This window comes from Streptomyces laurentii, assembly GCF_040635425.1.
GTDB lineage: Bacteria > Actinomycetota > Actinomycetes > Streptomycetales > Streptomycetaceae > Streptomyces > Streptomyces laurentii.
The window spans coordinates 1-57,671 of sequence record NZ_JBEYHT010000011.1 but is presented as its reverse complement, the minus strand read 5'-3'; the positions used below and the strand labels follow the sequence as shown (position 1 = coordinate 57,671).

Annotated in this window: 46 protein-coding genes and 1 pseudogene (1 of these 47 running past the window's edge); 26 read left to right on the top strand and 21 right to left on the bottom strand. The window is 73.9% G+C overall.

Annotation, left to right across the window (positions count from 1 at the left end):
- The 3 genes from ABZ693_RS09945 to ABZ693_RS09935 all read right to left on the bottom strand — a co-directional run.
- A protein-coding gene (locus ABZ693_RS09945; RefSeq protein ID WP_359875290.1) for a DNA/RNA non-specific endonuclease crosses the window boundary here: on the bottom strand, positions 1–69 show its beginning. The gene continues 1,881 nt to the left of window position 1, outside the view; 69 of the gene's 1,950 nt are visible here — the first part of the coding sequence; the start codon lies at positions 67–69; the stop codon falls past the left edge of the window.
- Positions 70–789: 720 nt separating this feature from the next.
- Complete coding sequence (locus ABZ693_RS09940) at positions 790–2,913, bottom strand: FG-GAP-like repeat-containing protein (protein ID WP_359875289.1); 2,124 nt, start codon at positions 2,911–2,913, stop codon at positions 790–792.
- Between the two features lie 456 nt (positions 2,914–3,369).
- Positions 3,370–3,807 (bottom strand): MarR family winged helix-turn-helix transcriptional regulator, encoded by a 438-nt coding sequence (locus tag ABZ693_RS09935; protein WP_359875288.1) that lies wholly within the window; start codon positions 3,805–3,807, stop codon positions 3,370–3,372.
- 115 nt (positions 3,808–3,922) lie between these two features.
- Here ABZ693_RS09935 and ABZ693_RS09930 point away from each other — a divergent pair, with 115 nt between their 5' ends.
- From ABZ693_RS09930 to ABZ693_RS09920, 3 genes and pseudogenes are all read left to right on the top strand, one after another.
- Complete coding sequence (locus tag ABZ693_RS09930) at positions 3,923–5,050, top strand: NADH:flavin oxidoreductase (RefSeq protein ID WP_359875287.1); 1,128 nt, start codon at positions 3,923–3,925, stop codon at positions 5,048–5,050.
- Positions 5,051–5,135: 85 nt separating this feature from the next.
- Positions 5,136–5,249: pseudogene (locus tag ABZ693_RS09925) on the top strand (SCO1431 family membrane protein); the annotation flags it as partial.
- 173 nt (positions 5,250–5,422) lie between these two features.
- Complete coding sequence (locus ABZ693_RS09920) at positions 5,423–6,595, top strand: acyl-CoA dehydrogenase family protein (RefSeq protein ID WP_359875286.1); 1,173 nt, start codon at positions 5,423–5,425, stop codon at positions 6,593–6,595.
- 688 nt (positions 6,596–7,283) lie between these two features.
- On the opposite strand, the gene ABZ693_RS09915 is transcribed toward ABZ693_RS09920, so the two are convergent.
- Positions 7,284–7,652: a hypothetical protein gene (locus tag ABZ693_RS09915; protein ID WP_359875285.1), complete on the bottom strand. Its 369-nt coding sequence runs from the start codon at positions 7,650–7,652 to the stop codon at positions 7,284–7,286.
- 224 nt (positions 7,653–7,876) lie between these two features.
- Here ABZ693_RS09915 and ABZ693_RS09910 point away from each other — a divergent pair, with 224 nt between their 5' ends.
- The 4 genes from ABZ693_RS09910 to fxsA all read left to right on the top strand — a co-directional run bounded on the left by ABZ693_RS09910 (position 7,877) and on the right by fxsA (position 11,911).
- The gene (locus ABZ693_RS09910; protein ID WP_359875283.1) at positions 7,877–8,317 is read left to right on the top strand and encodes an Lrp/AsnC family transcriptional regulator; all 441 of its coding nucleotides are present in this window, start codon (positions 7,877–7,879) and stop codon (positions 8,315–8,317) included.
- Between the two features lie 134 nt (positions 8,318–8,451).
- Positions 8,452–10,065, top strand: a complete 1,614-nt coding sequence (locus tag ABZ693_RS09905; RefSeq protein ID WP_359875282.1) for an amidohydrolase — start codon at positions 8,452–8,454, stop codon at positions 10,063–10,065.
- 335 nt (positions 10,066–10,400) lie between these two features.
- Complete coding sequence (locus ABZ693_RS09900; RefSeq protein ID WP_359875281.1) at positions 10,401–11,180, top strand: polyprenol monophosphomannose synthase; 780 nt, start codon at positions 10,401–10,403, stop codon at positions 11,178–11,180.
- Between the two features lie 134 nt (positions 11,181–11,314).
- Complete coding sequence (gene fxsA, locus ABZ693_RS09895; protein ID WP_359875280.1) at positions 11,315–11,911, top strand: FxsA family membrane protein; 597 nt, start codon at positions 11,315–11,317, stop codon at positions 11,909–11,911.
- Positions 11,912–12,095: 184 nt separating this feature from the next.
- Here the strand turns inward: fxsA and ABZ693_RS09890 are convergent, their stop codons facing one another.
- The 4 genes from ABZ693_RS09890 to yczE all read right to left on the bottom strand — a co-directional run bounded on the left by ABZ693_RS09890 (position 12,096) and on the right by yczE (position 15,829).
- Complete coding sequence (locus tag ABZ693_RS09890) at positions 12,096–12,470, bottom strand: RNA polymerase-binding protein RbpA (protein WP_015032218.1); 375 nt, start codon at positions 12,468–12,470, stop codon at positions 12,096–12,098.
- A gap of 255 nt (positions 12,471–12,725) precedes the next feature.
- The gene (locus ABZ693_RS09885; protein WP_359875279.1) at positions 12,726–14,129 is read right to left on the bottom strand and encodes an MFS transporter; all 1,404 of its coding nucleotides are present in this window, start codon (positions 14,127–14,129) and stop codon (positions 12,726–12,728) included.
- A gap of 52 nt (positions 14,130–14,181) precedes the next feature.
- Positions 14,182–14,946, bottom strand: coding sequence for a glycerophosphodiester phosphodiesterase family protein (locus ABZ693_RS09880; RefSeq protein ID WP_359875278.1), 765 nt, complete (start codon positions 14,944–14,946; stop codon positions 14,182–14,184).
- Between the two features lie 106 nt (positions 14,947–15,052).
- Entirely contained in the window at positions 15,053–15,829 is a 777-nt protein-coding gene (gene yczE, locus ABZ693_RS09875; protein WP_435842385.1) for a membrane protein YczE, read from the bottom strand.
- 64 nt (positions 15,830–15,893) lie between these two features.
- On the opposite strand from yczE, the gene ABZ693_RS09870 reads away from it, so the two are divergent.
- Positions 15,894–17,393: an SCO1417 family PLP biosynthesis transcription factor gene (locus ABZ693_RS09870; RefSeq protein ID WP_359875277.1), complete on the top strand. Its 1,500-nt coding sequence runs from the start codon at positions 15,894–15,896 to the stop codon at positions 17,391–17,393.
- A gap of 81 nt (positions 17,394–17,474) precedes the next feature.
- Here ABZ693_RS09870 and ABZ693_RS09865 read toward each other — a convergent pair whose 3' ends face one another.
- Both ABZ693_RS09865 and ABZ693_RS09860 read right to left on the bottom strand, forming a co-directional pair.
- Positions 17,475–19,127, bottom strand: a complete 1,653-nt coding sequence (locus ABZ693_RS09865; protein ID WP_359875276.1) for a hypothetical protein — start codon at positions 19,125–19,127, stop codon at positions 17,475–17,477.
- A 98-nt stretch (positions 19,128–19,225) separates the two neighbouring features.
- The gene (locus ABZ693_RS09860) at positions 19,226–19,420 is read right to left on the bottom strand and encodes a hypothetical protein (protein WP_359875275.1); all 195 of its coding nucleotides are present in this window, start codon (positions 19,418–19,420) and stop codon (positions 19,226–19,228) included.
- A 297-nt stretch (positions 19,421–19,717) separates the two neighbouring features.
- Here ABZ693_RS09860 and ABZ693_RS09855 point away from each other — a divergent pair, with 297 nt between their 5' ends.
- Both ABZ693_RS09855 and ABZ693_RS09850 read left to right on the top strand, forming a co-directional pair.
- Positions 19,718–20,116, top strand: coding sequence for an ankyrin repeat domain-containing protein (locus tag ABZ693_RS09855; protein WP_359875274.1), 399 nt, complete (start codon positions 19,718–19,720; stop codon positions 20,114–20,116).
- 241 nt (positions 20,117–20,357) lie between these two features.
- A complete protein-coding gene (locus ABZ693_RS09850) occupies positions 20,358–21,779 on the top strand; it encodes a HEAT repeat domain-containing protein (RefSeq protein WP_359875273.1) in 1,422 nt (473 codons plus the stop codon).
- A 134-nt stretch (positions 21,780–21,913) separates the two neighbouring features.
- Here ABZ693_RS09850 and ABZ693_RS09845 read toward each other — a convergent pair whose 3' ends face one another.
- Positions 21,914–22,222 carry a hypothetical protein gene (locus ABZ693_RS09845; protein WP_359875272.1) on the bottom strand — a complete coding sequence of 103 codons (309 nt, stop codon included), beginning with the start codon at positions 22,220–22,222 and terminating at the stop codon, positions 21,914–21,916.
- A 130-nt stretch (positions 22,223–22,352) separates the two neighbouring features.
- Between ABZ693_RS09845 and ABZ693_RS09840 the strand changes: the two genes are divergently transcribed.
- From ABZ693_RS09840 to ABZ693_RS09820, 5 genes are all read left to right on the top strand, one after another.
- A complete protein-coding gene (locus tag ABZ693_RS09840) occupies positions 22,353–26,060 on the top strand; it encodes a hydantoinase B/oxoprolinase family protein (RefSeq protein WP_359875270.1) in 3,708 nt (1,235 codons plus the stop codon).
- Positions 26,061–26,105: 45 nt separating this feature from the next.
- Positions 26,106–27,632 carry a hypothetical protein gene (locus ABZ693_RS09835; RefSeq protein WP_359875269.1) on the top strand — a complete coding sequence of 509 codons (1,527 nt, stop codon included), beginning with the start codon at positions 26,106–26,108 and terminating at the stop codon, positions 27,630–27,632.
- A gap of 110 nt (positions 27,633–27,742) precedes the next feature.
- Positions 27,743–28,105 (top strand): hypothetical protein, encoded by a 363-nt coding sequence (locus tag ABZ693_RS09830; protein ID WP_359875268.1) that lies wholly within the window; start codon positions 27,743–27,745, stop codon positions 28,103–28,105.
- Positions 28,102–29,007 carry a hypothetical protein gene (locus ABZ693_RS09825; protein WP_359875267.1) on the top strand — a complete coding sequence of 302 codons (906 nt, stop codon included), beginning with the start codon at positions 28,102–28,104 and terminating at the stop codon, positions 29,005–29,007. Before ABZ693_RS09830 ends, ABZ693_RS09825 begins: the two co-directional genes overlap by 4 nt.
- Positions 29,008–29,100: 93 nt before the next feature.
- Complete coding sequence (locus ABZ693_RS09820) at positions 29,101–33,798, top strand: hypothetical protein (protein WP_359875266.1); 4,698 nt, start codon at positions 29,101–29,103, stop codon at positions 33,796–33,798.
- A 76-nt stretch (positions 33,799–33,874) separates the two neighbouring features.
- On the opposite strand, the gene ABZ693_RS09815 is transcribed toward ABZ693_RS09820, so the two are convergent.
- Positions 33,875–34,330, bottom strand: coding sequence for a hypothetical protein (locus ABZ693_RS09815; protein WP_359875265.1), 456 nt, complete (start codon positions 34,328–34,330; stop codon positions 33,875–33,877).
- A 179-nt stretch (positions 34,331–34,509) separates the two neighbouring features.
- On the opposite strand from ABZ693_RS09815, the gene ABZ693_RS09810 reads away from it, so the two are divergent.
- From ABZ693_RS09810 to ABZ693_RS09800, 3 genes are read left to right on the top strand one after another with little or no spacing between them, the layout of a single operon-like run.
- The gene (locus tag ABZ693_RS09810; RefSeq protein ID WP_359875264.1) at positions 34,510–35,157 is read left to right on the top strand and encodes a hypothetical protein; all 648 of its coding nucleotides are present in this window, start codon (positions 34,510–34,512) and stop codon (positions 35,155–35,157) included.
- Positions 35,043–35,801, top strand: coding sequence for a sensor histidine kinase (locus tag ABZ693_RS09805; protein ID WP_359875369.1), 759 nt, complete (start codon positions 35,043–35,045; stop codon positions 35,799–35,801). Before ABZ693_RS09810 ends, ABZ693_RS09805 begins: the two co-directional genes overlap by 115 nt.
- On the top strand, positions 35,786–36,433 hold the full coding sequence (locus ABZ693_RS09800) for a response regulator transcription factor (RefSeq protein ID WP_359875263.1): 648 nt from the start codon (positions 35,786–35,788) through the stop codon (positions 36,431–36,433). The genes ABZ693_RS09805 and ABZ693_RS09800 overlap by 16 nt, the downstream gene beginning before the upstream one ends.
- Positions 36,434–36,483: 50 nt before the next feature.
- Here the strand turns inward: ABZ693_RS09800 and ABZ693_RS09795 are convergent, their stop codons facing one another.
- Positions 36,484–37,617: an NHL repeat-containing protein gene (locus tag ABZ693_RS09795; protein WP_359875262.1), complete on the bottom strand. Its 1,134-nt coding sequence runs from the start codon at positions 37,615–37,617 to the stop codon at positions 36,484–36,486.
- Positions 37,618–37,836: 219 nt separating this feature from the next.
- On the bottom strand, positions 37,837–38,247 hold the full coding sequence (locus tag ABZ693_RS09790) for a hypothetical protein (protein ID WP_359875261.1): 411 nt from the start codon (positions 38,245–38,247) through the stop codon (positions 37,837–37,839).
- 423 nt (positions 38,248–38,670) lie between these two features.
- On the opposite strand from ABZ693_RS09790, the gene ABZ693_RS09785 reads away from it, so the two are divergent.
- The 4 genes from ABZ693_RS09785 to ABZ693_RS09770 are packed head-to-tail and all read left to right on the top strand — an operon-like array spanning position 38,671 to position 43,007.
- Positions 38,671–41,541 (top strand): nitrate- and nitrite sensing domain-containing protein, encoded by a 2,871-nt coding sequence (locus ABZ693_RS09785; RefSeq protein WP_359875260.1) that lies wholly within the window; start codon positions 38,671–38,673, stop codon positions 41,539–41,541.
- The gene (locus ABZ693_RS09780) at positions 41,538–41,978 is read left to right on the top strand and encodes a roadblock/LC7 domain-containing protein (protein WP_359875259.1); all 441 of its coding nucleotides are present in this window, start codon (positions 41,538–41,540) and stop codon (positions 41,976–41,978) included. Before ABZ693_RS09785 ends, ABZ693_RS09780 begins: the two co-directional genes overlap by 4 nt.
- Positions 41,979–41,992: 14 nt before the next feature.
- Entirely contained in the window at positions 41,993–42,400 is a 408-nt protein-coding gene (locus ABZ693_RS09775; protein WP_359875258.1) for a DUF742 domain-containing protein, read from the top strand.
- A complete protein-coding gene (locus ABZ693_RS09770) occupies positions 42,381–43,007 on the top strand; it encodes a GTP-binding protein (RefSeq protein WP_359875257.1) in 627 nt (208 codons plus the stop codon). Before ABZ693_RS09775 ends, ABZ693_RS09770 begins: the two co-directional genes overlap by 20 nt.
- A gap of 57 nt (positions 43,008–43,064) precedes the next feature.
- Here ABZ693_RS09770 and ABZ693_RS09765 read toward each other — a convergent pair whose 3' ends face one another.
- From ABZ693_RS09765 to ABZ693_RS09755, 3 genes are all read right to left on the bottom strand, one after another.
- Positions 43,065–44,264, bottom strand: coding sequence for a lipid-transfer protein (locus ABZ693_RS09765; protein ID WP_359875256.1), 1,200 nt, complete (start codon positions 44,262–44,264; stop codon positions 43,065–43,067).
- The gene (locus ABZ693_RS09760; RefSeq protein ID WP_359875254.1) at positions 44,258–44,731 is read right to left on the bottom strand and encodes a Zn-ribbon domain-containing OB-fold protein; all 474 of its coding nucleotides are present in this window, start codon (positions 44,729–44,731) and stop codon (positions 44,258–44,260) included. Before ABZ693_RS09760 ends, ABZ693_RS09765 begins: the two co-directional genes overlap by 7 nt.
- A 152-nt stretch (positions 44,732–44,883) precedes the next feature.
- Complete coding sequence (locus tag ABZ693_RS09755; protein WP_359875253.1) at positions 44,884–45,738, bottom strand: M15 family metallopeptidase; 855 nt, start codon at positions 45,736–45,738, stop codon at positions 44,884–44,886.
- Here ABZ693_RS09755 and ABZ693_RS09750 point away from each other — a divergent pair.
- Positions 45,737–46,321 (top strand): NUDIX domain-containing protein, encoded by a 585-nt coding sequence (locus ABZ693_RS09750; protein ID WP_359875252.1) that lies wholly within the window; start codon positions 45,737–45,739, stop codon positions 46,319–46,321. The genes ABZ693_RS09755 and ABZ693_RS09750 overlap by 2 nt on opposite strands.
- 34 nt (positions 46,322–46,355) lie before the next feature.
- Here ABZ693_RS09750 and ABZ693_RS09745 read toward each other — a convergent pair whose 3' ends face one another.
- Positions 46,356–48,905 (bottom strand): glycoside hydrolase family 31 protein, encoded by a 2,550-nt coding sequence (locus ABZ693_RS09745; protein WP_359875251.1) that lies wholly within the window; start codon positions 48,903–48,905, stop codon positions 46,356–46,358.
- Positions 48,906–49,123: 218 nt separating this feature from the next.
- Between ABZ693_RS09745 and ABZ693_RS09740 the strand changes: the two genes are divergently transcribed.
- Positions 49,124–51,097, top strand: coding sequence for an acetoacetate--CoA ligase (locus ABZ693_RS09740; RefSeq protein ID WP_359875250.1), 1,974 nt, complete (start codon positions 49,124–49,126; stop codon positions 51,095–51,097).
- 77 nt (positions 51,098–51,174) lie between these two features.
- Here ABZ693_RS09740 and ABZ693_RS09735 read toward each other — a convergent pair whose 3' ends face one another.
- On the bottom strand, positions 51,175–52,494 hold the full coding sequence (locus tag ABZ693_RS09735) for an aminotransferase class I/II-fold pyridoxal phosphate-dependent enzyme (RefSeq protein WP_359875249.1): 1,320 nt from the start codon (positions 52,492–52,494) through the stop codon (positions 51,175–51,177).
- A gap of 47 nt (positions 52,495–52,541) precedes the next feature.
- On the opposite strand from ABZ693_RS09735, the gene ABZ693_RS09730 reads away from it, so the two are divergent.
- Both ABZ693_RS09730 and ABZ693_RS09725 read left to right on the top strand, forming a co-directional pair.
- Positions 52,542–53,837, top strand: a complete 1,296-nt coding sequence (locus ABZ693_RS09730; protein WP_359875248.1) for an MFS transporter — start codon at positions 52,542–52,544, stop codon at positions 53,835–53,837.
- A gap of 23 nt (positions 53,838–53,860) precedes the next feature.
- Positions 53,861–54,778, top strand: a complete 918-nt coding sequence (locus ABZ693_RS09725) for a DUF8829 domain-containing protein (RefSeq protein ID WP_359875247.1) — start codon at positions 53,861–53,863, stop codon at positions 54,776–54,778.
- Positions 54,779–54,848: 70 nt separating this feature from the next.
- On the opposite strand, the gene ptsP is transcribed toward ABZ693_RS09725, so the two are convergent.
- Both ptsP and ABZ693_RS09715 read right to left on the bottom strand, forming a co-directional pair.
- On the bottom strand, positions 54,849–56,519 hold the full coding sequence (ptsP, locus tag ABZ693_RS09720; RefSeq protein ID WP_359875246.1) for a phosphoenolpyruvate--protein phosphotransferase: 1,671 nt from the start codon (positions 56,517–56,519) through the stop codon (positions 54,849–54,851).
- Between the two features lie 83 nt (positions 56,520–56,602).
- Positions 56,603–57,052 (bottom strand): PTS sugar transporter subunit IIA, encoded by a 450-nt coding sequence (locus ABZ693_RS09715; RefSeq protein ID WP_359875245.1) that lies wholly within the window; start codon positions 57,050–57,052, stop codon positions 56,603–56,605.
- Between the last annotated feature and the right edge of the window lie 619 nt (positions 57,053–57,671).

The window sequence follows — 57,671 nt, the reverse complement described above, 5'->3', positions numbered from 1 at the left end:
GGTCAGCAGGGCCATGACGGCCGAGCGGGTGCGTCTCTGTGCGGGGCGTATCGGCCGTATCGGATGCATACGCGTCGTTCCTTTCGCGGTGGGGAAAACGTCGGGAGGATCCGGTGCTCGGACGGCGCCCGGACGTGGTCGGCGGATCCTTCGGCGCGAGGGCGGTGCCGCGGCGGGTGCCCGCGCGCGAGGATCATCCGGAAGCCCTGGGTGTCGTCACCCTCACCGGCGCGAGATCGCCGGATTCGAGGCCTCGGGTATTTGCTCGGAAAAGAGAATCGGTGCCCCGGTGACCTTCCCTGAAAGATGCCGATTTCGGACTCGAATGGAGAAAGCGTGCGCTCGAACCGGAAGGGCGATTCGGGCCGGCCGGCGCATTGCTCTCCTTCGGGGATCCGCTCGAATCGGTGAGGGCGTGACCGGCGAAGGGCACTGTCCTGCCGAGTGTCCGTAAGAGGCCGGGGAGTTGAGCATCGGCAAGTATTGAGGAAATCCAACGGGAGATCCATTCGGAGATAGTCGACATAGCGTGCATGTCGGCCATTCTCTTCGTGATCTATTGCACAGGAATTCTGGTTTATTTCGGAAAGGTCGACCTTGATCCGGCGGTTCGGCCTCCCCGCCCCCGGGTGGTGCCGGACGGGCCGTCGTGCGGCGGCGCGTCCGGGCGCGGCGAGACCGCCGCTCCCTGGGAAGCGGCGGTCTCGCCGTACAGGCGGCAGTGCCCTCCGGAGCGAGGCCGGTGCTACGGGAACGCGGACCGGCGCGCCGTGCGGAGGCGGGGGAAGATCAGGACGGGTTGTTGTAGCGCTCGATCATGTGGACGCGGCCGAAGGACCAGTTGCCCGTGGCGGCCTGCCAGCTGTGCAGCGGGCCGTTGAGGGTGCCGCCGGCCTTGGCGGTCCAGGTGATGGTCTTGACCGAGCCGTCGGAGAATCCGTAGAAGGTGGCCAGGTCGTCGCGGCCGTCACCGTTGTAATCCCCGGTCACCACCTGCATGTTCTCGCGGTAGTAGTTGCCTGCCGGGGTGGTCCACAGGTCGGTGCGGCCGCCGAACTTGCCGTCCGTACCGCTGGGCGTGAAGCCGATGACCGTGTCGCTGCCGTCGGCGTAGTCGTACCAGACGGCCACGTTGTCGCGGCCGTCGCCGTCGAAGTCCCCGGAGTAGGGGGTGGCGCGCTTGAATTCCCAGCCCGTGGCGGAACTCCAGCCGCCCACCGGCGTGTTGAAGCCACCGTCCGGCTTGGCGGTCCAGGTGATGAGCTTGACCTCGCCGGTGGAGTAGCCGTAGAGGACGCCGAGGTCGTCGCGGCCGTCGCCGTTGTAGTCGCCGGAGACGAACTTCATGTTCTCGCGGTAGTAGTTGCCGGCCGGCGTCTCCCAGGCCACGAAGGGGCTGTTGAAGCCGCCGTCGGTCTTGGAGAGGAAGGTGTGGATCTTGTCGCTGCCGTCGGCGTAGTCGTACCAGACGGCCACGTCGTCGCGGCCGTCACCGTTGACGTCGCCGGCGACGGGGGTCATACGGGAGAAGGTCCAGCCGGAGGCGACCTTCCAGGAGTGCAGGGGCGCGGCGAAGGAGCCGTCTCCCTTGCCCAGCCAGGTGAGGAGGGCGACCTCGCCGGTGGAGTAGCCGTAGAGGCTGGCCACGTCGCCGATGCCGTCGCCGTTGAAGTCGCCCGTGACGCGCTTCATGTTCTCGGCGTAGTAGTTGCCGGCGGGCGCCTCCCAGCCGTGGACGGGCGCGTCGAAGCCGCCGTCGGCCTTGGCCGGGAAGGCGTGGATCTTGTCGCTGCCGTCGGCGTAGTCGTACCAGTCGGCCATGTCGCTGCGGCCGTCGCCGTTGTAGTCGTGACGGACCGTGGTGCCGGCGGCCCACTGCGACTCGTTCTTGGCGTTGTGGACGACGAAGTTGCCGCGCTCCTGCAGGACGGCCTTGCCGCCGGGCGCGCTGGTCTTGGTCTCCCACAGGACGGTGGTGCCGTCCGCTTCGAGGACGGCGAGGTTGCCCTGCGCGTCGAGACGGGCGGTCGCGCCTGGGTGGCCGCCGGTCTTGGTGGACCAGACGGTGGTGCCCGCGCGGGCGACGACCAGATTGCCGTCGGTCTGCATCGTCACGCGGTTGATACCGGCCGTCAGGGAGTCCCCGGGCTTGAGCACCCCGCCGGCCGGGAGCGTGTTGCCGGAGGCCACGTCGTCCAGCCGGGTCGAGACGGCGCTGTTACGGGTCTCGGCCGGGTCCGCGCCGAAGCAACCGCCCTGCCAGGACTGGCTGCTGACGGCGACCAGCTCGGTCTTGCCGTCCTTCTGCCGGACGATCGGACCGCCCGCGTCGCCGGCGCAGATGGCGTCCGCCGCGGAGGTGCCGTGCATGGCCAGCGTGCCGCCGGACACGGAGTCGACGGTGAAGGCGGCGGTGTGCAGCTTGAGCGGCGACCACTCGTCCTTGGTCCGGCCGAAACCGGCCACCGTCAGGGCGTCGCCTGTGGCGGGCGCGGTCCTGGCGAACGCCACGGGCGTGATCCCGGTGGTCGGGGAGGCGAGACGCGCCAGGACCAGGTCCCGGTCCTCACGGGGCACGAGCTCGACGACCTCACGGACCTGCCCGGTCGTGGCGGTCAGATCGGTGCGGCCGATCGTGGCCGTCGTCTTCGACTTGGGCTTGCCCGCGGCGACTTGCGCGGTGCCGTTGTCGGAGAAGCAGCTGGCGGAGGTGGCCAGCCACTGCGGGGCCACCAGCGCCGCCGAGCAGGCGCGCTGGCCGTCGCCCAGATCCAGGCGGGCGGTGAAGGCGTAACCGGCGTCCGCGGTGACCGGGCCCGTGACGGCGGAAGCCGGCGCGGCGTACACGGCGGCCGGGATCGCGAAGAGCGCGGTGGCGAGTGTGGTGAGACGTACGCGTCTGGCGCGTGGCATCAAGTGATTCCTCGAATTCGGGGATCCACCGGGCAGCGGCGCCTCGGAGCGTCGAAAGAGAACCGCCCCGAGCCGGCCGCCACTGGGAGGTCCGGGTCTCCACGAGCACGCCGCGGGCATGGTCGACGAGGGCTGCACTGTCCCCCCCCGGGTACCCACAGCAGACTCAAAGTTGATCACCAGGCAGTTTCAGGCAAATCCCCGGCGAGGTCCATTCGTTGATACCGGGCATGGCACCCATGCCGTCTATGTCCTTTGTGATCTATCGCATAGGAATCGACGTTTATCCGTGGAGAAATAAGAAAACCCCCTCGCGCTCTCGTGAGAGCGAGGGGAGTGAAGGGCCGGGGCGTCCGCCGCCCCGCTTCATCGGGTGCGGCGTCGGCGTATGCGCGTGGGTGCGACCCTCTGGCCTTGCGTTCCGGGCCAGGACGTTCCGGGCCGGGACGTTCCGGGTCAGGAGCAGGCGGGCCGGGTGACGAAGGCGCGTTCCAGGAGCACGTACAGGCGGTCCCGCTCCTCGTCGCTCAGCCGGTCGAGGCCGTCCCGTGTGGTGTGCATCTTCGCGCGGATCGCGTCGGTGACCCGCTCGCCCTCGGCGGTGAGGATGACGTTCTTGACGCGCCGGTCGGAGGGGCTGGCCTCGCGGCGCACCAGGCCGCGCTTCTCCAGCCGGTCGATGATCCCGGTCATGTTGGAGGCGTCGCAGGTCATGGTCTCGGCCAGGGCGCGCATCGCGGCGGGTCCCCGGCGCAGCACGGTGAGGGCCTTGCCCTGGCTCGCCGTGAGGTTCTCACTCGCCGCCGCGATGGTGAAGTCGCCGTAGTAGACGCCGAGCGACACCGAGAGCAGCTCCATGAGCCGGGCCGTGTCGGTGCGGGGAGCTTCTGTCATGGGAGCACTTTACCCAATGAAACTTGACTATCTCAAATATCGAGTTCTACCGTCTTTGTCATTGCATGAAGTTCTCAAGCATCAAGGTTGTCCCGTAGCCATGAGGAGCCTCCCTGTGACCGTCACCGCGTCCCCCGCCTCCCGCGCGGCCGAGATCCTGTCCCGGCCCGTCACCCTGAACGGCCTGACCGTTCCGAACCGCATCGCGATGGCGCCGATGACGCGCATGTTCTCTCCCGGCGGCGTTCCCGGCGACGACGTGCTGTCGTACTACGCCCGCCGCGCCGCCGCGGGCGTGGGCCTGATCGTCACCGAGGGCACCTACGTCGGCCACGACTCGGCCGGGCAGAGCGACCGCGTGCCGCGGTTCCACGGCGAGGAGCAGCTCGCCGGATGGGCGAAGGTCGCCGAGGCCGTGCACGCGGCGGGCGGCACGATCGTGCCGCAGCTGTGGCACATCGGCATGGTGCGCGAGCAGGGCCAGGCCCCCTACGCCGACGCTCCCGCCATGGGTCCCTCCGGCATCCGCCTCGACGGCACCGAGGGCACCGGCAAGGCGATGACCCAGGGCGACCTGGACGACGTCATCGGCGCCTTCGCCGAGGCCGCCGCGGCCGCCGAGCGGATCGGTTTCGACGGCGTCGAGCTGCACGGCGCCCACGGCTACCTCGTCGACCAGTTCCTGTGGGAGCGGACGAACCGCCGTGCCGACGCCTACGGCGGCGACGCCGTGGCCCGTACGAAGTTCGCGGCCGAGATCGTGGCCGCGGTCCGGGCGGCCGTCTCGCCCGCCTTCCCGGTGATCTTCCGCTTCTCGCAGTGGAAGTCGGAGGCGTACGACGCCCGGCTCGCCGGGACCCCGCAGGAGCTGGAGGCGATCCTGGCCCCGCTTGCCGCGGCCGGCGCCGACGCCTTCCACGCCTCCACCCGCCGCTACTGGCTGCCGGAGTTCGAGGGCTCGGACCTGAACCTGGCCGGCTGGGCCCGGAAGCTCACCGGCCGGCCCGCGATCACGGTCGGTTCGGTCGGCCTCGACGGCGACTTCATCCACGCCTTCGCGGGCAAGGGCGCCGAGCTCGGCAGCCTCGACAACCTCCTCGACCGCATGGAGCGCGACGAGTTCGACATGGTCGCCGTCGGCCGCGCCCTGCTCCAGGACCCGGAGTGGGCGGCCAAGGTCCTCGCGGGCCGGACCGACGAGCTGAAGGCGTACGACGCGGCCGCGCTGAAGTCCCTCAGCTGAGGTACCGACGATCCCGCGGTGACCGGGTACGGGCCGACACCGGCCCGTACCCGGTCACCGGCGTACCGGGCCCCGGGTCCGCGCGGGCGCCCGTACCGGCGGCCCCAAGGACGACGGCCCCCGGATCCTGGAGCGGATTCTCGGCTGGACCCTGGTGGTCCTCCTCGCCGTGTTCGTCACCCGGGCAGGCCTCATGTGACCCGCGCCCCCGGGTGAGCCACGCCGGGGCCCTCGGCGCGCGGCCCTCGACCCGCCGAACGGGCACACTCCGCCGCCCCCGCCGCCTGCCGCCCCCGCGCGCGTCCCGCCCCGGGGCAGCATCGGTGCGGTGCCGGGCCCGCGCGGGCCCGGCGGGGAAGGAGCGCGCCGCCCATGCCCGACCACGCCCCGCAGCCCGTGGAACGCCGGCTGCCCACCGAAGAGGCCCGCGAACTGCTCGCGGTGGTACGCGAGATCGCCGCGCGCGAGATCGCGCCCCGCGCCGCCGAGGAGGAGGCCGCGGGGCGGTTCCCCCGCGAGCTGTTCACCCTGCTGTCCGCCTCCGGCCTGCTCGGCCTTCCGTACGACTCCGCGTACGGCGGCGGCGACCAGCCGTACGCCGTCTACCTCCAGGTCCTGGAGGAGCTGGCCGCCGCCCGGCTCACCGTCGCCCTTGGTGTGAGCGTGCACACCCTGTCCTGCCACGCCCTCGCCGCCTACGGCGGCCAGGAACAGCGCGCCGCGCGTCTTCCGGCCATGCTGGGCGGCGGGCTGCTCGGCGCGTACTGCCTGTCCGAACCCGCCTCCGGCTCCGACGCCGCCGCCCTGCGCACCCGGGCCGTCCGGGACGGCGACACCTGGGTCCTGGACGGCACCAAGGCATGGATCACCCACGGCGGGATCGCCGACTTCTACACGGTGATGGCCCGCACCGGCGAACCGGGCCCGAAGGGGATCACCGCGTTCCTGGTGCCGGGCGACGCGGCGGGACTGAGCGCCGCCGCGCCCGAACGCAAGATGGGCATGAAGGGCTCGCCCACCGCCCAGGTGCGTCTGGACGGCGTCCGGATCCCCGACGAGGGGCGGATCGGCGCGGAGGGCCAGGGCTTCACCATCGCGCTGGCCGCCCTCGACTCGGGCCGGCTCGGCATCGCGGCCTGCTCCGTGGGCCTCGCGCAGGCCGCGCTGGACGCGGCCGTGCCGTACGCGCGCGAGAGGCGCCAGTTCGGCCGCCCGATCGCCGACTTCCAGGGTCTGCGCTTCCTGCTCGCCGACATGGCCACCCGGATCGAGGCGGGGCGGGCCCTGTACCTGGAGGCGGCGCGGCTGCGGGACGAGGGACGGCCGTTCGGGAAGCAGGCGGCCATGGCGAAACTCTTCTGCTCGGACGCGGCGATGCGCGTCACGACGGACGCGGTGCAGGTGCTCGGCGGCTACGGCTACACCGCGGACTTCCCCGTCGAACGCTTCCTGCGCGAGGCGAAGATGCTCCAGATCGTCGAGGGCACCAACCAGATTCAGCGCGTGGTCATCGCCCGTCACCTCGCCGGACCAGAGTCCCGTTGACACGGACGGTGCGGTCGGCCCACACCGGCCCGGCCGCCAGCCGGCTCCATTCCTGGTCGCGCCGGCCCGGCAGGGTCCTGCCCTGGCCGGCCCACAGCTGGAGCAGCGCCGCGTAGATCGGCGGATCGGCGGGCTGCGCGAGGGCTGCCGGAGGCTGAACGGCGGCCGGGGCCACCGCGCCCCCGGGCTGCGGCCGCGGCGGAACCGGTGCCGGGGCCGTGCCCGCCGGGGCGGGCCGCGGCTGCGGCGGTGCCTGAGCCGCCGACCGGGCGGGTGCCGGAGCGGGTACGGGCCGGGGCGCGGGCGGTGGCAACGGCGACGCGGCGGCGGGTGCGGGTGCGGGCGCAGCCGCGGCAGAGGGTCCGGGGGACGTTGTGACGGCAGGCGCGGGAAGCTCCCGCCGAACCGATTCTTCAGAGTGCGGCTCCGGCTGCCGGTGCCGGCCGTATCCGCTGGGTGTCGTATACAGCGTGCTCATGTCCGGCCCAACGTCCCGCCGGGGCCCCCGGTCACCGCCCGACCCCGTAGCGCGGAAGTTCGACGCGTCCCCGGCACCGGCCCTGATCAGCGCCCCGAGCTCCCTGAGCCGTCCCGAACCCCGCACCCCTGCCCGGGCACTCCGCCCCCACGGCACGGCACGGCACGGCACGGCACGAGCCCGGTCCGGGGCCGCGGCCCCGGACGTGTCTCAGGCCGCGCGGCGCAGTTGGGCCGGCTTGATCGGGCGCGAGCCCGGCCCGCCCACGTGCGAGAACGGCTGCATCCGCCAGTCCAGCCCCTGCGGCAGCGTCAGCAGCAGGGCGGTGTCCTGCTCCTGGACCTCCAGCGTCTCGTCCGCCGGCCGGGCGTCGGCGGCGGGCCGCCCCGTCCCGGAGCAGACGGTGAGGACGAAGGGGTTCCACGGGGACGGGCAGAGCGCGTGCTCCGGCAGGACGTCCTCGTCCGCGAGCAGCGCGATCGGCTGCACGCAATCCGGGCAGATCACCCGGTACATCTCGAATGTGTCGTACGCGTCCTGCTCTTCGGGCGCGTCGACGGATTCAACGGGCTCCTGCATGGAGACTCTCCCCCTCGAACGGGTCGGCCGGATCTGGCGGCCGTGACCACAGCAAGCAATTCCCATGCGGCCCGCCGCATAACCGTGAGGCCCCCGCCCGAGGTCCTGTAAAACATGTGGCGTTCGTCACATGAACGGCGCAGGTGCCTCAGGGTGGCGCGAACTGCCGCATAGAGGTCCGCCCCGACTGTCCCACGTCCCCTCGGGGGCACTAGGGTCACCGCATGGAGGAGCTGGATCGTCAGATCGTCGAGTTGCTCGTCAAGGACGGGCGCATGAGCTACACCGACCTGGGCAAGGCCACCGGCCTGTCCACCTCGGCCGTACATCAGCGCGTCCGCCGTCTGGAGCAGCGCGGAGTCATCCGCGGTTACGCCGCCGTCGTCGACCCGGAGGCCGTCGGCCTGCCGCTCACCGCCTTCATCTCGGTGAAACCCTTCGACCCCAGCGCCCCCGACGACACCCCCGACCGGCTCGCCGACATCGCCGAGATCGAGGCGTGCCACAGCGTCGCGGGGGAGGAGAACTACATCCTCAAGGTGCGCGTCGCCACCCCGCTGGAGCTGGAGCACCTGCTCGGCCGCATCCGCTCGCAGGCCCATGTCTCCAGCCGGACCACCGTCGTCCTGTCCACCCCGTACGAGGCCCGGCCACCCCGGATCTAGGCCCGCCGCCCGGCCGCCGCCCGGCCGGCGCGGGGCCGGCGCGGGGCCGGTTTCAAGATCACCACGGCTGCCGGCCCGCTCCGAACCGGGGCCCGGCGGACAAACCGGGTCCCGGCAGGTCCTAGCCTGGTCGCATGAGCGTGTACGAAGACCGCACCGTGCTGCTGCGCGGTGGAGAAGTCCACAGCCCCGCCGACCCCTTCGCCACCGCCATGGTGGTGGAGCGCGGGCACGTCGCCTGGGTGGGCTCGGAGGGCGCCGCCGACGCCTTCGCCTCCGGCGTGGACGAGGTGGTCGACCTCGACGGCGCGCTCGTCACCCCCGCGTTCGTCGACGCCCATGTGCACACCACCGCGACCGGTCTGGCCCTCACCGGCCTCGACCTGTCGTCCGCCGCCTCGCTCGCCGACGCCGCGGAGCGGATCCGGGCCTACGCCGAGGCGCGCCCCGAGGACCGCATCCTCATCGGGCACGGCTGGGACGCCGCCCGCTGGCCCGAGCGCCGCCCGCTCACCCGCGCCGAGCTGGACGCGCTCACCGGCGGCCGTCCGCTCTACCTCACCCGTATCGACGTCCACTCGGCCGTCGTCACCACCGCCCTGCTCGACCTGGTGCCCAGCGTCCGCGCGCTCGACGGCTTCCACGACGGGCAGCAGCCGCTGACCGGCGCCGCCCACCACGCCGTCCGGGCCGCCTCCTACGCCGCGCTCTCCCCGCGTCAGCGCACCGAGGCGCAGCGCGCCGCCCGGCACCACGCCGCCTCGCTCGGCATCGGCACCCTGCACGAGTGCGGCGGCCCGGAGATCTCCTCCGAGGACGACTTCACCGGCCTGCTCGACCTGGCCCGCAGCGAGCCCGGCCCCCGGATCGTCGGCTACTGGGCCGACCTCGACATCGACCGGGCCCGTGCCCTCGGCGCCCTCGGCGCGGCCGGCGACCTGTTCGCCGACGGCTCGCTCGGCTCGCACACCGCCTGCCTGCACGAGCCGTACGCCGACCACTCCAGCGCGGGCGTCGCCCACCTCGACGCGGCGGCCGTCACCGCCCATGTCGTCGCGTGCACCGAGTCCGGGCTCCAGGCGGGCTTCCACGCCATCGGCGACGCCGCCGTCGACGCCGTCGTCGAGGGCGTCCGGGCCGCCTCCGAGAAGCTGGGCCTGGCCCGGATCCGCGCCGCCCGGCACCGCGTCGAGCACGCCGAGATGCTCACCCCCGAGTCGGTCGCCGCCTTCGCCGAGCTGGGCCTGACCGCCTCCGTGCAGCCGGCCTTCGACGCGTACTGGGGCGGCGAGGACGGCATGTACGCCGACCGCCTCGGCGCCGAGCGGGCCCGCGCCCTCAACCCGTACGCCGCCCTGCTGCGCGCCGGCGTGCCGCTGGCCTTCGGCTCGGACAGCCCGGTCACCCCGCTCGACCCGTGGGGGACCGTGCGCGCCGCCGCCTTCCACCGCACGCCCGAGCACAGGGTCTCGGTACGGGCCGCGTTCACCGCGCACACCCGCGGCGGCTGGCGCGCGGTCGGCCGCGACGACGCCGGCACCCTGGTGCCCGGCGCCCCCGCCGACTACGCGATCTGGCGGGCGGGCGAGCTGGTCGTCCAGGCGCCGGACGACCGGGTGGCCCGCTGGTCCACCGACCCCCGCTCCGGGACGCCCGGCCTGCCGGACCTGACCCCCGGGAGCGCGCTTCCGGTCTGCCTGCGGACCGTCGTCTCCGGCCAGACGGTCTTCGTACGGCCGAACGAGTGACGTAACGGGGTTCCATACGGCTCCCGCCCCTCCCGGGGCTCGCCCGCGACCTGCGGATCTTCGGCGGGCGGCTCGGGGATCGCTCGTCTCCGCAGGTCAAGCGGTCAAGGGCGGAGGGCCGCCGGGGAGCGGTAGGTTCTCCGCGTCCCCCGCGAGCGTCCGCCCCGGACGTCCGCGGCGGACGGACCCTCCCCGTGGGCGCCGGAGGCCGCTCGGCCTTTGGGGCGAGGGAGGGTTTTCCGGACCGGAGGGCATCGGTCCGCGGTCCCGTCCGTACCCCCCTGTGCGAGGCTCGCTATGGTGGGGGCTCGCGCAGGTATCCCGAAGGGGCAGTAGTGAACGACGGTGGCCAGAGGCGTTACGGCCCGCTCGGCAAGACCTTGGTGATCATCCCCACCTACAACGAGGCGGAGAACATCAAGCCGATCGTCTCGCGCGTGCGGGAGGCGGTGCCCGAGGCGTACGTGCTCGTCGCCGACGACAACAGCCCCGACGGCACCGGGAAGATCGCCGACGAGCTGGCCGCCGAGGACGACCACGTCCAGGTCCTGCACCGCAAGGGCAAGGAGGGCCTCGGCGCCGCCTACCTGGCCGGTTTCCGCTGGGGCATGGAGCACGGCTACGACGTCCTCGTCGAGATGGACGCCGACGGCTCCCACCAGCCCGAGGAACTGCCCCGCCTGCTCACCGCCCTCAAGGGCGCGGACCTGGTGCTCGGCTCCCGCTGGGTGCCCGGCGGCCGGATCGTGAACTGGCCGAAGTCCCGCGAGTTCATCTCCCGCGGCGGCAGCCTCTACTCCCGCCTCATGCTGGACGTCCCGATCCGCGACGTCACCGGCGGCTACCGGGCCTTCCGCCGGGGCACCCTGGAGGGCCTCGGCCTCGACGACGTCGCCTCGGCCGGCTACTGCTTCCAGGTCGACCTGGCCCGCCGTGCCGTCGCCGCCGGCTTCCATGTCGTGGAGGTGCCGATCACCTTCGTGGAGCGGGAGATCGGCGACTCCAAGATGAGCAAGGACATCCTCGTCGAGGCGCTGTGGCGGGTCACCGGCTGGGGCCTGTCCGCCCGCGCGCGGAAGGCCGGCGACATCCTCGGCGGCCGCAAGCGGTCCTGACGCCGGACGTTGTACGAGCAGCGGCCGGGCGGCCGGGCCTTCGGGCGCGCACGCTCCCCGGGCCGCGCTCCTCGCGCGCGTAGCCGATCTTTCCTTTACGACGTTCCCACGGGCCGCCAGGCACACTGGGGAGCATGACGACCGGCGCATCGCCCTCCTTCCCCGCCCCCCGACGTTCCCGCGCGCGCAGATTCCTGCCGCTGGGCCTCGCCGCCTGGCTGGTCCTGGAGATCTGGCTGCTGACCGTCGTGGCCGACGTGGCGGGCGGGGTCACCGTCCTGCTGCTGCTCGTCGGCGGCGCCGTGCTCGGCGGCACGGTGATCAAGCGGGCCGGCCGCCGTGCCTTCGCCAACCTCACCGGCACCTTCCAGCGCGCCCAGGAGGCCGCGCGGCGCGGCGAGACGCCCGCGGAGGCGGACCGGGCCGGCGCGGAGGACCGCAACGGCTTCCTGATGCTCGGCGGCCTGCTGCTGATGATCCCGGGCCTCGTCTCCGACGCGGTCGGTCTGCTGCTCCTCGTCCCGCAGGTCCGTACGGCCGTCGGACGGTACGCGGAGAAGGCCGTGGAGCGCCGGATGAGCGCCGCCGCCCCCGGAAGCCTCCAGGACGCCTTCCAGCAGGCCCGTATGCACCGTCCGGACGGCAAGGTGGTGCCAGGCGAGGTCATCCGGCAGGACGGGCCTCAGGGGCCGCGTGAGCCCCAGGAGCCGCGCCCGCCTCTGATGCCCTGACGCCGGTGTCCTGATTCCGGTTCCACCGCCCGGGCTCCGGCCCGGGCTTTTTCGCGGCCTGGGCCCGGAACGGTCTCGGGGCGCTGAGGACGCTCGGGGCTCTCGGGACGTACGAGAACGCCGCGGGGCCCGGTACACGATGTGTACCGGGCCCCGCGGCGTATCTCTGAACCGTGCGCGTCCGTCAGGCGGACTTCCGGCTGTCGCGCGGATGCACGGCGATGTTCATGGCGCCGGAACGAAGGACCGCCAGCCGTTCGGCCAGCACCTCCTCCAGCTCCTCACGGGTGCGCCGCTCCATGAGCATGTCCCAGTGCGTACGCGCCGGCTTGCCCTTCTTTTCCTCGGGGCCGTCCCCGTCTACCAGGAGTGCCTGGATCCCGCAGACCTTGCACTCCCACTCTGGCGGAATCTCCGCCTCGACCGAGAACGGCATCTCGAAACGATGCCCCTTCTCGCATGCGTACTCCACCGCCTGGCGCGGGGCCAGATCGATGCCGCGGTCGGTCTCGTAGCTGGTCACCACGAGGCGCGTGCCGCGAAGAGCTCGCTCACTCATGAATCGTGCCTCCCGGGCTTGTCGCCCACAGGACAGGTGTCGCTGTCGTCGTCATCCGGTCAACGTCCGGTCGGCGGTAAAGATTCCCGTTCCGGGTCATGCGTCGCCCGTCGTGCCGCCCCTTTTTGTACCCACCAGTGCCCGTTTTGTCACATCTGGCAGGAGATGTCACTCAACGTCTTCACCAAGTCAGCACGCAGTAACGGTCCGCCTGGCAGGCCAAAGGCGTACACTACCGCCCAATCACTTCCACGTCTAAATCCGGGCCGGTACGGGGTTCCCCGCGGCCTCCACCGCGCGCCGCACCGGCACCCGCGCGAGGAGCACGGACCCGACACCGAAGAAGATCACCAAAGAGATGATGGCATCCCGATAGCTTCCGGTCAGCTGATACGCGAGACCGAACACCAACGGACCCAGCCAGCTCAGTCCGCGGTCGCTCATCTCGTAGGCCGAGAAGTACTCCGCCTCCTTGCCGCGCGGCACCAGATGCGAGAACAGCGACCGCGACAGCGCCTGGCTGCCGCCCATGACGAGGCCGATCGCCGCCGCCAGGCAGTAGAAGAACACCGGGGCCTCGGCGGGCAGGAAGTAGCCGGCCACCAGGATCACCGTCCACACCGCCAGCGACCCGAGGATCGTCCGCTTCGCGCCGTACACGCGCGCGAGGCGGCCCATGCCGAGCGCCCCCGCCACGGCGAGCACCTGCACCAGGAGGACCGCCGTGATGAGCGTCGTCTGATCCAGGCCCAACTCCTCGGAGCCGTACACGGACGCCTGCGAGATCACCGTCTGCACGCCGTCGTTGTAGATCAGGTAGGCGAGCAGGAAGGCCAGCGTCAGCGGATGGCGCCGCATGTCGCGCAGGGTCGACGCGAGCTGCCGCCAGCCACCGCCCACCGCGCCCCCGCCGGCCGCTCCCGGGCCGTCGCCGGCCGTCCGCGCGATCCGGCGGTCCCGCAGCCGCCGCAGCGGCACCAGGGTGAAGGCGCCCCACCACAGGCCCGCCGAAGCCAGGCATATGCGTATCGCGATGCCCTCGGACAAGCCGAAGGAGTCGTGGCCGGAGTACAGGACCAGGTTGAGCACGAGCACCAGCGCGCCCGAGGTGTAGCCGAACGCCCAGCCGCGCGAGGAGACCGCGTCCCGCTCGTCGGGCCCGGCTATCTGCGGCAGATAGGCGTTGTACAGCGCCATCGACACCGACAGCGAGGCGTTCGCCACGACCAGCAGGAACGCGCCCAGCAGATACCGCTCGCCCTCCAGGAAGAACATCCCCGCCGTGGCCGCCGCGCCCAGATAGGCCGAGGCCGCGAGCAGCGGCTTCTTCCGGCCCGTACGGTCCGCCGCCGCGCCGACCAGCGGCATCACCAGGACCGCGACGACGATGGAGGCGGAGACGGCGTACGCGAACAGCGAACCCGCCCGCACCGGCACGCCCAGCGGGTGCACGAACCCGTCCGCGTCGGCCGCCGCCTTGGCGACCGAGGTCAGATACGGGCCCAGGAAGACCGTGACCACGCTCGTCGAGTAGACCGAGCACGCGAAATCGTAGAAGTACCAGCCGCGCTGTTCGCGGCGGCGTTCGGCCGGATCGCCGGAACCGCCGGGATCGGCGGCCTCGCCGTCCGGCCGTTCGGTCGTGTCGACGTCGGTCAAGGCCGCGCCCCCTCGCTCGTCCCCGTGGCTCCTGTGGCGGAATTCCGTGTGCTCAGATCCACAGACCCCGGTCGGTCAGGACCTCGCGCAACGTCTGAAGATGATCGGTCATGATGCCGTCCACGCCAAGATCCAGGAGGGCGTGCATCCGCTCCGGTTCGTTCACCGTCCACACGTGCACCTGGATCCCGCGCGCGTGGGCGGTGCGCACGAACCGGCGGTCCACCACCGGGACGCCCGCCTGCCGCTCCGGCACCTGGGCGGCGACCGCCCCGGCCCGCAGTGCCGCGGGTATGCCGAGCGAGCGCAGCCGCAGGCCGAGGACGCCCGTCACGCCGTACGAGGTGGCCAGCCGCGGCCCGGCGAGCCGCTGCGCCCGCGCCACCCGGGCCTCCGTGAACGAACTCACACACACCCGGTCCCAGGCGTCCGCCGCGCGGATCAGGTCCAGGAGCGGGGCCAGCGCCGATTCGGTCTTGAGGTCCACGTTCCAGCGCGCCTCCGGGAACTCCTCCAGCAGGTCCGCGAAGAGCGGCAGCGGCTCCCGGCCCGCCACCCGGGCCTGCCGGACCGCCGACCAGGGCAGATCACGGATCTTGCCCCCGGCGTCCGTGACCCGGTCCAGGGTCGCGTCGTGGAAGGCCACCAGACGGCCGTCGGAGGTGGTGTGCACATCCGTCTCGAAGTAGCGGTAACCGGCCGCGGCGGCGCGCCGGAAGGCGGCCGCCGTGTTCTCGAGGCCGTCCGCCGTGCCGCCGCGGTGGGCGAAGGGGAGGGGCGCCGGGTGGTCGAGGAAGGGATGGCGTTCGCGAGTCACCGCCGCAGTATGGCCCGCTCCGGTGTCGCCGAGGTGACCGGGCCGGAACGGGCGGCGGATCGGGCGGCGCGCCCGGCCCGGGGCGGGCGCCGTCTCGGGCGGCGGGTCAGGCGGTGGGCACGCCCGCGGCTTCGGCGGCCGCGCCCGCCGGGCCGGCCAGGGTCCCGGACGCGGCCAGGGTCCCGGACGCGGCCACGGGCCCGGATGCCGGCCCGGACGCGGCGTCGCGCTCGGCGATCGCGAACAGGCGCAGGAAGAGCTGCGCGAGCGGGCCGATCGCCAGCGCGTACAGCACCGTGCCGACCCCGACCGAGCCGCCGAGGAGGAAGCCGGTGGCGACCACCGCCACCTCGATCGCCGTCCGCACCAGCCGGATCGACCGCCCGGTCCGCTGGTGCAGCCCGGTCATCAGGCCGTCGCGCGGGCCGGGTCCGAAGCGGGCCGCGATGTACAGGCCGGTGGCCGCGCCGTTGAGGACGATGCCGAGCAGCATCAGGGTGATCCCGGCCACCCAGCCGTCCGTCTCCGGGGTGAGGGCCAGGGTCCCGTCCATGGCCAGGCCGATGACGAAGACGTTGGAGACCGTGCCCAGGCCCGGCCGCTGCCGCATCGGGATCCACAGGAGCAGCACGACCGCCCCGACGATGATCGAGACGACCCCGATGCTCAGCCCGGTCAGCCGGGCGAGGCCCTGGTGCAGCACGCCCCAGGGCTCCAGGCCGAGCCCGCCGCGCACGAGCAGCGCCGAGCTGACGCCGTACAGGCCGAGACCGGCGTACAGCTGGACGAGCCTGCGGGGGATATGGCGGCCGCGGAGGCCGGTGGCTATGGACAAGGGACTGCCCCCTGGGATGACCTGGGTGGTGTGAGTGGACTGGCTCATGCCACTCTGTGGCGGGAGGCCATGCGTCAACCATGGCCAATTCGCGGAAGGTGGACTGATTTCCATGGCCCAGTGGACTTCGGCTGTGGGGCCGGCTCAGCTCGCCCGGCAGCTCCAGGCCCAGCAGGCCCGGCCCGCCGTGCCCGGTGCCCGCAAGCCGCCCGCCTACCGCGCCCTCGCCGACGGCGTCCGGCTGCTCGTCCTGGAGGGCCGCGTCCCGGTCGCCGCCCGGCTGCCCGCCGAACGCGAACTCGCCGTCGCCCTCTCCGTCAGCCGCACCACGGTCGCCGCCGCCTACGAGGCGCTGCGCACCGAGGGCTTCCTGGAGTCCCGGCGCGGCGCCGGCAGCTGGACCGCCGTGCCGGCCGGCAACCCGCTGCCCGCCCGGGGCCTCGAACCGCTGCCTCCCGAGTCCCTCGGCTCCATGATCGACCTCGGCTGCGCCGCGCTGCCCGCGCCCGAACCCTGGCTCACCCGCGCCATCCAGGGTGCCCTGGAGGAGCTGCCGCCGTACGCCCACACCCACGGCGACTACCCGGCCGGACTCCCCGCGCTGCGCCAGATGCTCGCCGACCGCTACACCGAGCGCGGCATCCCCACCATGCCCGAACAGATCATGGTCACCACCGGTGCCATGGGCGCCATGGACGCGATCTGCCATCTCTTCGCGGGCCGCGGCGAGCGGATCGCCGTCGAGTCCCCGTCCTATGCCAACATCCTCCAGCTCATGCGCGAGACCGGCGCCCGGCTGGTGCCCGTCGCCATGACCGAGGGCCTCGGCGGCTGGGACCTGCCCCGCTGGCGTCAGGTGCTGCGCGATGCCGCGCCCCGCCTCGCGTACGTCGTCGCCGACTTCCACAACCCCACCGGCGCCCTCGCCGACGAGGACCAGCGCCGGCAGCTCGTGGAGGCCGCCCGGTCCGCCGGCACCGTGCTGGTGGTCGACGAGACGATGGTCGAGCTGCACCTGGACGAGGGCATGGACATGCCCCGCCGGGTCTGCGCCTTCGACCCGGCCGGCGCCACCGTGCTGACCGTCGGCTCGGCGAGCAAGGCCTTCTGGGCGGGCATGCGGATCGGCTGGGTACGGGCCTCGCCCGACGTCATCCGGTCCCTGGTCGCCGCCCGCGCCTACGCCGACCTCGGCACGCCCGTCCTGGAACAGCTGGGCGTCAACTGGCTGATGCGCACGGGCGGCTGGCAGGAGGCCGTGGCCCTGCGTCGCGACCAGGCCCGCGAGAACCGTGACGCGCTGGTGTCCGCCGTCCGCGCCGAGCTCCCGGAGTGGGAGTTCGAGGTGCCGAGCGGCGGGCTCACGCTGTGGGTACGCACCGGCGGGCTGTCCGGTTCGCGGCTCGCCGAGGTCGGTGAGCGGGTCGGCATCCGGGTCCCCTCCGGGCCGCGCTTCGGCGTGGACGGCGCCTTCGAGGGGTATGTGCGGCTTCCGTTCACCGTCGCGGGCCCGGTCGCCGAGGAGGCGGCCGCCCGGCTGGCCGCCGCGGCCCGGCTGGTGGGCTCCGGAGGCGGCGCGGGGGTGGAGTCGCCCCGGTCGTTCGTGGCCTAGGAGCGGCCAAGGAAACGTACGGCGGCGGTGCCCCATGGGGTCACCGCCGCCGTGGTCTCGGCCGGGTGCCGGGTGCCGGGTTCAGCCTTCCGCCGGGACCGGTGAGGGGAGGCCGGGCTTCTTGCGCAGGGTCGGCGCGGTGTCCGCGTCCAGATCCAGGTCGGGCTCGGGTGACGGTCCCGGCGCCACCACCATCGGCGCGGCCGCCGTGTCCGGTCCGGCCGGCTCGTTCCGGCGCGGCGGCAGCAGTTCCAGGACCGCCTGGCAGTGCGCCTCGCTGGTCGCGTCGTCGTACGGGTCGGGGGTCGCGGGCACCTGCAGGCGGACGACGGGGCCGGTGCCCAGGCGGGCATATCCCCGACCGGGTGGCATATGCGCGACCGGGGTGGTGTGCGGGGGTGCCCCCAGAACGGCGGCGATCTGCTCCGGCGCGGCCGGCCCGAGCGCGATCCGCGCCCGGGTCTGACTCCGTACCGTCTCGCACAGCGTGTCCGCGCTGTCGTACTGCTCCGCCACCACCACCGTGACCTGCGCGGCGCGTCCGTGCCGCAGGGGCACGTCGAGCAGCTCCTGCGGGTCGGGGCGGCCGGCCGCGGCGGCGAGGGCGCCGAGCGCGCCGGGCCGGTCGAGCAGAATCCACAGCGGGCGGCGGGTGTCCGAGGGGGCCGGGTATCCGGCCTGCCGGGCCTGGTTCGCGACCAGGAGCCGCCGCTCGGTCTCGTGCGCGGCCCATTCCAGGCTGGCCAGCGCGCCGGCGAGCCCGCACTCGACGGCGAGGACCCCGTCCCGGCCGGTCAGGCACGCGTACCCGCCCGTCCCGTCGCCGTCGATCACGAGGACGTCGCCGTGGGCCAGGGCCTGGAGCGCGATCGAGCGCAGCAGGGTCGTGGTGCCGCCGCCGGGGCGGCCGATCGCCAGCAGGTGCGGCTCGGTGGAGTGAGGGCCGGTGCGCCAGACCACGGCCGGGGCGTCCGCTGCCCCGTCCCCGGCGCGCACGGGTACGGTCCGCTGGACGGCGTCGGCGTCGGTGAAGCCGAGCACCGTCTCGCCCGGGACGGTGACGAACCGCTGGGCGGCGATGGTGGTGGGCAGGGCGGGCAGCACCCGCAGCGTGAGCCGGTTGCCCTCCTCGTCCCAGTCGAAGAGGTACTCGCGGCCCCGCCCCGACTTGGCGTGCAGCACCTGCTCCACGCGCGCGCGTGCGGCGGGTTCGCCGTCCATGAAGTACGGGGGGTAGGCGAGGCGCAGCCGGGTGAGCCGGCCGTCCTCGTCGAAGGCCTGGTCCGCGAAGACGGCGGTCCAGTCGCCGCCGTGGGCGTAGAGCGGCGCGGGGTCCTCGGGGAGCGACAGATACGGCACCAGGGCCTCGTAGAGCCCCTGGAGCCGGGTGGACTCGGCCGGGTCGGGGCCGGTCCGCGCCACCGGGCGTTCCCGGCCCTGCCAGGCGGCCGCGGCCATCAGCGCGGCGAGCGCGAGCAGCGGCCCGTACGGCAGGAAGGCGACGACCAGGAGGCAGGCCGCGGCCACGAGCAGCGTGGGACCGCGCCGTTCCTTGGGTGTCGCGGCCCACCGGGCGCGGGCGGCGGCGGCCAGTTTCCGCAGTCCGCGCGAGACGGTGATCAGCGGTTGGAGCACGTCGGTGGCGCCGTCGGCGGCCGTGCGCGCGAGCTCTCGGCTGCGGGCGATCCGGTCGCTGCCGCTGCTCAGGATGCGGGGAAGTGGTCGCCGGGACACGTCGTACTCCTGGAATGCGAGGGGGCGAGAGGGACGCGGGGGACGAGAGGGGCGAGAGGGGCGAGGGGACGTGGAGGGTGGGGACGGGAGGGGCGGCGTCAGAACTTGATGCCGCCCAGGAGGCTCGCGAGGCTCTGGCCGCCGGCCGTGATGCTCGGGGCGATCGCGGTGCCCGCGAGGTAGAAGCCGAAGAGCGAGCAGACGAAGGCGTGGGACGCCTTGAGCCCGTCCTTCTTGAAGAACAGGAAGCAGATGATGCCGAGCAGGACCACGCCCGAGATGGACAGGATCATGAGGTTTCTCCTGGTTGAGGGGACAGTCACCATCAGTCCTTCCAGGTTCACGGGAAGTATCTATGTGACTAAAGGTGCCAATGGGTGAATCGCTCGCGATTTCACCGGCCCGGCGCACGGGACGGCCTCCTGCGGTGGCGGAACGCGCCGGATGAGGTAGGGGCGGGTTCCCGGCGGGTCCGGAGTGATCCTTGCCGTGCACATGCCGCCTCGGGTCGCCCGGCGGGCAGTACCCTGTCGGTTCACTCGTACGGCCGCGCCTGCCGTGCGCGGGCCGAGCAGGAAGGGTTGTGAACGATGAGCGGGTACGAGACCCCGGACCCCGAGGTCGTCGAACTGGCCTCCCAGGTCTTCGACCTCGCGCGCGTGGGGGACGCGACGACCCTGGCCGCCTGTCTCGACGCGGGCGTCCCGGCCGATCTCACCAACGGCCGGGGCGACTCCCTCGTCGTGCTCGCCGCCTACCACGGGCACGCGGAGGCCGTCGCCGTGCTGCCGGCCCGCGGTGCCGACGCCGACCGGGCCGACGACCGCGGTCAGACCCCGCTCGCCGGCGCCGTCTTCAAGGGGGAGGACGCCGTCGTCCGCGCGCTCCTCGCCGGCGGGGCGAATCCGGAATCCGGGACTCCGTCCGCCCTCGATACCGCACGGATGTTCGGCAAGATCGAACTCCTGGAACTCTTCGGATCCCGGTGAACGACGGTTGAACCCCAGGTGAGACGGCGCGGTAAATGTGGTCGCGGTGGCGAAATGGGTGGGTCATCATGACGTCGGGCCCGCAGGGGGCCACCGACGAGAGGCAGAGGAAGATGGTCACTGACAAGCACAGGACGACGGACGGCCCGACATGTTGCCGCGCGGCCTAGGCGAACAGCCTGTCCCGGTTCATCACGGATTCCCCCCGGTCGTGTCGACAGCTTGATATGAGGCGTCTTCCATGTTCGATCCAGTCATAGCGCCGAGCGGCACTCTGCTCGGTCTGCTGCAGAGGGGCCGCGGCGACGGCACCCTCCACGCGCTCGCCGCACCACGTGCCGAGGCCCTCGCGGCCCTGAACCACTGCGTTCTCGGCGACCCGCGCCAGGACTGGCGGGTCGAGAACCGCTCGCTCTATTACGCACGGCTCTACCTGGACCTGCACGGCGGTCTGGAGGAGATCGAGGCGCACCTCTTCGATGTCGAGGACCAGCTCGACACCGAGGAGTCCCGGACCGGGCTCGCGCTCGCCGTCCTCGGGCACCTCGCCTCCTACGGGCGCCACGACGCGCTGCTGCTCCTGCGCCGTTACGCGGCCGGCGGGGCCAGCTGGGCCTGGGCCCTCGACGAGCTCGCGCTGCGCGACGACGACGCGGGCCTGCGGACCCTCGCCGGTCCCGTCCTCGCCCGCTTCCCGGCCACCCCGGAGGGCGAGGCCGCGCTCGCCGCCGCCGTCCGCGACGCCTACGAGCCCCGCCCCTGGCGGCTGTGGGCCGAAGACCCGCGCGAGACGGTCGGCGCCCGCATCCGGGCCGCCCGCGAGCAGGGCTCCTTCGACCGCTGGCAGCGGCAGCTGCGCCCCACCGGGCCCCGCCCCGGCTGGAGCGTGCGCGCCGTCCTCGACTGGGCCCAGGAGGGCCACGAGCGGGGTACGGACCTGAGCGGGCCCGCCGCCCGCTGCCTGGTCGCCGTCGCCGCGCCCGAGGACCGCGCCACGCTCCTCGACGCCGCCGCCGGAGGACCCGACGGCGCCCGCCGCGCCGCGCTGCACTACCTCGCCGAGGCCCAGGACCCCGGGGTCCTCGACCTCATCGAATGCGCCGTCGACGACGGTTCCCACGCCGTCGCCGACGCGGCCGTCACCGCGTACCGGCGGATGCCCGGCGAGGCGGCCGTCGACCGCGCGCGACGGTGGATCCGACGCCCCGACGCGCTCGGCGCCGCGGCGGCCGGGACGCTCGCCTGCCGCGGCGGCACCCAGGACTCCCCCCGCGTCCTCGGCGCCCTGCGAGAGATCGTGCGTACCCAGGGCCCCGACGCGCCCGCGCTCTATCCGCTCGTGGACGGCGCCGGACGCCTCGGCATCGTCTGCGCGGCGGCCGTCCTGCGGCACGTCTATCGCGAGACGGCCTCCTCCCAGCTGCGCGGCCGTACGGCGACGGCACTGGCCGCCACCGACCCGAGCTTCGCGACGGGCTTCGCCGTCGAGTGCCTGTGGGACTGCGAGGAGACCACCCGCGAACTGGCCGCGCTGCACGCCGAGACCGGTGACGCGCGCGTGGCCGATCGCCTGCGCCGCCTCGCCGCCGACCCGGCCGAGGAGGCCGAGGTGCAGACGGCGGTCCGCAACCGCATCGGGCCGGATCTCGACCTCCAGGTCTGAGCGCCGGCACACCGGCGACCGTCGTACGGGGTGGCCCCATGGGGTCACCCCGTACGCGTGTCCGGCGTTCGGGGAGCGGGCACCTCGCGCGGCCCTGGACGGGCCCGCCCCCGACCTGGTGTTCCGTGCGGTCACTACCCGACGAGCTGCACGACTCCGGTGATCACGGCGGCGGGCCCGAGCACGGCGAGCACCCACGCGATGTTCTTCGTCCGCCGCCTTCCCTCGGGTTGCGCCGCACGCGGCGGACCGCCTCGCCCGTACGCCGCGTGGGCGTCCTGCCGCGTCCGATCGCCCCGGCCCGCCGTGCTCTCGGCGACGCCGGTCCGCCGGAGAGCGAGGAACCACCCGAACAGGCTTGCCAGCAGCCCCCAGACCAGCAGGAAGATCGCCAGCCCGTGCGGTGATATCCGAAGCCCCGTCAGACTCGTGAGCTCGTTCATGGTTTCCTCCCGGGCCGAGATCCGATGAGCACGCGCGGCACAGCCTAGAACCGATGATCACCCCGCACCCATGCCTCCCGGGAACGGCCGAAACCAGGACCCGGAACCGGCCCGAGGCCACAATGAGGGCATGACCGGACGCTGGGAGTTCTGGATCGACCGCGGCGGCACCTTCACCGACGTCGTGGGGCGGCGGCCCGACGGGCGGCTCGTCACCCGCAAGCTGCTCTCCCACGACCCCGCCCGCCGCCACGACGCCGCCGTCGCCGGCATCCGGCTCCTGCTCGGCCTCGAACCCGGCGAACCCGTGCCCGCCGACCGGATCGCCGTCGTCAAGATGGGCACCACCGTCGCCACCAACGCCCTCCTGGAACGCCGCGGTGAACCCACCGTCCTGCTCGTCACCACCGGCTTCCGCGACGCGCTGCGCATCGCCTACCAGAACCGCCCCCACCTGTTCGACCGGCACATCGTGCTGCCCGAAGCCGTCTACGCGCGCGTGATCGAGGTACCGGAGCGGATCGACGCCCATGGCGAGGTCCTCGTACCGCTCGACGAGGACGCGGTCGCGGCCGCCCTGGCCGCCGCCCACGACGACGGGCTGCGCTCCGCCGCCGTCGTCCTCCTGCACGGCTACCGCCACCCCGGCCACGAGGAGCGCGTCGCCGCCCTCGCCCGCGCCGCGGGCTTCCCCCAGGTCAGCTGCTCCCACGAGGTCAGCCCGCTGATCAAGCTCGTCCCGCGCGGCGACACCACCGTCGTCGACGCCTACCTCTCGCCGATCCTGCGCCGGTACGTCGACGAGGTCGCCCGCGACCTCGCCGGAATCCGCCTGATGTTCATGCAGTCCAACGGCGGTCTGCGGGAGGCCGCCCACTTCCGCGGCAAGGACGCCGTCCTGTCCGGCCCGGCCGGCGGCGTCGTCGGGATGGTCCGCACCGCCGCGCAGGCCGGCCACGACCGGGTCGTCGGCTTCGACATGGGCGGCACCTCCACCGACGTCTCCCACTACGCGGGCGAGTTCGAGCGCGAACTCGGTACCCAGGTCGCCGGGGTCCGGATGCGCGCCCCGATGATGAGCATCCACACCGTCGCCGCGGGCGGCGGCTCCGTGCTCCACTACGACGGCAGCCGCTACCGTGTCGGCCCCGACTCCGCGGGCGCCGTCCCCGGCCCCGCCTGCTACCGCCGCGGCGGCCCGCTGACCGTCACCGACGCCAACGTCATGCTCGGCCGGATCCAGCCGGGACACTTCCCCGCCGTGTTCGGCGAGCACGGCGACCAGTCGCTGGACGCCGAGGTCGTCCGCGAGAAGTTCACCGCCCTCGCCGCCGAGACCGGCGGCGGCCGCACCCCCGAGGACGTCGCCGGCGGCTTCCTGGAGATCGCCGTCCTCAGCATGGCCAACGCCGTCAAGAAGATCTCCGTCCAGCGCGGCCACGACATCACCCGCTACGCCCTCACCAGCTTCGGCGGCGCCGGCGGCCAGCACGCCTGCGCCGTCGCCGACGCGCTCGGCGTCGACACCGTCGTCGTCCCGCCGCTCGCCGGCGTCCTGTCCGCGTACGGCATCGGGCTCGCCGACGCCACCGCCATGCGCGAACGGTCCGTCGAAGCGGGCCTCGACGAGCCCGGCACCGCCGACCGGGTCCAGCGGCTCTGCGCCGCACTTGCCGACGACACCCGCGCCGACCTGCGCGCCGACGGACTCCCCGACGAGGCGGTCACCACTCACGCGCGCGTACTGTTGCGGTACGCCGGAACCGACGCGAGCCTCCCCATACCCCTCGCCTCCGCCGACGAGATGAGCGCCGCGTTCACGGCGCTGCATCGCGCGCGGTACGGCTTCACCACGGACGCGCCCCTCGTCGTCGAGGCCGTCTCGGTCGAGGCCGTCGGCACGGCCGGTCCGCACGGTCCCGTCGTCGTCCCCGCCGGCACCCGCCACGGCGGCGCCCTCACCCCGCGCGCCACGGTCACCACGTACAGCGGCGGCACGCCGGCCGACACCCCGCTCTACCGGCGCGAGGACCTGCGCCCCGGCGACACCGCCACCGGCCCCGCCGTTCTCGCCGAGGCCGACGCCACCACCGTGGTCGACCCCGGCTGGGCCGCCACCGCCACCGACGGCGGTCATCTGCTGCTGCGCCGGGTCACCCCGCGTCCCGCCCGTACGGCCGCCGGCACCGACGTCGACCCGGTCCTCCTGGAGGTCTTCAACAACCTCTTCATGGCGATCGCCGAGCAGATGGGCGTCCGCCTGGAGAACACCGCCCGCTCCGTCAACATCAAGGAGCGCCTCGACTTCTCCTGCGCGCTCTTCGACCCCGACGGCAACCTCATCGCCAACGCCCCCCACATCCCCGTCCACCTCGGCTCCATGGGGGAGTCCATCAAGGAGGTGCTGCGGCGCGACCGGGACGAGCTGCGCCCCGGGGACGTGTACGCCATCAACGACCCGTACCACGGCGGCACCCACCTGCCGGACGTCACCGTCGTCACCCCCGTCTTCGACGACGCCGGAACCGACCTGCTCTTCCTCGTCGCCTCCCGCGGCCACCACGCCGAGATCGGCGGCATCACCCCCGGCTCCATGCCCGCCTTCAGCCGCACCATCGAGGAGGAGGGCGTCCTCTTCGACAACTGGCTCCTCGTCCGCGACGGCACGCTGCGCGAGGCCGAGACCCGGGCCCTGCTCGCCGACGCCCCGTACCCCTCCCGCGATCCCGACACCAACCTCGCCGACCTGCGCGCCCAGATCGCCGCCAACGAGAAGGGCATCGAGGAACTGCGCAAGACCGTCGACCAGTTCGGCCTCGACGTCGTCCACGCGTACATGCGGCACGTCCGGGCCAACGCCGAGGAGTCGGTCCGCCGGATCATCGCCACCCTCCACGACGGGTCCTGTCGCTACGAGACGGACGACGGCGCCGTCATCCAGGTCGCCGTCCGCGTCGACCGTGCCCGCCGCTCGGCCGTCCTCGACTTCACCGGCACCTCGCCCCAGAGGCCCGGCAACACCAACGCGCCCACCGCCGTCGTCATGGCCGCCGTCCTGTACGTCTTCCGCACCCTCGTCGCCGACGACATCCCGCTCAACAGCGGCTGCCTCGAACCCCTCGACGTCCGGGTGCCGCCCGGCTGCATGCTCGCGCCCGAGCCGCCCGCCGCCACGGTCGCCGGCAACGTCGAGACCTCCCAGGCCGTCACCGGCGCCCTGTACGCCGCCCTCGGGGTCCAGGCGGAGGGCTCCGGCACCATGAACAACGTCACCTTCGGCAACGACCGTGTCCAGTACTACGAGACCGTCGCCAGCGGCTCGGGCGCCGGGGACGGTTTCGACGGCGCCGACGCCGTCCAGACGCATATGACCAACTCCCGGCTCACCGACCCCGAGATCCTGGAGTGGCGCCTGCCCGTCCGCGTCGACTCGTTCGGCGTCCGCGAGGACAGCGGCGGCCGCGGCCGCTGGCACGGCGGGGCCGGGGTCGAGCGCCGCATCCGGTTCCTGGAGCCGATGACCCTCGCGCTGCTGACCGGACACCGCCGCGTCCCCCCGTACGGCATGGCGGGCGGCGAGCCGGGCGCGCTCGGCGCCAACACCGTGGAACGCGCCGACGGCACCGTCGACGACCTCGGCGGCATCGACACCACGGACGTCGGCCCCGGTGACGTCCTCGTCGTCCGCACCCCGGGCGGGGGCGGCTACGGCCCGCCGGAGGACGTCAAGAAGGACGTCAAGAAGGACGTCAAGAAGGACGAGGAGGACGACGACAAGGAGGGCGGCGGGAACGCCCCTTCGCAGCCGCCCGGCCCGGCCGTGCGACCGGGCACATAATCGCCGTTTCGACCGTAGTCGCCGCGAGGACCTAGTCTGTGCACCGTGACTTCGCCTGCCTCGACGGACCTTGCTCCGCCCCAGCTCAGCGCGGGGCCGCGCCCCGCGCAGGGCCCGGCCGCCGACGAAGGGCTCGCGCGGCGGCTGCGCGCGCTCGCGTGCACCGCTCCGCTGCACGACCTCGACGTACGCAAGGCCAATCTGGCGGGCGAGTACTCGGTCTACGCGATGGCCGAGGTCGCCCTCGCCGCGATCGACCTCGTCACCCTCCACATGGACTTCGACACCGGCGCCGACCACGACCAGGTCGTCACCCGGCTGCTGCCCCGCGTCGCCGCGCAGGCCCCCGAGCGCCCCGCCGCCGAGCACGAGCGGGTGGCCCGCTGGGTCCTGGAGAACCTGATCAACGTCGGCAGTGTCGACCGCGGCTTCCGCGCCGTCTACGGCACCTTCGGCTCCGACGGGGTCTACACGCGTCGCGACTACGACTTCAAGCTCATCGAAGAGGTCCCCGGCTACGGCGGCGGAGTCTGCCTGCGCACCACCGACGAGGCCGTCAACGTCCTGGTCGGCGCCCTCGACACGGACGTCACCAGCGCCCAGATCGCCGCCGAGGTGAAGCTGGAGGTGCTCATCCGCCGGGGCCGCCTCGCCGACGCCCAGCTCGCCGCCGAACAGGCCCGCTACCGGACCGTGCAGTACGCGGAGACCCTGCGCCGCACCCTGGAGGCCACCCGGCGCAACGTGCGCGCGGTCGACTGGCTCAACACCGTCCCCGACATGATCGCCGAGGCGCTGGAGCACGTCGCCGACCGCTACCGGCACGAGAACGCGATCCTCACCAACATCCGCAAGGCCCGCGACGAGGCCGAGGACCAGGAGCACAAGCGCCGCGCCGCCGAGCTCGTCGACATCGTCAAGGACTGCATCCGCCGGCACACCCAGCTCCAGTCCCGGCTCCTGGAGGCCGGCCCGCTGTTCCGCGCCGAGCAGGACCGCCAGGCGTTCGCCGCGCCCACCGCGTACACCGGACTCGACCTGTACGGGCAGCTGCTCGCCCCGGTCCTGCCGCTCCCGGCCGAGCAGGCCACCCGGGTCACCGACGCCTTCTTCGCGCACGGCACCGGACTGCGCACCCCCGCCTCCGTCCGGATAGGCGATCTCGTCGACCTGCTGCTCACGCCGCCCGTGGAACGCCAGCACCTCGGCGCGGAGATGCCCGAGCCGGACCTGATCGCCACCCCCGACGACAGCCGCTTCAGCGAGGAGCAGCTGGCGAGCGCCATGGAACTGCTCGACCTGGAGCACGACGCCCCGCGCCGGCTGTCCGGACTGCTCGCCGAAGCCCGGCTGCGCGACCCCGACCTGCCCTATCTGGTCGCCCTGCTCGCCGTGCACGCCGCCAGCCCGCCGGTCGGCACCGCCTACCGCCAGGGCGAGGAGCGGCTGCTCTTCGCGGTCGACGACGGCACCCCGCTCGACGACCACGAGTTCGGCGGCGCCGACCTCATCGTCGGCACCGCGCTCCTCGACGCCGTCGGCATGGCCGCCGACCGTACGGAGGCCTCGTGACCGAGCCGTCCACGCCACCGTCCGCGCGGCCGTCCGCGCCGCTTCCGCCGGATGGTGACGCACCGGCGCGTTCGGGCGAGGAACCGCCGGCCGCGGCCGGGTCGCCCTCCGTGCCCGGGGAAGGCGCCGACACCGGCATCCACACCCCCGCCCTGCGCGTGACGCACATCGTCGTCCAGCGGCCGGACGGGACCGGGGCACCGCGTCCGGCCGCCGCCGGATCGTCCCCGCGCGCGTACGTCCGGGCCGTACCGCTGCCGCGCGGCCGGCGCCTGGACGCCGAGCCCGGCGGCGCGTCCGGCACGGAGCCCCCGCGCCCCGTACGGACCGTCGCCGTGACGCCCGTACGCCTGCCCCTGCCCGAACCCGTGGCCCCGCACGAACCCGTGGCCCTGCCCGGGTCCGAGCCCCGGCCCGAACCCCAGCCCGAACCCGAGTCACCGAACCGCCGTACCGAGGAGTCCCAGCCGTGAGCGAACACCACGTCGAGCACACCGAGGCGTGGAACGAGCCGGAGGCCCCGCAGACCCCGGCCGCGCACCCCGCAGCCACGGCGCTCACCCCCGCCGACGCGGCCGACGCCGCCCGGCTCGTCTCCTTCGGACTCCAGCCCAAGCTGCTGCCCGCCCGCGACGCCGAGTACGCCGAACTGCTCCGCCGCTACCGCGAGGACCCCGGTTTCGCGCGCCTCGCCGACGCCGTCGCGACCGGCCTCGGCCTTGTTGTCCTGGAGGTCTCCCCGCGCGCGGGCATGGCCGTCACCGCCGCCGAGGACTCGGTCTTCGCGGTCCGCATGGGCGACTACGCCCGCCGTGCCGCCACCGACTCCGCCGACCGCTTCCTGCACGGCCTCGCCCACCTCGCCGTCGCCGCCATGGCCTTCCCGAGGCCCGAGGACCTGGCCGACGACGGCTACATCGGCCGGCTCACCGTCAACGGCGTCGACACCTTCGTCCGGCAGGCCTGCCGCCGCCTGGAGGAGCGTGCCGAACAGGACGGGGAGAACACCGACCCGGCCACGGACGCCCCCGGACTGGAGGCCGCCTGGCGGATCTACGCCCGGCGCAGCGCCACCGGCGCCACCAAGGACGCCCGCCGTCTGGCCGGTTCCACCACGGGCATCGTCGGCAAGGCCGTCGCCTTCCTCACCGACTCCGGCTTCCTCCAGCGCACCGGCGACGAGTCCGGCGGTGCCTACCGCACCACCGCCCGCTACCAGCTCCAGGTCCGCGACATGGCCGGCAGCGCCGCCCTGACCGAACTGCTCGAACTGGGCGTCGTCTCCGTCAGCGACGGCTCCGCGACCCTCCTGCCGCCGCCCGAGGGCGACGACCTGGAACTCGCCGCCGACGCCGGCCTGCCCTTCCACGCCTGACCCCCGACTGCCGCCCCACCGTCTCCCCACCTCCCTTCACGCAGTCCGATCCGCCGCCCGATCCCCGCACGACACGACGAGAGTCCGCCGCACATGTACGAGCTGTCCCGGGTCCGCCTCTACTCCATCGGCCCGGCCGGTGCCCGCTACGCCGACACCGTTCTGGACCTGCGCGGGGTCGGCGCACCCGTGCCCCGTCCCGCGCCCACCCAGGCGGAGTTCTTCGAGGAGGAACCGGTCGGCCCGCCGCGCCGCCCCGCCCCCGCCGGCGTGCTCTTCCTGGAGAACGGCGGCGGCAAGTCCGTCCTGCTCAAGCTGATCTTCTCGGTCATGCTCCCGGGCCACCGCAACACCCTCGGCGGCGCCAGCTCCGGCGTGCTCCGCAAGTTCCTGCTCGCCGACGACTGCGGCCATGTCGCCCTGGAGTGGCAGCACACCCTCACCGGTGAACTCGTCGTCGTCGGCAAGGTCAGCGAGTGGCGCGGCCGTCAGGTCTCCAACGACCCGCGCAAGTTCGCGGAGGCCTGGTACTCCTTCCGCCCCGGCCCCGGGCTCAGCCTGGACAACCTGCCGGTCGCCGAGGCCACCGCCGTCCGCCCGCCCGTCGAGGGCGCGTCCGGCGCCACCGGCCGCCGCCGCACCATGAAGGGCTTCCGCGACGCCCTCACCGAGGCCGGCAAGGCGTACCCGCACCTGGAGGTCGTCTGGGAGGAGATCCACGACCGCTGGAACGAGCACCTTGGCGAGCTGGGCCTCGACCCCGAACTCTTCCGCTACCAGCGGGAGATGAACGCCGACGAGGGCGAGGCCGCCGGCCTCTTCGCGGTCAAGAAGGACTCCGACTTCACCGACCTGCTGCTGCGCGCCGTCACCGACACCCGCGACACCGACGGCCTCGCCGACCTGATCAGCGGCTTCGGCAACAAGCTCGGCCGGCGCGCCGAACTCACCGCCGAACGCGAGTTCACCGCCGGCTCCGTCGACCTGCTCACCCGGATCGTCGAGGCCACCGAGACCCGCGCCCGCACCCGCGACGTCCACGCCGGGGCCGAGCGCCGCACCCGCGCCCTGGCCCGCCGGCTGTCCGCCCGCGCCGGCGCGGAACGCGCCCGGGCCGCCGAGCTCGCCCAGCAGGTCACCTCCGCCGCCCACGCCGTCTCCGAAGCCGAGACCGCCCGCGGCCGGGCCTCCCTCGTCGCCGCCGAACTCGCCTACCGGCACGCCTCGCTGGCACTCGCCGCCGCCGAGAAGGGCGCCGCCGCCCAGCGCCGCGAACTCATCGACGCCCGCACCCTGCACGCCGCCTGGCAGGCCGCCGAGTCCGTGCTGCGCCACCGCGCCGCGAGCGACCGCTCCGCGCGCGTCGCCACCGCCATCCGCGAGGCCGAGCGGGACGCCGCCCCGGCGCTCGCCGCCCGCGCCAAGGCCGCCGCCGATCTGGTACGGGCCCTCGCGTCCGCCGCCGAGGAGGGCGAGCGGCACGCGGCCGAGGAGGAGGAGCGGGGGGCCATCCTCCAGGAAGCCGGCGAGGCCGCCCACCGCGACGCCACCTCCGCCGCCACCGAGGCCCAGCGCGCCCGCAGCGAGGCCGGCCACCTGCGCCAGCGCCTCGCCGAGGTCGAGCAGGAGACGGCCGAGGCCGTCCGGGCCGGCTGGCTCGACGACACCGCGCCCGACGCCGACCCGGCCCGTGCCGCGCTCGCCGCCGCCGACGCCGAGAAGACCACCGTCGCCGCCTGGGACACGGCGCGCGAGGCCGCGCGGACCGCCACCGAGCGGGCCCGCGAGACGGCCGCCGCCGAATCCCGCGCCGAACTCGCCGCCGCCCGCGCCGCCGACGCCGCCGAGGCCGCGCGGCACTCCTACGACGCCGAGCGCCGCGCCGCCGAGTCGCTGGCCGCCGAACCGCGCCTGGCCGACCTGCTCGGCCTGCCCGGCACGGCCGCCCCGGGCGGATCCCCGCTCCCGGGCCAGCGCACCGGCGACACCGCGTCCACCGCGGAGGAGGCCGTCGCCGAGGAGACCGCGGCCGACGGCGCCGCCCTCACGGTCACCGAGTTCGACCGGAACGCCGACGACCTGCGGGCCCTGCTCGACCAGTCCATCGCCACCGCCGAGCGCCAGCTCTTCGACCTGCGCACGGCCGCCGCCGACGACAACCGCATCCTCGGCGCCCTCGGCGACGGCGGTCTGCTGCCGCCCGGCCCCGACGTCCTGGCCACCGTCGAGTTCCTCGGCGAGCACGGTATCCCCGCCCTCCCCGGCTGGCGCTACCTCGCCCAGTCCGTCGACCCGGCCGACCACGCCGCCGTCCTCGCCGGCCGCCCCGAGCTGGTCGACGGCGTCGTGATCACCGACCCCGCCTCGTACGTCCGGGCCCGCGAGGCGCTCGCCGGCGCCGCCCTGCTGCCCCGTTCCACCGTGGCCGTCGGCACCGCCGCCGCCCTCCTCGCCCCCGTGCCCGCGCCCGACGCCGCGCAGGACACGGACGTCTTCCTCGTGCCGCCGAACCCGGCCATGCACGACGAGCACGCCGCCGACGAGGAACGCCAGGCCCTGCGCGCCCGCGCCGCCGCCCGCGACGAGGAGATCCGGACCCTCGCCGGCCGGCTCACCGGCGACCGCTCCCTCGCCGCCCGCATCGGCGCCTGGCGCGCCGACTGCCCGCTCGGCATGCTCGCCGAACTGGCGGCGGCCGCCGCGGCCGCCCGGACCGCCGCCGAGACCGCGACCGCCGCCCTCGCCGAGGCCCGTACGGTACGGGCCGAGGCCGACGAGGCCGCCGCCGAGGCCCGCACGGTGCGCGACGAGCGCCAGGAGGCCGCCCAGCGCGCCCGCCGCGCCGCCGACGCCCTCGCCGGACTCGCCTTCCGGCTCCGAGAGCGCTCCGCCTGGCCGGTCAAGCTGCGCGAACTCGCCGACGACGCCACCGAGTACGAGGCCCGCGCCCAGGTCTGCCTGGAGCGCGCCCGCGCCGCCGACGAGGACCGCCGCGCCGCCCAGCGCGCCGCCGACGACGCCCACCGCACCGCCCGCGCCCTGCGCGCCGAGCGCGCCGAGATCGCCGGCGCCCCCGAGAGCCTCCCGGAGGAGGACCCGGCCGCGCCGCGCGTCGCGCTCTCCGTGCTCCGCGAGGCGTACCGGGCCGCGTCCCAGGTGTACGAGAAGGTCGGCGTCGGCGCCGACCTGCGCGCCGAGCAGGCCCGCGCCGAGAGCGACGAGTCCGCCGCCCTCGCCGAACTCGACCGGCTCACCAACAAGGTCCGCACCCGCGCCGAGCAGCTCCTGGAGTCCACCGACGGCGCCGACGGCCCGTCCCGCCAGGCCGCCGCCGCCCGCGCCGAGGAACTGGTCCACAAGCTGGAGTCGCGCACCTCCGAGGCCAGCGAGAAGCTGGGCCGGCTGCGCGGCGAGGCCGAGCGGCTGGCCCCCGAGGACGGCGAGGCGCACACCGAGCTGTCCGAGGAGCTGATCCCTGGCGACGCCGACCACGCCCAGACCCTGCTCCGTACGGCCACCGGCGAACTCGCCGCCCGCACCGACGCGCTGGAGGCCGCGCGCGCCGCCCACGCCGGGCTGCTCCAGGGCCACCGGGCCGCCGAGGACGCCGCCGGCGGCTTCGACGAGACCGCCGCCCTGCTGCGCGACCTGCTCCGAGACAACCCCGACATCACCGACGCCGAGCAGGAGGAGCCCGAGCCGTACCCGGGCCCGCTCGCCGAGGCCCGCACCGCCGCCGCCGAGGCCCGCCGCTCGCTGCGCGGCTGCGCCGCCGACCTGTCGGCCGCCGACGCCGCCGTCCGCGAGGCCGGCGACATCCTCGTCCGGCACGCCAACTCCACCCGCTACGAGCAGGTCCGCACTCCGGCCCGGCAGCAGATCCGCGAACTGCCCGCCGCCGCGCTGCCGGAGCACGCGGCGAAGTGGGCCGAGGCGTTCGCGCCCCGGCTGCGGGTGCTCACCGACGAGCTGGCGCAGCTGGAGCGCAACCGCGACTCGATCGTCGACCGGCTGCGCGGCCTGGTGGAGTCCTCGCTCGCCACGCTGCGTTCGGCGCAGCGGCTGTCCCAGCTGCCCGAGGGCCTGGGGGAGTGGTCGGGCCAGGAGTTCCTGCGGATCCGCTTCGAGGAGCCCGACGCGGCCACCCTCACCGAGCGGCTCGGCGAGGTGGTCGACGAGGCCACCCGCGCCGCCGTGAAGAAGAACTCCGACCTGCGCCGCGACGGCATGTCACTGCTGCTGCGCGGAGTCCAGGCGGCGCTCGAACCGCGCGGCATCGCGGTCGAGATCCTCAAGCCGGACGCGGTGCTGCGCGCCGAGCGCGTCCCGGTCGGGCAGATGGGCGACGTCTTCTCCGGCGGCCAGCTGCTCACCGCCGCCATCGCCCTCTACTGCACGATGGCCGCGCTGCGCTCCAACGACCGGGGCCGCGACAAGCACCGGCACGCGGGCACCCTGTTCCTCGACAACCCGATCGGCCGCGCCAACGCCACGTACCTGCTGGAGCTCCAGCGGGCCGTGTCGGACGCGCTCGGTGTCCAGCTGCTCTACACCACGGGTCTGTTCGACACCACGGCGCTCGCCGAGTTCCCGCTGGTCATCCGGCTGCGCAACGACGCCGACCTGCGCGCGGGTCTGAAGTACATCAGCGTGGAGGAGCACCTGCGGCCGGGCCTGCCGCAGCCGGCCACCGAGGGCGGCGAGACGATCCACGGCGAGATCACGGCGACCCGGATGTTCCGCCGGTCGCCGGCCGAGGCCGCGACGACGGGCGCCGAGGCGCAGGCGTAGGCGTGGAACAGGCGACGGTCCGCCGGGAAGCATCGTGTTTCCCGGCGGACCGGCCCGTCTCCCGGCTCCGGCACCGTCACGCTCTCTGGCGGACCTTGGGGAAGACGGCGCGCAGCGCCGCGCGCCGGGTCAGGACCGCCACACCGGCGACGGGCAGCACGCAGACCGCCTGGAGCACGGCGTACCACGGTGGGCAGACCCCCGGGATCAGGTCCACGCCGACGATCGCGACCGGCAGGACGGCCGCGAGGCCGCGCAGCCGTTCGAAGGCTTTGCGGTCCCCCCGGGAGGCGGCGACGGCCAAGCGGTGCAGGAACACGGCGACGAGCGGCAGCAACACCGCCCTGACCCACATGAAGGTGTTCACAGGATGTCCGGCGCCCGCCACCGTGACGACGCCGGCGAGGGCGGCGCCGCCGAGCGCGCCGTAGAGCACGACGCAGCGCCGCACCGTGGTGAGGGCGTCGTGGGCGGGGGAGGCGTCGGCGAGGGCCGGCGCGGTCGTGGTGGCGTGCTGAGCGGTGAGGTCCATGCCCACGACACTACGAACGGACCGCCGGGCGCGGAATCGGCCTTGCCCCACGTCGGGGTGGGGCAAGCCCCACTCCTTGCCGGGCAAGAGCTCGGACGGCCCGCACGCGGTGCACAGTGGGAACGTGACAGCGGCGGACGGACCCGGGAACTCCCCGGGCCCGGGAACAGGGGGAGACCATGGGACGGCCAAGGGGCTGGGCGGTGGCGGCGGCCGTGGGATTCGTACGGGCCTGTGCCGTGGCGGCCGTGACCCTCCTGGTACCCGCCGTGTGGGCCGGAGCGGTGGCCCTGGGGATCCACTGGGGGGCGGGCAACCCCTGGTCCTGGCTGCTGCCGCTGATCCTGGTGGGCACGGGCACCCTCGCCCTGTCCGGCCCGGTCTGCCGGGCGGTCCGCTTCCTCGTCGCACGCTGGACCGGCACCGACCTGCCCGCCGGACACCGGCGGCCCGGCCCGGTCGGCCGGCTGTCCACCGGGTACTGGTGGAACGGCTTCTCCTACGAGCGCAGCCGCCGGGACGCCCTGCTGGACCAGAAGTGGCGGATCCGCTGGAGCGACCCGGCCACCTGGCGCGACCTGCGGTTCACCGCGATCGCGCCGTTCACCGCGGGCCTGGTCGCGGTCCTCCCGCCGGCCGGCGCGGCCTTCGCCGTGCTCGGGCTGAGCGGGGCCGGGCCCGCCCCGCCCAGCGTCTCGCCGGGGTGCTCGCCCTGCTGCTGGCCGTCGGCTCGGCCCCGTACGCGTGGCGGCCCGTCGAGCCGGTCGCCGTCCGCTTCCTGCGCCCGTCCCCGGCGATGGCCCTGGCCGACCGCGTCGGCGAACTGACCGCGCAGCGCGCCGACGTGACGGTCGCGCAGGCCGCCGAGATCCGCCGCATAGAGCGGAATCTGCATGACGGGGCGCAGGCCCGCCTCGTCGGGCTCGGGCTCTCGCTCGCGACCGCCGAGCGGCTGATGGACACCGACCCCGAAGGGGCCCGGGCGCTGATGCGGGACGCGCGGACCGGCGCCGCCGCCTCGCTGGCCGAACTGCGCGAACTCGTTCGGGGCATCAGCCCGCCCGTCCTGAGCGAGCGGGGGCTCGCCGACGCGATACGCGCTCTCGCCCTGGACGTCGCCCTCCCCGTCGATGTCGATGTCGACGCGGAGTCCGGCGGCGTTGGGGGCTTTCCCCGCCTGGAGGCGCCGGTCGAGTCGGCCGTCTACTTCGGTGTCGCCGAACTGCTCACCAACGTGGTGAAGCACGCCGGGGCCTCGCACGCGCGCGTCGCCCTCGCCGCCGGCCGGGACGGCTCCGGCGCGGTCGCCGAGGTCCGGGACGACGGCGGTGGCGGCGCGGGATTCGAGGCCGGCGGGGGCCTCGACGGGCTGCGCCGCCGCCTCGCGGTGTTCGACGGCACTCTGGAGGTCACGAGTCCGCCCGGCGGGCCGACGCGTGTCAGGATGACGGTGCCATGCGCGTTCTCGTAGCCGAAGACCTCTACCTCCTGCGGGACGGCCTGGTCCGCCTGATCGAGGCCTACGGGCACGAGGTGGTCGCGACCGCGGCCACCGGCCCCGAGACCCTCGACGCGTTGCGGACCTGGCGCCCCGACGTGTCCGTCATCGACGTCCGGATGCCGCCGACCCACCGGGACGAGGGCCTGCGGGCGGCTCTCGACGCCCGTGCCGAGGTGCCCGGGCTCCCGGTCCTGATCCTCTCCCAGCATGTCGAGCGGCTGTACGCCCGCGAGCTGCTGGCCGACGGTTCCGGCGGCGTCGGCTATCTGCTCAAGGAGAGCGTCTTCGAAGCCGAGCAGTTCGTCGACGCCCTGGAGCGCGTCGCGGGTGGCGGGACCGCCCTGGACCCGGCCGTGATCGCGCGGCTGCTGTCCGCTGGTTCCCCGGCCCGCGGTCTGGAACGGCTGACCGAGCGCGAGCACACGGTCCTGGCCCTGATGGCCGAGGGCCTGTCCGACCAGGCCATCGGCCGCCGCCTGTTCCTCAGCGAGGGCGCCATCGGCAAGTACACGACCTCGCTGTTCGGCAAGCTCGGCATCACCGACGACCAGGATGGCAACCGCCGGGTCCGCGCCGTCCTCGCCTACCTGGAGAAAACCTAGAAAGACGGTGGTGGGGTGCCGTCGTGTTCCGGCGGCGCCCCACCCCTGCCTCAGGGCCGGCTGAGCAGGTTCAGCGTGTTGGTCGCGTCGTCGACGAAGTAGACCCGGTCCGGCTTCGCGGCGACCGCGAGCCCGAACAGCGCGCCCGCTCCCGGCGGGGTGCCGCTGCTGTCGAGTGTGCGGACGGCCACCTGCTCACCCCTGCGGGTGGTCTCGACGATGTTGCCGTCACCGCTGTTGACGGTGAGGATGTCGCCCTTCGGGGTGATCGCGAGGCCGAGCGGACCGTTGAGGTTGTCGTCGGTGGTGACCACGTCGCCGGTGCCGGCGCTGTCGTCCCGGGTCAGCGCGTCGGGGATCGCGGTGATGCGGTTGTCGACGGTGTCGGCCACGTAGAGCGTCGAGCCCTTCAGTCCGACGCCCGTCGGCCCGATCACGAGCGCCGCCGGGTCGGTCTTCTCGGCGAAGCCCGAACCGATCTCGGTCGTGTCGACCCGGGTCGGCGGCCGGTCGTCGTGCGTGCGCAGGCTGATGCGCAGCACGGTGCCCTCCCGCACGACGTCGCCGCCGGCGGCGACGGTGCCGTTGAGCACGTTGGTGACGAACAGATCGGTCCGGTCGCCACAGCTCCGCGCGGTCATGTCCCAGGGGCCGTTGATCCCGTGGCCGCTGAACGTCTCGCGGACCTCGCCGTGCCGGTCCAGCACGATCAGGCATCCGGCCTGCGCGGTGTCGGAGGTGCCGTCCGCCGTCGGCAGGCTGCCGACCACCACCCAGCCGCCGGGCAGGACGGACAGCGCGGTGGTCAGCCCGACCCCGCCGGGGCACGGCCCGGGCAGGCGGTCCGGGTCGATGCGGGCGAACAGGCTGGCCGAGCCGTCGGGATCGACCTGCACGAGCGTGGTCCCGGTGCCCTGCTGGTTCGCGGCGTTGTTGAAGTTGCTGACCAGGACGTTGCCGCGGCGCAGGTCGCCCACGCTCTTGTCGATCAGGACAGTGCCGTACGGGTTGAGGTCCCCGTTGTCCGGAACGGTCGAGGCGATGGTCGAGACGGTGTGCAGCGGGTCGAGGAACGGTCTGCCGTCCCCGCCCGAGGGCGCGGCGGCGGCCGCCGAGCCCATCGCCATGATCGTCGTCGCGGCGGTCACGGCCGCCGCGAGTCGTGCGGTGAAGTCGAACCTCATCGGGGGCCTTGTCTCCTCGGCGTCGCACGGCCGTGGCACGGCTCGGCGACCGGCATCGGTGTCGTCGACTCTCACCTCACCGGAGACGGCGGCGCTCCGCACGCCGGGGAGGTCCGGACGTGCGAACGGCCGTGGAGCGGTGAGACCTCCACCGCTCCACGGCCGTCCGCCGGGTGTTGCTTCCGGCCCCTCGGGTACGCCCGAGAAAGCCGCTGACGGTCAGGCCGCCTCCGAGAGAGCCCCCTCCGGGAGCAGCCCCTTGCCCGCGCGGGCCGCGGGCCCGGGGTGCTCCTGGGACTCCTCCTGGCGGCGTTCCCGCCGCAGCGGTCGCTCCGCACTGCTCGGCTCGGAGACGACCCCGTTGCGCTGTCGCCACACCTGACGGGTGATCCATACGTCGAGCACCGACCAGGTCGCGACGACCGTGCCGGCTATCGCCGCGAGCGTCATCGGGAACGCCAGCCACGATCCTGTGACCGAGCACAGGAAGGCGACCATCGAAAGGATCAGCGTCACCGAGACGATCAGAACGGCCCGTACCGCCGCCGTTCGCACCGGGTCCGGCATCCTTCGCCGGCCCCGCTCGTCGTCCACCCACAATTGCCGTACCGGCTGCGCCTCGTGTTCCATAGCGCCGTCACTCCCCACCACCGATGTGTTCCGGGTGGCTGCCCGTTTTGAGTCGCTTTACGCGGACACAAGCCTCCCCCGTACAGAATGACGCATGAGGGAGGGAAAAGGTTTCGCCGGGGGTCGGTCACGGCGGGAGCGGAACAGACAATTCCAGCCAACCGCCCGCCCCGTGGAAAGCCCTGACCAGCGGGTGTCCTGCGCCACACCAGTGCAACGCAACTCCCCGAATACCGGGACATCTCATGATCAACACCTTCCCGACCGGCCGAAAATCGACCGGCCACGCCTTCGGATTGGCCGTGATGCAGTAGTAGGCTCGCGCCGCCGTTAGTTGAAGCCGAAGGTTGACGCCGCGTGTTGACGCCAGGCGTGCCGATGTGAGGAGCCTCCGCGGCCGCGGAGGCCGAGCTGGGGGAGGCCATGCGCTTTCGCGGGAAATCCATCCGCCGGAAGATCGTGGCGTTGCTCCTCGTACCGCTCGTCTCCCTCACCGGACTGTGGGGCTTCTCCACGGTCCTGACCGGCCGCGAGGCCCGTACGCTCCTCGACACCGGCTACATCATGGACAAGATCGGCTACCCGATCGAGGACACCGCCCGTGTCCTGCAGAAGGAACGCCGCGAATCCCTCGTCTATCTCGCCGATCCCCGCGCCGCCGAGGCCATGACCCGGCTGCGCCAGGAACGCGAGGCCACCGACCAGCAGGTCGCCCTGATCCGGCGCAACGCCGCCGAGCCCGGCGTGAGCGGCGACATGCCGCCCGCCACCGCCCAGCGGCTCTCCCTCCTCCTCGAAGCCCTCGACGGCCTCGACTCGCTGCGCCGCTCCGTGGAGAACCGCAGCGTCGGCCGGATGCAGGCGCTCGACTTCTTCAACCGCCTGGTCGACCCCTGCTACGGCTTCCTCATGTCCCTCCACGCCCTGGACGACGTGGAGATGGACAAGCAGGGCCGCGCCCTCGTCGGCATCACCCGAGCCCGCGAGATCGTCGCCCGCGAGGACGCGCTGGTCGGCTCCGCGCTCGTCGCCGAACGGATCACCCCCGCGGAGATCCGCGCCCTCACCGACATCGTCGCCACCCGCAGGACCTACTACGACACCAACCTGGAGGTCCTGCCCGCGGGCGACCGCGACCGGTACGAGAAGTACTGGACCGGCGCCGAGACCGCGCCCCTGCGCAAGTCGGAGGAGGCCCTGATAGCCGCGGGCCCCACCGACAGCCCGCGCGCCGTCACCGCCCAGCTCTGGCAGGAACAGACCACCCCCGTCCTCGACGCCCTGGCCCGCGAGAACTACGCGGCCGGAGAGCGCCTCCAGGAACGCCTCCAGCCCGTCGCGTACCGCGTCCTGCTCAAGGCCGGCATCGCCGGCGTCCTCGGCTTCGTCGCCCTCCTCGTCTCCATCGTCGTCTCCGTCCGCGTCGGCCGCGGCCTCGTCCGCGACCTGCGCCGGCTGCGCAAGGAGGCCCAGGAGGTCTCCGGCGTCCGGCTGCCCAGCGTGATGCGCCGGCTCGCCGCCGGCGAGGACGTCGACACCGCGACCGAGGTGCCCCAGCTCACCTACAGCGAGGACGAGGTCGGCCAGGTAGGCCAGGCCCTCAACACCCTGCAGCGCGCCGCCGTCGAGGCCGCCGTCAAGCAGGCGGAGCTGCGCCGCGGCGTCTCCGAGGTCTTCGTCAACCTGGCCCGCCGCAACCAGGTCCTGCTGCACCGTCAGCTCACCCTCCTCGACACCATGGAGCGGCGCACCGAGGACACCGACGAGCTGGCCGACCTGTTCCGGCTCGACCACCTGACGACCCGTATGCGCCGGCACGCCGAGGGTCTGGTGATCCTCTCCGGCGCCGCCCCCTCCCGGCAGTGGCGCAAGCCCGTCCAGCTGATGGACGTCGTCCGCGCCGCCGTCGCCGAGGTCGAGGACTACGAGCGCATCGAGGTCCGCCGGCTGCCCCGGCTGGGCGTCGGCGGCCCCGCCGTCGCCGACCTCACCCACCTCGTCGCCGAACTCCTCGAGAACGCCACCGTCTTCTCGCCCCCGCACACCGCCGTCCAGGTGCTCGGCGAGCGCGTCGCCAACGGCTTCACCCTGGAGATCCACGACCGCGGCCTCGGCATGAACCCCGAGGTCCTCCTCGAAGCCAACCTCCGGCTCGCCGAGACCCCCGAGTTCGAGCTGTCCGACACCGACCGCCTCGGTCTCTTCGTCGTCAGCCGCCTCGCCCAGCGCCAGAACGTCCGGGTGTCGTTGCAGACCTCCCCGTACGGCGGGACCACCGCGGTCGTCTTCATCCCGGCCACGCTGCTCACCGACGCCCCCGAGACGCAGGGCGCCGGCTTCCGCCTGGACCGTGACAACGGACGCCCGGGAGCCGGCCGCGACGGCGCCGCCGGCGAGAGCGGCGACCGCGCCCAGACCACCGGCCCGGCCGGGCTGCCGCGCCGCCGCCCCGCCCTCGCCAAGGTCCCCGACCCGGCCCCGGAACCCGTTCCGAGCCCGGTCCTGGACGGCCCCGTCGAACTCGAAGCGCCGCTGGAGTCGGGCTCCCTCGACGATCTGCTCGACGGCGCGGCCGACCTCCTCGACACCGAGAGCGAGCGCGGCGGACTGTTCCGCGCCCGCGAACACCGCCGCCGCGGCGAGCAGCACCAGCCCGCCCCGGGCGGCGCCGCCGACCCGGCGGGCCCGGCCGGCGGGGACCTCGCCGACGGCCCCGTCCAACTGCCCCGCCGCCGTACGCCGACGCTCGTCGTCGACCACGGCCGGCGCCTCGACGAACCGGGCCGCGCCCCGGCGGGCCCGGCCGGCCACGGCACCTCCGGCGACGACTCCCGGCACGTCACCGGGAACGACGGACACGGTCACAGCCACGGACCGGGAGACGGAGACACCATGGAACTGGCTCGCGTCCGGCCCGCGCCCACCCTGGTGCCCGTACCGCCGCAGGAGGAGGAACCCCTGTTCGACGGACTGCCCCGCCGGGTGCGCCAGGCCAGCCTCGCCCCGCAGCTGCGGGCGCACGGCGCCCGCGACGAGGCCCGGCCGGCCGCCGGCCCCGCGGGCTCCGGGCCCGGGACCGACCCCTTCGAGCGGGACGCCGAGGAGGTGCGCAGCCGCATGGCCTCGATGCAGCGCGGCTGGCAGCGCGGCCGCCGGCAGAACGACGGGGTGCCCGAACCCGGCCCGGCCGGAGCCGGCACGACGGACTCCCGGGCGGCGACGCCCGGTTCAGCACCCGGAACAGCGCCCGGAACGACAGCACGAGGAACGACACCCGAGGGGGACGGTCGATGACCGCACCGAACGCCGCAGCAACCCACAGCGCCGCCCAGGGCAACGGAGAGCTGAACTGGCTCCTCGACGAACTGGTCCAGCGCGTCGGCTCCATCCGCAAGGCCCTGGTGCTCTCCAGCGACGGCCTGGCCACCGGCGCCTCGAAGGACCTCACCCGCGAGGACGGCGAGCACCTCGCCGCCGTCGCCTCGGGCTTCCACAGCCTGGCCAAGGGCGTGGGCCGGCACTTCGAGGCGGGCCGGGTCCGCCAGACCGTCGTCGAGCTGGAGGACGCCTTCCTGTTCGTCACCGCCGCCGGTGACGGCTCCTGCCTGGCCGTGCTCGCCGACTCCGAATCGGACGTCGGCCAGGTGGCGTACGAGATGACGCTCATGGTCAAGCGGGTCGGTGCCCATCTCGCCACGGCGCCCCGGTCCGGCCTGACCAACGGGGGATGAACAAGGGGGACGGCATGACTGACGCAGACCAGTCCCAGCAGGACGCGGTCGGCCACTGGTACGACGACGAGGCGGGGCCGGTGGTCCGCCCGTACGCCATGACCCGCGGCCGCACCAGCGCCGCGAGCCGGCACCGGCTCGACCTGATCGCGGTCGTGGTCCCGGAACCGGCCGCCGGGGACCCCGGCCGCGACCAGACGCTGTCCCCCGAGCATGTCGAGATCGTCGAACGCTGCTTCGAGCAGCCGCAGTCGATCGCCGAACTCGCCGCAGGGCTCGACCTCCCCGTCGGGGTGGTCCGGGTCCTGATCGGTGATCTCGTGGACGACGAGCTCGTACACGTGACCCGCCCCGTTCCGCCGGCCGAGCTGCCGGACGTGAGCATCCTTCGTGAGGTGATCAATGGCCTTCGGGCGCTCTAGTACCGGCCGCAGGCAGCCGCCGGTCGAGCCGGTGACGCTGAAGATCCTGGTGGCGGGCGGCTTCGGGGTGGGCAAGACCACCCTCGTGGGGGCGGTCAGCGAGATCCGGCCGCTGCGGACCGAGGAGATGCTGAGCGAGGTCGGCCGGCCGGTCGACGATCTGCACGGCGTCGAGACCAAGACGACCACCACGGTCGCCATGGACTTCGGCCGGATCACCCTGCGCGAGGACCTCGTCCTCTATCTGTTCGGTACGCCGGGACAGGACCGTTTCTGGTTCCTGTGGGACGAGCTCGCGCAGGGCGCGCTCGGGGCCGTCGTCCTCGCCGACACCCGGCGTCTGGAGGACAGCTTCGCCGCCATCGACTACTTCGAGCGGCGCGGCATCCCCTTCACGGTGGCCGTCAACTGCTTTGAGGGGGCCCGCCGGTTCGCGGCGGACACCGTCCGGGGCGCGCTCGACCTCGACCCCGAGGTCGAGCTGGTGATGTGCGACGCGCGCGACCGCGAGTCGGTCAAGAACGTCCTCGTGGCCGTCGTCCAGCACGCCCTGGTGCTGGCCGAGCACCCGCCGCCCGCCGCGGCCGGCGCGCCGGCCGGCCGCTGACCCGCTCCGCCCGGTGGGGACCGGACAGCTCCGGCCCCCACCGGGGTGGCAGGGCCGTCAGCGGACCGCCACCACCGCCGACCCGTGGCCGAACAGCCCCTGGTTGGCGGTGATCCCGGCCCGCGCCCCCGGCACCTGCCGGTCCCCGGCCGCCCCGCGCAGCTGCCAGGTCAGCTCGCAGACCTGCGCGATGGCCTGCGCCGGCACCGCCTCCCCGAACGAGGCGAGGCCGCCGCTCGGATTGACCGGGACGCGCCCGCCCAGCGCGGTCACCCCGTTCCGTACGAGCGCGGCGCCGTGCCCCGCCGGGCACAGCCCGAGGTCCTCGTACCACTCCAGTTCAAGCGCCGTCGACAGGTCGTACACCTCCGCCAGCGACAGGTCCTCCGGGCCGATGCCCGCCTCCTCGTACGCGGCCCGGGCGATCGACGCGCGGAAGGGCCGGAAGGGCCGATCGGCGACGCCGTGACCCACCATGGCGTCGGTGGCGATGTCCGGCAGGTCCAGGACCGTCCGCGGATACTCCGGCGTGACGGTGGACACCGCCCGGATCCGGACCGGGTCCGGATGCCCGTGCCGTCGGGCGAAGGCCATGCTCGACAGGACGAGCGCCGCGCCCCCGTCCGAGGTCGCGCAGATGTCGAGCAGCCGCAGCGGATCGGCGACCACCGGCGAGGCCGCCACGTCGTCCGCGCTCACCGCCTTGCGGTAGCGGGCCAGCGGATTGAGCGCGCCCGCCGCCGCGTTCTTCACCTTCACCCGGGCGAAGTCCTCCGGCGTGTCCCCGTACAGCGCCATCCGGCGGCGCGCGTACAGGCCGAAGTACGCCGGGTTGGTCGCGCCGAGGACCCGGAAGCGCAGCCAGTCGGGGTCGTCGGGACGCTCGCCGCCCGCCGGGGCGAAGAACCCCTTCGGTGCCGCGTCCGCGCCCACCACGAGGACCACGTCGGCGAGCCCGGCCAGGATCTGCGCGCGGGCGGTGCCGATCGCCTGGGCCCCCGAGGCGCAGGCCGCGTAGACGCTGGTCACCCGTGCGCCCTGCCAGCCGAGCGCCCGGGCGAAGCTGGCCCCGGCCACGTACCCGGGATAGCCGCCCCGCACGGTGTCGGCGCCGACGACCGACGGGACCTCGCGCCAGTCGAGGCCGGCGTCGGCGAGCGCGGCCCGCGCGGCGGCCACCCCGTACGCGACGAAACTCCGGCCCCACTTGCCCCACGGGTGCATCCCGGCGCCGAGGACGGCGATGTCGGTCAGCACGCCGCCTCCCGCGCGTCCGTGGCGACGGGCCGCCAGTGCCAGGTGGTCCAGACGTGCTCCGCGTCCTCGTGCAGGACGCCCGGCACCAGCTCGACCTCCGCACCGACCGCCAGCTCGGAGGGCCGCACGCCCGGCGCGGCCTGCCCGAGCACCACCATGCCCTCGGCCGCCAGCTCCACCGCGACGAGGGTGTAAGGCTCCCAGGGGGTGTCCGGGTCCGAGACGTACGGCGCGGGCGGCCGGTAGCGGCCGTCGGTGTACGACCAGACGCGGCCGCGCCGGGACAGCGGCGTCTCGGCGAGTTCGCCGCCGCCGGGGCAGTACGGATTGCGGCAGCCGTCGTCCTCCCGGGGGAAGAACACGGCCGCGCAGGCGGTGCAGCGCGTCCCGAGAAGCCGGAACGCGCCGTCGGGATCGGTGTCGTCCGTGAACCAGCCGGGCACCACCGGCCTGCGCGCGCGTGTCATCCGCGACCCTCCGTCCCTCCGACACCCCTCGGATCTGACTAAGCGTCAGTTACGGGGGAGTGTGGCACGGGCGGTCCGGGCGGGGAAGACGTCCGTGCCCGTCGTCCGGGTCCGGCTCGTCGTCCGTGCCTGCCCCCCGTTGCCGGTCGCTGTCACTGCCCGCCCACCGACCGGCGCGCCACCGGGAAGTCGAAGAAGGTGTCCGGGAACGGCTCCGGCTTGTAGGTGAAGTGCCACCACTCCTCAGGCAGGTTGACGAAGCCCTCGGCGGCCAGCGCGTCCCGCAGCAGGTCGCGGTTGGCCCGCTGCGCGCCCGTGATCCGGGGGTCGTCGGTGTGCGAGAGGGTGTCGAAGCAGTCGAACGCGGTCCCCATGTCCAGGGAGTTGTCCGGGAACCGCTCCGTCTGCGGCCGGAAGCACTCCACCTGAGGCTCGCCCGGCTCGTACGCGCGCGTGGGCGCGGCGGGCAGCCGTACGACGGTCAGGTCCATCGTCGACCCCCGGCTGTGTCCCGACTTCTCCGCGATGTACCCGTCCTCGAACAGCCGCGACTTGTCGACCAGCGGATAGAACTCCCGCTTCATCCGCTCGTCGCCCAGGTCCCCGGCCCAGCGCACGAAGTGGTCCACCGCCCGCTGCGGCCGGTAGCAGTCGTACACCTTCAGCGAGTAGCCGCGGGCCACCAGCTTCACCTGCGCCCGGCGCAGCGCCTCGGCGGCCGGCCGGGTCAGCAGGCACATCGGCTGCCGGTACCCGTCCACCGGCTCGCCCACGAAGTTGTGCGGCGTGGCGTAGCGGATCTCCTGAAGGATCGTCCGGTCCACCCGGTCCAGCGCCACGAACCCGGCCGGCGCCTTGGGCTCCGGGGCTGCGCTCGCCGAGGGCGCGGCGGCGGTCAGGGCCAGCAGACCGGCGGCGGCCAGCGCGCCGAGGGCCCGGACGGCGGAGGCGAACGGGGCGGCCCCGGCCGGCCGCAGGGACGTCTTCAACCTTGTCAGTCCTGTCATGCACACCGTCTACCAGTTCCGGCAGCGGCGCGGAAGGGTGATCACATACGGTCGGCCCGTGACCGACACCTCGCGCCCCGCGCCCTTCAGCCACTGCTCCGCCTGCGGCACCCGCTACCCGGACGGCCTCGGCTGGCCCCGCACCTGCGCCGCCTGCGGCACCACCGCCTACCGCAACCCGCTCCCGGTCGCCGTCGCCCTGCTGCCGGTGACCGATCCGCGGCGGCCCACGGCGCTCGTCGTCATCACCCGCGCCATCCAGCCCCAGTCCGGCCTCGTCGCCCTCCCCGGCGGCTTCGTCGACCACGCCGAGGACTGGCACGAGGCCGTCGTCCGCGAACTGCGCGAGGAGACCGGCATCGAGGCCGCGGCCGGGGACGTCCGGCTCGCCGACGCGCTCAGCTCCCCGGGCGGCCACCTCCTCCTCTTCGGCCTCCTGCCGCCCCGCCCTGCCGCCGCCCTGCCGCCGTCGGTCCCGACCGACGAGACCAGCGGACACCACCTGCTGTACGGGCCGCAGGAGCTGGCGTTCCCGCTGCACACGGAGGCGGTACGGCGTTTCTTCGCCGGGATGTACGGCTGACGCGCCCCGGGCCCGGGACAGGACGCGGCGGCCGTCACCCTTCTCCGGCCGCTCCGGCCTCCCCGCCCCCGCCCTCGTCACCGTCGCCCCCGAGCCCGCGCACCCGGACCCGCAACTCCGGTTCCACCGCTCCCTCGTCCGTCACCCACTCCACCACGACCCGCCCGTCCACCAGCCGCGACCGGTACCGCTCGAGCCGGCCCGGCTCCCAGCCGTCCCCGGTGTCCCGGACGACCAGACCGCCGCCCGTCCGCCCCGCCGCCGGCGCCCACACCTCCAGGACCGGCTCGCCCCCGCCGTCGCCGTCGCCGTTGCCGTCCCCGTCCCGGACCGGGATCACCGCGCCCGCCCGGGCCAGGACCGGCACCCGCGACAGCGGCGCGTCGAGCAGCACCTGCCCCGGGCCCTCGTACGCCCGCCCGGTCGCCGTGTCGTACCAGCGCCCGCGCGGCAGCCGCACCGCCCGCCGGTCCGTGCCCGGCGTCAGCACCGGGGCGACCAGGAGCGCGTCCCCGAGCAGGAAGGCGTCCTCGCAGTCCCGCAGCGCCCGGTCCTCCGGCGTCCCCCACCACACCGGCCGTGCGTAGGGCGCGCCCGTCGCCCGGGCGAGCCGCGACAGGGTGACGAAGTACGGCCGCAGCCGCTCCCGTTCGGCCAGCGCCACGCGCGCGTGGGCGAGGACCTCGGGACCGAACTCCCACGGCTCGCGCCGCCCCGCGTCGATCGCCGCGTGCGTCCGGAACAGCGGCAGCCACGCCCCCAGCTGGTACCAGCGCAGGAACAGCTCCGGCGCCGGGTCGCCGTCGAAGCCGCCGACGTCCGGCCCCGAGTACGGCACCCCGCACAGCCCGAGGCCGAGCACCAGCGCCAGCGAGGCGCGCAGCCCGGGCCACCCGGTCGCCACGTCGCCCGACCAGGTCCCCCCGTACCGCTGCATCCCCGCCCATCCGGAGCGCGAGAACAGGAACGGCCGCTCCCGCGGCCGCAGCCGGCGCAGCGCCTCGTATCCGGCGCGGGCCATCGCGAGGCCGTACACGTTGTGCGCCTCGCGATGGTCCCCGCCCCGCCCCTCCAGGCAGTGCCGGGCCGAGCGCGGCAGCGTGCGGTCGCCGAACGCGGTGAACGACACCGGTTCGTTCATGTCGTGCCATACGCCCGAGAAGCCCTGCGCGAGCCGCTCCTCGTACAGCGTGCCCCACCAGGTCCGGGCCTCCGGATCGGTGAAGTCCGGGTACGCGCACTCCCCGGGCCACACCACGCCCCGGACCTCCTCGCCCCGGCCGTCCCGGACGAACGCCCCGGCCGCGCGCCCGCCCTCGTACACCGGATCGCCCGGCTCCGCCTTCACCGCCGGATCGACGATCGACACCAGGCGTACGCCGCGCTCGCGCAACTCGGCCGCGAGCCCCGGCAGATCCGGGAACCGCTCCCGGTCCACCGTGAAGACCCGGTGCCCGTCGTAGTGGTCGATGTCCAGGTGCAGCGCGGAGAGCGCGAGCCCCCGGTCCCGGTAGCCGTCGGCGATCCGCCGTACCTCGCGCTCGCCGCCGAAGCCCCAGCGGGCGTGCTGCGGGCCCAGCGCCCAGGACGGCGGCAGCGCGGGCGCGCCGGTCAGCGCGGACCAGCCGTGCAGGACGCGCGCGGGGGTGCCGACCACCACCCAGCAGCGCAGCGGGCCGCCCTCCATCCGCAGCTCGCTGGTGCCCGGCCGGTCGTGTCCGGAACCGGCCCCCTCGGTGCCCTCGGCGAGGAGCACCCGGCCGTCCCAGGAGTTGTCGTAGAAGGCCAGGTGGGTGCCCGCGTCCGCCACCACCAGCTGCACCGGCATGGTGATGTACAGCGGGTCGTCGCCGGGGGAGAAGGGAGCGGCGGGGTCGGTGTTCCAGAGCCGGTACGTCCCGTTCCGCAGCCGCGGCCCCGAGGCCCGGCCGCCGAGCCCGAAGAACCGCGCGTCCGCCGGCACTTCGCTGCGCTGCACCCAGCGGGCCGCGGCCCTGTCGGGTGCCGCCTCCGGAGAAGCCGCCTCCCCGGCCGCGCCCGTCCCCGTCGCCGCCTCCTGAGGTACGGACTCCTGGGGTACGGACTCCTGAGGTACGGGACTCTTGACCGCCGGCTCCTTGGCCACGGGCTCCCACCAGCGCGGCGGCAGGTCGCGGCGCAGCACCACCCCGCCCGGCGTCCGTATCTCCACCGCGCCGTGCCGGGACACCGCGACCGTCACCCGCTCCGACACCACCCGCCAGCCGCCGTCGGTGTCCGGCTCCAGGACGGCCCGCGGATCCGGCTCGGGCGGCTCGCCCGCCAGCGCGTACGACGGCAGCGGCGCCGCCCCGTCCCAGCCCCAGAAGACGATGCCGCCCGCCGCCACCGACACCCGCAGCTCCGCGCGGTCGAAGCGGACGATCCCGCCGCCGGGCTGGGGGATCGCCGCCCACACCGGACCCGGTGTCCGGGCCCGCTCCGGACCCCGCGGCGGCAGCGCCCGCGCGTCGGTACGGCGCCGTCGCCACGCCGCCCCCACCGTCCGCAGCGCCTGCACCGAACCCAGCACCTTCACCGAGCGCACCAGCTCACGACCGTTCATGCTGATCACCCTGCCACCCCCGAAGGGGCGTGCGAGCGTCGTTCAACTGCCGTTCACCCATGGTCAGAGCACATATTCACCTACCGGACCATGGGCGGCGAACCCTGGTGCGAACGCGCGTCCCGTGGCATCGTCCCTGTCAGCCGCGTCGCGCGCACCGTCCACCCTGTGCGCGGGACACACGCCTAGCCCGTGTACAGCTCCAGGGGAGTCGATCGATGACATCAGCGCAGACCGAGCCGCTTTGGCAGCCGGACGAGGACCGCGTCGCCGCGGCCGCCGTCACCCGCTTCCAGGCCTGGGCGGCCGAGCGCCACGGAGCCCCCGCCGACGGCGGTTACGCGGCCCTGCACCGCTGGTCCGTCGACGACCTCGAAGCCTTCTGGGCGGCCGTCGCCGAATGGTTCGACGTCCGGTTCGCCACCCCGTACGAGCGGGTCCTCGGCGACGACGCCATGCCGGGTGCCGACTGGTTCCCGGGCGCCACCCTCAACTACGCCGAGCACGCGCTGCGCGCCGCCGACGAGCGCCCCCAGGACACCGCTCTGCTCCATGTGGACGAGACACATGAGCCGACGCCGATCACCTGGGCCGAACTGCGCCGCCAGGTCGGCTCCCTCGCCGCCGAACTGCGCGGTCTCGGCGTCCGTCCCGGCGATCGGGTCAGCGGCTACCTGCCCAACATCCCCGAGGCCGTCGTCGCCCTCCTCGCCACCGCCGCCGTCGGCGCCGTGTGGACCTCCTGCGCCCCCGACTTCGGCGCCCGCAGCGTCCTCGACCGCTTCCAGCAGGTCGAGCCCGTCGTCCTGTTCACCGTCGACGGCTACCGCTACGGCGGCAAGGAGCACGACCGCCGCGACACCGTCGCCGAGCTGCGCGCCGAACTACCCACGCTGCGCGCCGTCGTCCACATCCCGCTGCTCGGCACCCCGGCCCCCGAGGGCACCCTGGAGTGGTCCGCGCTGACCGCCGCCGACACCGCGCCGGTCTACGAGCACGTCCCCTTCTCGCACCCGCTGTGGGTGCTCTACTCCTCCGGCACCACCGGCCTGCCCAAGGCCATCGTGCAGTCCCAGGGCGGCATCCTCGTCGAGCACCTCAAGCAGCTCGGCCTGCACTGCGACCTCGGCCCGGACGATGTGTTCTTCTGGTACACGTCCACCGGCTGGATGATGTGGAACTTCCTCGTCTCCGGCCTGCTGACCGGCACCACCGTGGTCGTGTACGACGGCAGCCCCGGCTACCCCGACACCGGCGCCCAGTGGCGCGTCGCCGAACGCACCGGCGCCACCCTGTACGGCACCTCCGCCGCGTACGTGATGGCCTGCGCCAAGGCGGACGTGCACCCGGGCCGCGACTTCGACCTGTCGAAGGTGAAGTGCGTCGCCACCACCGGCTCCCCGTTGCCGCCCGACGGCTTCCGCTGGCTCCACGACGAGGTCCGCGCCGATCTGTGGATCGCCTCCGTCAGCGGCGGCACCGACGTCTGCTCCTGCTTCGCCGGAGCCGTTCCCACCCTCCCCGTCCACATCGGCGAGCTGCAGGCCGCCGGCCTCGGCACGGCCCTGGAGTCCTGGGACCCGTCGGGCAAGCCGCTCGTCGGCGAGGTCGGCGAACTGGTCGTCACCCGGCCGATGCCGTCCATGCCGATCCGCTTCTGGAACGACCCGGACGGCAGCCGCTACCGCGACAGCTACTTCGAGATGTTCCCCGGCGTGTGGCGGCACGGCGACTGGATCACGATCACCGACCACGGCTCGGTCGTCATCCACGGCCGTTCCGACTCCACCCTGAACCGCCAGGGCGTCCGTATGGGAAGCGCCGATATCTATGAGGCGGTCGAGCGGCTCCCCGAGATCCGCGAATCCCTCGTCATCGGCCTGGAGGAACCGGAGGGCGGCTACTGGATGCCGCTCTTCGTCCACCTCGCCGAAGGCGCCACCCTCGACGAAGACCTCATCGGCCGGATCAAGACCACCATCCGCGCCGAACTCTCCCCGCGGCACGTCCCCGACACCGTCATCGAGGTCCCCGCGATCCCGCACACCCTCACCGGCAAGCGGATCGAGGTCCCGGTCAAGCGCCTCCTCCAGGGCACCCCGATGGCCAAGGCCGTCAACCCCGGCTCGGTCGACGACATCGGCCTGCTGAGCTTCTACGAGGAGCTGGCCCGCACCCGCAAGACCGGCTGACCCCGCCCCCGTACCCCCCCCGGAACAGCCCGAGGGCCCCGCGCACCCGCGCGGGGCCCTCTACACGTGCGTACGGCTCACCCCCCGTACGTCGCCTGCGTGTCCCCGAGCACCTCCGCGAAGTCCGCCGCCAGCCGCCCGGCGTCGCCCGGCGGCAGGGTCGCCGTCGTGATCCGTACGCCGGTGGGCGCGCCGATCCGGAATCGGGCACCGGCCGCCACCCACCAGCCGTGCGTGCGCAGCCCGTTCACCACCGCCGACTCGTCGCGCACCGGCACCCACACGTTGACGCCGCTCCCGCCGGCCGCGCGGATGCCGTACGAGCCGAGCGCGTCGGCCAGCGCCCGGCGACGTTCCGCGTAGGCGGCCTCGCCGGCCGCCACCAGGCGGGACACCGCCGGATCGGCGAACAGCCCGGCGACCGTCTCCTGCAGGATGTGGCTGACCCAGCCGGACGTCATCAGCATCCGCCCGTCGTGCCGGGAGATCGTCACCGGATCACCGGCGACCCCGGCCCACCGCAGATCGACCCCCAGGCGCTTGGACACGGTCCGCACCTGCGCCCAGCGTTCGAGGCCGGCCTGGGAGAGCGTGGCCGCCGGCGGCCCCTCGATCTCCACCGTGTAGTCGTCCTCGACGACCAGGACCTCGGGGAACTCCCGGAGGAGTGCCACCAGTTCGTCCCGCCGGGCGGGGGAGAAGGACGCCCCGGTCGGGTTCTGCGCGCGCGGGGTGCACACCAGCGCCCGCACTCCGGCCTGGAGAGCCGTCCGCAGCGCGTCGGGCGTGATCCCCTCCCCGTCGACGGCGACCGGCACCAGGCGCAGCCCCAACGCCGGTACGAGGTCCAGGAGGTGGTGGAAGCCCGGGTCCTCCACCGCCACCGCGTCCCCGGGGCGCAGTTCGACGGAGAGCAGCCGGGCGATGCAGTCGAGCGCCCCGTGCGCGAAGGTGACCCGCTCCGCCGGGACCCCGTCTCGGGCGAACCAGTCCCGTGTCAGCTCCTCCAGCCGCGCGAGCCGGGGCTCGGCCCGGTGCGAGCCGAACACCGGGCGCCATTCGGCCGGCGGGCGCAGCACCGGCAGGAAGGCGGGATCGGGCAGGCCGCTGGCCAGGTCCACCAGGCCGGGCGGCACCCGCACCGGGCGCCGGGACGCCACCGAGGGCGCCTCCGCCACCACCGTGCCGCCCCGCCCACGCGTGACGACGAGACCGCGCCCGCGCAGTTCCTTGTACGCGGTCGCCACCGTGCCCGGACTCACGCCGAGCTCGTCGGCGAGCCGTCGTACGGGAGGCAGCGCGTCGCCCGGCGCGAGCGCGCCCTCGGCCACGCCGCGTTCGACGGACGCGGCAATCCCCTTGGCCGTCGTCCCTGTGATCGCATATTGTGTTGCCACGTACTGAACTATGTATCAATACATAACTCGCGTCAAGGGGGAACCGAGTGAGCCGCCCGACTCCGTGGCACCGCACCGCGCTCGACCGGATACCCGGCGGCCTCGACGGCCGCCGGATGCTCGTCGTCAGCATCATCGAGAAGACCGGCACCGGCCTCTGGGCCAGCTGCACCGCCCTCTACTTCACCTACGTCTCCGGTCTCGGGCTCGGCCAGGTCGGCTTCCTCCTGACCGTCTCGGGCGGCGTCGGCATCGCGGGCGCCCCGCTCGCCGGCCGCTTCGCCGACCGCTTCCCCCTCATCCGCGTCATCGCCGCCACCCAGCTCCTGCGCGCCGTCACCCTCCTCGCCCTCCTCACGACGAACGACTTCGCCCTCCTCACTCTCTACTCCGCCCTCGGCGCCCTCCCCGACCGCGCGGGCAGTGTCCTCGTCAAGCTCTACGCCGCCCGCGTCGCCGGCGCCGACCGGGTCCGCTACCAGGCGATCCAGCGCACCACGGTCAACATCGGCTGGTCGATCGGCGGTCTCGGCGCCGCCGCCGCCCTCGCCACCGGCAGCTCCCGCGCCTACGCACTGCTCCTCATCGGCAACGTCGTCGGCTACGTCGTCATCGCCGCCCTCACCCTGCGCTGCGCCGAACCCCCGGCGCCCACCCCCTCGCGCGTCGTCGCCACCGGCGCCGACGCCCCCCGGGCCAAGCCCGGCAGCCCCTGGCGCGACCGTGTCTACGTCGCCTACACCGCCACCGAAGTCGCCCTCTTCGCCGACAACACGCTCCTCCAGGTCGCCGTCCCACTCTGGATCGTCCACGCGACCGCCGCCCCCGCCGGCCTCGCGCCGCTCCTCCTGGTCCTCAACACCGTCCTGGTGGTCCTCTTCCAGGTGCCCCTCGCCCGCTTCGGCGCCACCGCCCGCGACGCCCGCCGCCTCCTCGTCCCCCTCGGCGGCCTCTTCCTCGTCGGCACCGTCGCCCTCACCGTCTCCGCCGCGGGCGGACGGACCCTCGCCATCACCGCGCTCGTCGTCTCCGTCATCGCGGTGAGCTTCGCCGAGATCATCCACGCCACCTCCTCCTGGGAACTCTCCGTCGCCCTCGCCCCGCCCGAGGCCCAGGGCTCCTACGTCGGCTTCCACGGCATCGCCCAGTCCGCCCAGCGCTTCGCCGGCCCCCTCGCCGTCACCGGCGTGATGAGCGTCGGCGCCCTCGCCTGGCCCGTCCTCGGCCTCGCCCTCGTTGCCGCCGGAGCCGCCCAGCACCGGCTGATCCGCGACCGCGTCGACGCCCTCGACGCACCGTCACCCTCACTGTCAGTGCCGACGGTTACGGTGAGTGAGCACTGAATCGCCAGAGCTCAGGGGGAGACATGACCCGTCAGCACCACACCCGCACCGCACGCACACCCCGTACCACCGCGGCACTCCGCCGCGGCCTGCGCCGGGAGACCGCCGGCACCCTGGCCCTCCTCGCCGACGAGGAGGACTTCACCGCCATGCGCGCGTACCCGACCTTCCCCTTCGACGACCACCGCCAGTACCTCGCCCACGCCGACGCGGTCCTCGCCTCCCTCGCCGCCACCGGCGGCCACACCACCGTCGCCCTCTTCGACCCGGAGGAGTACGCCGACTACTGCGCCGACACCGGAATCGACCCCGACCACCCCGGCAGCCGCGCCCGCTACACCGCCGAACGCGCCGCCACCGGTGCCCGCGTCCCCTACACCGGACAACCCCTCGACACCCTCGTCCCCCTGCTCGTCGAGACCGCCGTCCGCCGTGCCACCTGGGAGTACGCCACGACGCTGCTCGGCGACGCGGGCCCCTGCGCCGACTGCGGCCGGGACATCGGCCTCGCCTCCTACGACCGCGCCTCCCAGCTGCTCCTGCGCCTCCTCGACGCGGCCGGCTCCGGCACCCACCACCTCGTGTGCAGCGTCCCCGCCGAGGACGACCTGCTCATCGCCGTCCTCCACGCCACCCGCGAGGACACCGGCCCCGCCCTCCTCGACCGCGCCGAGGCCGCCGAGTTCACCTCGGTCCTCGCCGCCGGCATCGCCCGCGGCACCCCCGGCGGCGTCGTCCTGCGCACCAGCACCCCCGGCACCCTCGACCGTCTGCACGGCTGGCGCCTGCGCGACGGCCGCCTCGTTCCCCTCACCGAGGCCGAGGTCTTCGACGCCTACTGCACCGACGCCCTCACCGGCGAACCCGTCGCCCCCGAGTCCCACGCCGACTACCGCGCCGGCTTCCCCCTCGGCCCCGACGACCTCACCCACCCCCACTGACGCCGAAGGGGCTTCCCGCCACCATGGCGGGAAGCCCCTCCGATACCGCTGCGCGCCGTGCGCGCCGGGATCACTCCCCGGACAGCACCGCCTGCGCGGCGATCCGCGCGTCGTGCGCCGTGTCCGCCGCACGCGCCGCGGCCGCGGCCCGCTCGCACTGCGCGAGCGTGTACTTCGCGAGCGTCGCCCGCACATACGGGATCGACGCCGCGCCCATCGACAGGGAGGTCACCCCGAGCCCCGTCAGCACACAGGCGAGCAGCGGATCCGACGCCGCCTCACCGCACACACCACAGCTCTTGCCCTCGGCCTTGGCGGCCTCCGCGGACAGCGCCACCAGATCGAGCAGCGCGGGCTGCCACGGATCCTGCAGCCGCGACACCGCACCCACCTGACGGTCGGCGGCGAAGGTGTACTGCGCCAGGTCGTTCGTGCCCAGCGACAGGAACTCGACCTCCTGGAGGATCGAACGCGCCCGCAGCGCGGCGGACGGAATCTCCACCATCGCGCCGAACTTGGCCCGCAGCCCCGCCTCACGGCACGCGTCGGCGAACGCCTTCGCATCCGTACGGTCGGCCACCATCGGCGCCATGACCTCCAGGTACACGGGCAGCCCGGCGGCGGCCTTCGCCAGCGCCGTCAGCTGCGTCCGCAGCACCTCGGGGTGGTCGAGCAGCGTCCGCAGACCCCGCACGCCCAGCGCCGGGTTCGGCTCGTCGGCCGGCGTCAGGAAGTCCAGCGGCTTGTCCGCGCCCGCGTCCAGCACCCGTACGACCACCCGGCCCTCGGGGAACGCCTCGAGGACCTTGCGGTACGCCTCGACCTGCTTCTCCTCGGACGGCGCCTTCGCGCTGTCGTCCAGGAACAGGAACTCGGTACGGAACAGACCCACGCCCTCGGCACCGGCCTCGACCGCCGCCGGAACGTCCGCCGGACCGCCCACGTTCGCGAGCAGCGGCACCTTGTGCCCGTCCGAGGTCGCCCCGGGACCCGTCGACGCGGAGAGCGCGGCCTTGCGCTCCTCGGCGGCCCGCGTCATGGCCTCCTTCTTCTCCTCGCTCGGGTTCACGAAGATCTCGCCGGTGGACCCGTCCACCGCGATGACCGTGCCCTCCGGCACATCCACCGCACCCGGCAGCGCGACCACGGCCGGCACACCGAGCGCCCGCGCGAGGATCGCGCTGTGGCTGGTCGGCCCGCCCTCCTCGGTCACGAACCCGAGCACCAGCGAGGGGTCCAGCAGCGCCGTGTCGGCCGGCGCCAGGTCCCGCGCGATCAGCACGTACGGCTCGTCGCTGTCCGGCACGCCGGGCATCGGCACGCCGAGCAGCCGCGCCACGATCCGGTTCCGTACGTCGTCCAGGTCGGCGACCCGGCCCGCCATGTACTCACCGGCGCCCGCGAGCAGCTCCCGGTAGTGCGAGAACGCATCGTAGATCCCGCGCTCGGCCGTGCTGCCGACCGCGATCCGGCGGTCCACGTCGGCGATGAGCTCCGGGTCCTGGGCGATCATCGCCTGGGCCTCCAGCACCGCCTGCGCCTCGCCGCCCGCCAGGTTGCCCCGCGCGTTCAGGTCGGCGGCCACGGCCTCCACGGCCTGACGGGCACGCCCCTGCTCGCGCTCCGCCTCGTCCGCCGGAATCTGCTTGGCCGGCGGCTCGAGCACGGCCGTGCCCATGTGCCGGACCTCGCCGATCGCCACACCATGGCTGACACCGACGCCTCGCAGCGTTGTCTCCATCTCACCCGTCTCCGAGTAGTGCGACGGCCGGGCCGCCGCGTTGAATGTCGTGTGTGTGCTCGTCCACCAGGATGAGCGGCCGGTCAGCTCCAGGCGAAGAGCTGGTCACCAGGCTTCACTTCGTTGTCCTCGACGACATCCGAGAGCGCGTCCGCGGTGGCCTCCAGGGCCACGATCGGACAAATAGGGGACTTGCCGGCTTCCTCGACCGCGACCGGGTTCCAGCGCACGACGGCCTGTCCGCGCGTCACGGTGTCCCCCTTGTTCACGAGGAGTTCGAAGCCCTCCCCGTTGAGCTGGACGGTGTCGATACCGAGGTGGATGAGCACCCCGTGACCTTCCCCGTCGACCACGACGAACGCGTGCGGGTGAAGAGAGACGATGACACCGTCGACGGGCGAGACGGCTTCGGAGGGCTCGCGCACGGGGTCGATGGCGGTGCCGGGACCGACCATCGCGCCGGAGAAGACGGGGTCGGGCACTTGGGCGAGACCGATGGCGCGTCCGGCGAGCGGCGACGTCACGAGGGTCATGGGGAGCCTCCCAGGGGGCGGAGATGCGTGTTGCGCCGTCACTGCCTGTCCTGGACGGCGTAGTGTTTCCGCAGCCTATGCCATAGGAAGTCCCGGTTCCGCACGAGATGTACCGCTTGGCGGAGCAAGGGAGCACCGGAAACGGTTTGCCTCCAGTGGCACGGAGATGTACTGTCGTACTCCTGCCTGACCCCAGTGCGGCCCAGCCGCGGGTCGGCAGCACCTCATCAAGCCAGATCCTAACCTCAGTGGTCTACACCTCTGCCTGCGTGCGGGGGGAGTGGTCGGAGGGGCCGGGAAAGCCTGATACGGTTTGACCCCGCCGAAGGTCCTCAAGGTGAAAGCCGAAAAGGACGGGAAAGCGGTCGAGAAATTCGGGTCGAAAAGATCTGATAAGCTCGAAAAGCCGGGAGGGAACGGAAGCGAAAGCGACCGGGACCGGAAAGCACCGAGGAAATCGGATCGGAAAGATCTGATAGAGTCGGAAACGAAGGAAGCGCCCGGAGGAAAGCCCGAGAGGGTCAGTACAAAGGAAGCGTCCGCACCTTGAGAACTCAACAGCGTGCCAAAAATCAACGCCAGATTAGTTGATACCCCGTCCATCTTCGGATGGTCGAGG

Coding starts and splice junctions, on each gene's coding strand:
- ABZ693_RS09940 (WP_359875289.1), bottom strand. CDS start 2,913: ATGCCACGCGCCAGACGCGTACGTCTCACCACACTCGCCACCGCGCTC.
- ABZ693_RS09935 (WP_359875288.1), bottom strand. CDS start 3,807: ATGACAGAAGCTCCCCGCACCGACACGGCCCGGCTCATGGAGCTGCTC.
- ABZ693_RS09920 (WP_359875286.1), top strand. CDS start 5,423: ATGCCCGACCACGCCCCGCAGCCCGTGGAACGCCGGCTGCCCACCGAA.
- ABZ693_RS09915 (WP_359875285.1), bottom strand. CDS start 7,652: ATGCAGGAGCCCGTTGAATCCGTCGACGCGCCCGAAGAGCAGGACGCG.
- ABZ693_RS09910 (WP_359875283.1), top strand. CDS start 7,877: ATGGAGGAGCTGGATCGTCAGATCGTCGAGTTGCTCGTCAAGGACGGG.
- ABZ693_RS09905 (WP_359875282.1), top strand. CDS start 8,452: ATGAGCGTGTACGAAGACCGCACCGTGCTGCTGCGCGGTGGAGAAGTC.
- fxsA (WP_359875280.1), top strand. CDS start 11,315: ATGACGACCGGCGCATCGCCCTCCTTCCCCGCCCCCCGACGTTCCCGC.
- ABZ693_RS09890 (WP_015032218.1), bottom strand. CDS start 12,470: ATGAGTGAGCGAGCTCTTCGCGGCACGCGCCTCGTGGTGACCAGCTAC.
- yczE (WP_435842385.1), bottom strand. CDS start 15,829: ATGAGCCAGTCCACTCACACCACCCAGGTCATCCCAGGGGGCAGTCCC.
- ABZ693_RS09870 (WP_359875277.1), top strand. CDS start 15,894: ATGGCCCAGTGGACTTCGGCTGTGGGGCCGGCTCAGCTCGCCCGGCAG.
- ABZ693_RS09860 (WP_359875275.1), bottom strand. CDS start 19,420: ATGATCCTGTCCATCTCGGGCGTGGTCCTGCTCGGCATCATCTGCTTC.
- ABZ693_RS09855 (WP_359875274.1), top strand. CDS start 19,718: ATGAGCGGGTACGAGACCCCGGACCCCGAGGTCGTCGAACTGGCCTCC.
- ABZ693_RS09850 (WP_359875273.1), top strand. CDS start 20,358: ATGTTCGATCCAGTCATAGCGCCGAGCGGCACTCTGCTCGGTCTGCTG.
- ABZ693_RS09845 (WP_359875272.1), bottom strand. CDS start 22,222: ATGAACGAGCTCACGAGTCTGACGGGGCTTCGGATATCACCGCACGGG.
- ABZ693_RS09840 (WP_359875270.1), top strand. CDS start 22,353: ATGACCGGACGCTGGGAGTTCTGGATCGACCGCGGCGGCACCTTCACC.
- ABZ693_RS09820 (WP_359875266.1), top strand. CDS start 29,101: ATGTACGAGCTGTCCCGGGTCCGCCTCTACTCCATCGGCCCGGCCGGT.
- ABZ693_RS09815 (WP_359875265.1), bottom strand. CDS start 34,330: ATGGACCTCACCGCTCAGCACGCCACCACGACCGCGCCGGCCCTCGCC.
- ABZ693_RS09810 (WP_359875264.1), top strand. CDS start 34,510: ATGGGACGGCCAAGGGGCTGGGCGGTGGCGGCGGCCGTGGGATTCGTA.
- ABZ693_RS09800 (WP_359875263.1), top strand. CDS start 35,786: ATGCGCGTTCTCGTAGCCGAAGACCTCTACCTCCTGCGGGACGGCCTG.
- ABZ693_RS09795 (WP_359875262.1), bottom strand. CDS start 37,617: ATGAGGTTCGACTTCACCGCACGACTCGCGGCGGCCGTGACCGCCGCG.
- ABZ693_RS09790 (WP_359875261.1), bottom strand. CDS start 38,247: ATGGAACACGAGGCGCAGCCGGTACGGCAATTGTGGGTGGACGACGAG.
- ABZ693_RS09785 (WP_359875260.1), top strand. CDS start 38,671: ATGCGCTTTCGCGGGAAATCCATCCGCCGGAAGATCGTGGCGTTGCTC.
- ABZ693_RS09780 (WP_359875259.1), top strand. CDS start 41,538: ATGACCGCACCGAACGCCGCAGCAACCCACAGCGCCGCCCAGGGCAAC.
- ABZ693_RS09775 (WP_359875258.1), top strand. CDS start 41,993: ATGACTGACGCAGACCAGTCCCAGCAGGACGCGGTCGGCCACTGGTAC.
- ABZ693_RS09770 (WP_359875257.1), top strand. CDS start 42,381: ATGGCCTTCGGGCGCTCTAGTACCGGCCGCAGGCAGCCGCCGGTCGAG.
- ABZ693_RS09760 (WP_359875254.1), bottom strand. CDS start 44,731: ATGACACGCGCGCGCAGGCCGGTGGTGCCCGGCTGGTTCACGGACGAC.
- ABZ693_RS09750 (WP_359875252.1), top strand. CDS start 45,737: ATGCACACCGTCTACCAGTTCCGGCAGCGGCGCGGAAGGGTGATCACA.
- ABZ693_RS09755 (WP_359875253.1), bottom strand. CDS start 45,738: ATGACAGGACTGACAAGGTTGAAGACGTCCCTGCGGCCGGCCGGGGCC.
- ABZ693_RS09745 (WP_359875251.1), bottom strand. CDS start 48,905: ATGAACGGTCGTGAGCTGGTGCGCTCGGTGAAGGTGCTGGGTTCGGTG.
- ABZ693_RS09740 (WP_359875250.1), top strand. CDS start 49,124: ATGACATCAGCGCAGACCGAGCCGCTTTGGCAGCCGGACGAGGACCGC.
- ABZ693_RS09725 (WP_359875247.1), top strand. CDS start 53,861: ATGACCCGTCAGCACCACACCCGCACCGCACGCACACCCCGTACCACC.
- ptsP (WP_359875246.1), bottom strand. CDS start 56,519: ATGGAGACAACGCTGCGAGGCGTCGGTGTCAGCCATGGTGTGGCGATC.
- ABZ693_RS09715 (WP_359875245.1), bottom strand. CDS start 57,052: ATGACCCTCGTGACGTCGCCGCTCGCCGGACGCGCCATCGGTCTCGCC.